This is a genomic window from Chryseobacterium endophyticum, from assembly GCF_056333165.1.
In genome coordinates, this window is record NZ_JBWGXE010000008.1 from 1 (window position 1) to 57,671 (window position 57,671).

Annotated in this window: 53 protein-coding genes, 3 tRNA genes and 1 pseudogene (1 of these 57 running past the window's edge); 28 read left to right on the forward strand and 29 right to left on the reverse strand. The window is 40.8% G+C overall.

Features of this window, described 5'->3' with window-relative positions; all coding sequences use genetic code 11:
• From AC0N32_RS16130 to AC0N32_RS16145, 4 genes are all read left to right on the forward strand, one after another.
• A partial coding sequence (locus tag AC0N32_RS16130; protein ID WP_476394869.1) for a hypothetical protein occupies positions 1 to 203 on the forward strand: 203 nt, incomplete at its 5' end.
• 145 nt (positions 204 to 348) lie between these two features.
• Positions 349 to 639 (forward strand): hypothetical protein, encoded by a 291-nt coding sequence (locus AC0N32_RS16135; protein ID WP_476394870.1) that lies wholly within the window; start codon positions 349 to 351, stop codon positions 637 to 639.
• Positions 640 to 779: 140 nt separating this feature from the next.
• Positions 780 to 1,136, forward strand: coding sequence for a hypothetical protein (locus AC0N32_RS16140; RefSeq protein ID WP_476394871.1), 357 nt, complete (start codon positions 780 to 782; stop codon positions 1,134 to 1,136).
• Between the two features lie 215 nt (positions 1,137 to 1,351).
• On the forward strand, positions 1,352 to 1,783 hold the full coding sequence (locus AC0N32_RS16145; protein WP_476394872.1) for a hypothetical protein: 432 nt from the start codon (positions 1,352 to 1,354) through the stop codon (positions 1,781 to 1,783).
• Positions 1,784 to 1,919: 136 nt separating this feature from the next.
• On the opposite strand, the gene AC0N32_RS16150 is transcribed toward AC0N32_RS16145, so the two are convergent.
• Both AC0N32_RS16150 and AC0N32_RS16155 read right to left on the reverse strand, forming a co-directional pair.
• Positions 1,920 to 2,651 carry a DNA-binding domain-containing protein gene (locus tag AC0N32_RS16150; protein ID WP_476394873.1) on the reverse strand — a complete coding sequence of 244 codons (732 nt, stop codon included), beginning with the start codon at positions 2,649 to 2,651 and terminating at the stop codon, positions 1,920 to 1,922.
• Positions 2,652 to 2,780: 129 nt separating this feature from the next.
• Positions 2,781 to 4,106 (reverse strand): hypothetical protein, encoded by a 1,326-nt coding sequence (locus AC0N32_RS16155; protein WP_476394874.1) that lies wholly within the window; start codon positions 4,104 to 4,106, stop codon positions 2,781 to 2,783.
• Positions 4,107 to 5,258: 1,152 nt separating this feature from the next.
• Here AC0N32_RS16155 and AC0N32_RS16160 point away from each other — a divergent pair.
• The gene (locus AC0N32_RS16160; RefSeq protein ID WP_476394875.1) at positions 5,259 to 6,890 is read left to right on the forward strand and encodes a M1 family metallopeptidase; all 1,632 of its coding nucleotides are present in this window, start codon (positions 5,259 to 5,261) and stop codon (positions 6,888 to 6,890) included.
• Between the two features lie 125 nt (positions 6,891 to 7,015).
• Positions 7,016 to 8,872, forward strand: coding sequence for a M61 family metallopeptidase (locus tag AC0N32_RS16165; protein ID WP_476394876.1), 1,857 nt, complete (start codon positions 7,016 to 7,018; stop codon positions 8,870 to 8,872).
• A gap of 269 nt (positions 8,873 to 9,141) precedes the next feature.
• Here the strand turns inward: AC0N32_RS16165 and AC0N32_RS16170 are convergent, their stop codons facing one another.
• The 3 genes from AC0N32_RS16170 to pepE form a co-directional block, all read right to left on the reverse strand.
• Positions 9,142 to 10,293, reverse strand: a complete 1,152-nt coding sequence (locus tag AC0N32_RS16170; protein WP_476394877.1) for a sensor histidine kinase — start codon at positions 10,291 to 10,293, stop codon at positions 9,142 to 9,144.
• A 7-nt stretch (positions 10,294 to 10,300) separates the two neighbouring features.
• Positions 10,301 to 11,671, reverse strand: a complete 1,371-nt coding sequence (gene dacB, locus AC0N32_RS16175) for a D-alanyl-D-alanine carboxypeptidase/D-alanyl-D-alanine endopeptidase (protein WP_476394878.1) — start codon at positions 11,669 to 11,671, stop codon at positions 10,301 to 10,303.
• Positions 11,672 to 11,767: 96 nt separating this feature from the next.
• Positions 11,768 to 12,460: a dipeptidase PepE gene (gene pepE / locus AC0N32_RS16180; RefSeq protein WP_476394879.1), complete on the reverse strand. Its 693-nt coding sequence runs from the start codon at positions 12,458 to 12,460 to the stop codon at positions 11,768 to 11,770.
• Between the two features lie 184 nt (positions 12,461 to 12,644).
• Here pepE and AC0N32_RS16185 point away from each other — a divergent pair, with 184 nt between their 5' ends.
• From AC0N32_RS16185 to fsa, 3 genes are all read left to right on the forward strand, one after another.
• Positions 12,645 to 13,223 (forward strand): tetratricopeptide repeat protein, encoded by a 579-nt coding sequence (locus AC0N32_RS16185; protein ID WP_476394880.1) that lies wholly within the window; start codon positions 12,645 to 12,647, stop codon positions 13,221 to 13,223.
• Positions 13,224 to 13,560: 337 nt separating this feature from the next.
• The gene (locus tag AC0N32_RS16190) at positions 13,561 to 13,743 is read left to right on the forward strand and encodes a hypothetical protein (RefSeq protein ID WP_476394881.1); all 183 of its coding nucleotides are present in this window, start codon (positions 13,561 to 13,563) and stop codon (positions 13,741 to 13,743) included.
• Between the two features lie 366 nt (positions 13,744 to 14,109).
• Entirely contained in the window at positions 14,110 to 14,763 is a 654-nt protein-coding gene (fsa, locus tag AC0N32_RS16195; RefSeq protein ID WP_476394882.1) for a fructose-6-phosphate aldolase, read from the forward strand.
• 63 nt (positions 14,764 to 14,826) lie between these two features.
• Here the strand turns inward: fsa and AC0N32_RS16200 are convergent, their stop codons facing one another.
• The 5 genes from AC0N32_RS16200 to AC0N32_RS16220 all read right to left on the reverse strand — a co-directional run bounded on the left by AC0N32_RS16200 (position 14,827) and on the right by AC0N32_RS16220 (position 19,984).
• Positions 14,827 to 15,387, reverse strand: coding sequence for a sugar O-acetyltransferase (locus tag AC0N32_RS16200; protein WP_476394883.1), 561 nt, complete (start codon positions 15,385 to 15,387; stop codon positions 14,827 to 14,829).
• A 112-nt stretch (positions 15,388 to 15,499) separates the two neighbouring features.
• On the reverse strand, positions 15,500 to 16,801 hold the full coding sequence (locus tag AC0N32_RS16205) for a hypothetical protein (RefSeq protein WP_476394884.1): 1,302 nt from the start codon (positions 16,799 to 16,801) through the stop codon (positions 15,500 to 15,502).
• Positions 16,802 to 16,829: 28 nt separating this feature from the next.
• Positions 16,830 to 17,732, reverse strand: a complete 903-nt coding sequence (locus tag AC0N32_RS16210; protein WP_476394885.1) for a GLPGLI family protein — start codon at positions 17,730 to 17,732, stop codon at positions 16,830 to 16,832.
• Positions 17,733 to 17,795: 63 nt separating this feature from the next.
• Positions 17,796 to 19,613, reverse strand: coding sequence for a M56 family metallopeptidase (locus AC0N32_RS16215; RefSeq protein ID WP_476394886.1), 1,818 nt, complete (start codon positions 19,611 to 19,613; stop codon positions 17,796 to 17,798).
• 5 nt (positions 19,614 to 19,618) lie between these two features.
• Positions 19,619 to 19,984 (reverse strand): BlaI/MecI/CopY family transcriptional regulator, encoded by a 366-nt coding sequence (locus tag AC0N32_RS16220; protein ID WP_476394887.1) that lies wholly within the window; start codon positions 19,982 to 19,984, stop codon positions 19,619 to 19,621.
• 271 nt (positions 19,985 to 20,255) lie between these two features.
• On the opposite strand from AC0N32_RS16220, the gene rpiA reads away from it, so the two are divergent.
• From rpiA to AC0N32_RS16235, 3 genes are all read left to right on the forward strand, one after another.
• Positions 20,256 to 20,936, forward strand: coding sequence for a ribose-5-phosphate isomerase RpiA (gene rpiA, locus AC0N32_RS16225; RefSeq protein ID WP_476394888.1), 681 nt, complete (start codon positions 20,256 to 20,258; stop codon positions 20,934 to 20,936).
• Positions 20,937 to 21,100: 164 nt separating this feature from the next.
• Positions 21,101 to 21,682, forward strand: a complete 582-nt coding sequence (locus tag AC0N32_RS16230; protein ID WP_476394889.1) for a hypothetical protein — start codon at positions 21,101 to 21,103, stop codon at positions 21,680 to 21,682.
• A 117-nt stretch (positions 21,683 to 21,799) separates the two neighbouring features.
• Positions 21,800 to 22,006 carry a hypervirulence associated TUDOR domain-containing protein gene (locus tag AC0N32_RS16235; protein WP_476394890.1) on the forward strand — a complete coding sequence of 69 codons (207 nt, stop codon included), beginning with the start codon at positions 21,800 to 21,802 and terminating at the stop codon, positions 22,004 to 22,006.
• 26 nt (positions 22,007 to 22,032) lie between these two features.
• Here the strand turns inward: AC0N32_RS16235 and AC0N32_RS16240 are convergent, their stop codons facing one another.
• The 4 genes from AC0N32_RS16240 to AC0N32_RS16255 form a co-directional block, all read right to left on the reverse strand.
• Positions 22,033 to 22,443, reverse strand: coding sequence for a hypothetical protein (locus AC0N32_RS16240; RefSeq protein WP_476394891.1), 411 nt, complete (start codon positions 22,441 to 22,443; stop codon positions 22,033 to 22,035).
• 120 nt (positions 22,444 to 22,563) lie between these two features.
• Positions 22,564 to 22,636 (reverse strand) — tRNA-Met (locus AC0N32_RS16245).
• A gap of 35 nt (positions 22,637 to 22,671) precedes the next feature.
• Positions 22,672 to 22,744, reverse strand: a tRNA-Met gene (locus AC0N32_RS16250).
• Between the two features lie 39 nt (positions 22,745 to 22,783).
• A tRNA-Met gene (locus AC0N32_RS16255) sits at positions 22,784 to 22,856 on the reverse strand.
• Between the two features lie 101 nt (positions 22,857 to 22,957).
• Here AC0N32_RS16255 and AC0N32_RS16260 point away from each other — a divergent pair.
• The 3 genes from AC0N32_RS16260 (at position 22,958) to prmC (ending at position 25,261) form a co-directional block, all read left to right on the forward strand.
• Positions 22,958 to 23,569 (forward strand): L-threonylcarbamoyladenylate synthase, encoded by a 612-nt coding sequence (locus AC0N32_RS16260; RefSeq protein ID WP_476394892.1) that lies wholly within the window; start codon positions 22,958 to 22,960, stop codon positions 23,567 to 23,569.
• Between the two features lie 81 nt (positions 23,570 to 23,650).
• Positions 23,651 to 24,409: a peroxide stress protein YaaA gene (gene yaaA, locus AC0N32_RS16265; RefSeq protein WP_476394893.1), complete on the forward strand. Its 759-nt coding sequence runs from the start codon at positions 23,651 to 23,653 to the stop codon at positions 24,407 to 24,409.
• Positions 24,410 to 25,261 (forward strand): peptide chain release factor N(5)-glutamine methyltransferase, encoded by an 852-nt coding sequence (gene prmC, locus AC0N32_RS16270; RefSeq protein ID WP_476394894.1) that lies wholly within the window; start codon positions 24,410 to 24,412, stop codon positions 25,259 to 25,261.
• A gap of 6 nt (positions 25,262 to 25,267) precedes the next feature.
• On the opposite strand, the gene AC0N32_RS16275 is transcribed toward prmC, so the two are convergent.
• Complete coding sequence (locus AC0N32_RS16275; protein ID WP_476394895.1) at positions 25,268 to 25,642, reverse strand: helix-turn-helix domain-containing protein; 375 nt, start codon at positions 25,640 to 25,642, stop codon at positions 25,268 to 25,270.
• A 229-nt stretch (positions 25,643 to 25,871) separates the two neighbouring features.
• Here AC0N32_RS16275 and AC0N32_RS16280 point away from each other — a divergent pair, with 229 nt between their 5' ends.
• The 4 genes from AC0N32_RS16280 to gwsS all read left to right on the forward strand — a co-directional run bounded on the left by AC0N32_RS16280 (position 25,872) and on the right by gwsS (position 29,201).
• Positions 25,872 to 26,084, forward strand: coding sequence for a hypothetical protein (locus tag AC0N32_RS16280; RefSeq protein WP_476394896.1), 213 nt, complete (start codon positions 25,872 to 25,874; stop codon positions 26,082 to 26,084).
• A gap of 72 nt (positions 26,085 to 26,156) precedes the next feature.
• Positions 26,157 to 27,029, forward strand: coding sequence for a hypothetical protein (locus AC0N32_RS16285; protein ID WP_476394897.1), 873 nt, complete (start codon positions 26,157 to 26,159; stop codon positions 27,027 to 27,029).
• Positions 27,026 to 27,928 (forward strand): grasp-with-spasm system ATP-grasp peptide maturase, encoded by a 903-nt coding sequence (gene gwsG / locus AC0N32_RS16290; protein WP_476394898.1) that lies wholly within the window; start codon positions 27,026 to 27,028, stop codon positions 27,926 to 27,928. Before AC0N32_RS16285 ends, gwsG begins: the two co-directional genes overlap by 4 nt.
• 193 nt (positions 27,929 to 28,121) lie before the next feature.
• Positions 28,122 to 29,201, forward strand: a complete 1,080-nt coding sequence (gene gwsS / locus AC0N32_RS16295; protein WP_476394899.1) for a grasp-with-spasm system SPASM domain peptide maturase — start codon at positions 28,122 to 28,124, stop codon at positions 29,199 to 29,201.
• A 48-nt stretch (positions 29,202 to 29,249) separates the two neighbouring features.
• On the opposite strand, the gene AC0N32_RS16300 is transcribed toward gwsS, so the two are convergent.
• Genes AC0N32_RS16300 through AC0N32_RS16315 form a run of 4 tightly spaced genes read right to left on the reverse strand, consistent with a single transcriptional unit; the run spans position 29,250 to position 34,903 of the window.
• A complete protein-coding gene (locus AC0N32_RS16300; RefSeq protein WP_476394900.1) occupies positions 29,250 to 29,903 on the reverse strand; it encodes a rhomboid family intramembrane serine protease in 654 nt (217 codons plus the stop codon).
• A 15-nt stretch (positions 29,904 to 29,918) separates the two neighbouring features.
• Positions 29,919 to 32,501, reverse strand: coding sequence for a DNA gyrase/topoisomerase IV subunit A (locus AC0N32_RS16305; RefSeq protein ID WP_476394901.1), 2,583 nt, complete (start codon positions 32,499 to 32,501; stop codon positions 29,919 to 29,921).
• A 3-nt stretch (positions 32,502 to 32,504) separates the two neighbouring features.
• Positions 32,505 to 32,984 (reverse strand): hypothetical protein, encoded by a 480-nt coding sequence (locus AC0N32_RS16310; protein ID WP_476394902.1) that lies wholly within the window; start codon positions 32,982 to 32,984, stop codon positions 32,505 to 32,507.
• 41 nt (positions 32,985 to 33,025) lie between these two features.
• Positions 33,026 to 34,903 carry a DNA topoisomerase IV subunit B gene (locus tag AC0N32_RS16315; RefSeq protein ID WP_476394903.1) on the reverse strand — a complete coding sequence of 626 codons (1,878 nt, stop codon included), beginning with the start codon at positions 34,901 to 34,903 and terminating at the stop codon, positions 33,026 to 33,028.
• 732 nt (positions 34,904 to 35,635) lie between these two features.
• On the opposite strand from AC0N32_RS16315, the gene AC0N32_RS16320 reads away from it, so the two are divergent.
• Positions 35,636 to 36,784 carry a methionine aminotransferase gene (locus AC0N32_RS16320; RefSeq protein WP_476394904.1) on the forward strand — a complete coding sequence of 383 codons (1,149 nt, stop codon included), beginning with the start codon at positions 35,636 to 35,638 and terminating at the stop codon, positions 36,782 to 36,784.
• Positions 36,785 to 36,877: 93 nt separating this feature from the next.
• Here AC0N32_RS16320 and AC0N32_RS16325 read toward each other — a convergent pair whose 3' ends face one another.
• A complete protein-coding gene (locus AC0N32_RS16325) occupies positions 36,878 to 37,642 on the reverse strand; it encodes an SDR family NAD(P)-dependent oxidoreductase (RefSeq protein ID WP_476394905.1) in 765 nt (254 codons plus the stop codon).
• An 88-nt stretch (positions 37,643 to 37,730) separates the two neighbouring features.
• Positions 37,731 to 38,678 carry a helix-turn-helix domain-containing protein gene (locus AC0N32_RS16330; RefSeq protein ID WP_476394906.1) on the reverse strand — a complete coding sequence of 316 codons (948 nt, stop codon included), beginning with the start codon at positions 38,676 to 38,678 and terminating at the stop codon, positions 37,731 to 37,733.
• Between the two features lie 150 nt (positions 38,679 to 38,828).
• On the opposite strand from AC0N32_RS16330, the gene AC0N32_RS16335 reads away from it, so the two are divergent.
• Genes AC0N32_RS16335 through AC0N32_RS16345 form a run of 3 tightly spaced genes read left to right on the forward strand, consistent with a single transcriptional unit; the run spans position 38,829 to position 39,461 of the window.
• A complete protein-coding gene (locus AC0N32_RS16335; RefSeq protein ID WP_476394907.1) occupies positions 38,829 to 39,044 on the forward strand; it encodes a bacteriocin in 216 nt (71 codons plus the stop codon).
• Between the two features lie 27 nt (positions 39,045 to 39,071).
• On the forward strand, positions 39,072 to 39,251 hold the full coding sequence (locus AC0N32_RS16340; RefSeq protein WP_476394908.1) for a hypothetical protein: 180 nt from the start codon (positions 39,072 to 39,074) through the stop codon (positions 39,249 to 39,251).
• 48 nt (positions 39,252 to 39,299) lie between these two features.
• On the forward strand, positions 39,300 to 39,461 hold the full coding sequence (locus AC0N32_RS16345; RefSeq protein ID WP_476394909.1) for a hypothetical protein: 162 nt from the start codon (positions 39,300 to 39,302) through the stop codon (positions 39,459 to 39,461).
• Between the two features lie 106 nt (positions 39,462 to 39,567).
• Here the strand turns inward: AC0N32_RS16345 and ychF are convergent, their stop codons facing one another.
• The 4 genes from ychF to typA form a co-directional block, all read right to left on the reverse strand.
• Positions 39,568 to 40,659: a redox-regulated ATPase YchF gene (gene ychF / locus AC0N32_RS16350; protein ID WP_476394910.1), complete on the reverse strand. Its 1,092-nt coding sequence runs from the start codon at positions 40,657 to 40,659 to the stop codon at positions 39,568 to 39,570.
• Positions 40,660 to 40,868: 209 nt separating this feature from the next.
• Positions 40,869 to 41,420: a ferritin gene (locus AC0N32_RS16355; RefSeq protein ID WP_476394911.1), complete on the reverse strand. Its 552-nt coding sequence runs from the start codon at positions 41,418 to 41,420 to the stop codon at positions 40,869 to 40,871.
• 1,164 nt (positions 41,421 to 42,584) lie between these two features.
• A complete protein-coding gene (locus AC0N32_RS16360; protein ID WP_476394912.1) occupies positions 42,585 to 44,132 on the reverse strand; it encodes a glycoside hydrolase family 10-like protein in 1,548 nt (515 codons plus the stop codon).
• Positions 44,133 to 44,727: 595 nt separating this feature from the next.
• Positions 44,728 to 46,536: a translational GTPase TypA gene (gene typA, locus AC0N32_RS16365; protein ID WP_307457983.1), complete on the reverse strand. Its 1,809-nt coding sequence runs from the start codon at positions 46,534 to 46,536 to the stop codon at positions 44,728 to 44,730.
• Positions 46,537 to 46,753: 217 nt separating this feature from the next.
• Here typA and AC0N32_RS16370 point away from each other — a divergent pair, with 217 nt between their 5' ends.
• Positions 46,754 to 48,661, forward strand: a complete 1,908-nt coding sequence (locus AC0N32_RS16370; RefSeq protein ID WP_476394913.1) for a glycosyl hydrolase family 28-related protein — start codon at positions 46,754 to 46,756, stop codon at positions 48,659 to 48,661.
• Positions 48,662 to 48,718: 57 nt separating this feature from the next.
• Here the strand turns inward: AC0N32_RS16370 and AC0N32_RS16375 are convergent.
• Positions 48,719 to 48,990 (reverse strand): annotated as a pseudogene (locus tag AC0N32_RS16375) (DUF1294 domain-containing protein).
• Between the two features lie 35 nt (positions 48,991 to 49,025).
• The gene (locus tag AC0N32_RS16380) at positions 49,026 to 49,232 is read right to left on the reverse strand and encodes a bacteriocin-like protein (RefSeq protein ID WP_476394914.1); all 207 of its coding nucleotides are present in this window, start codon (positions 49,230 to 49,232) and stop codon (positions 49,026 to 49,028) included.
• 247 nt (positions 49,233 to 49,479) lie between these two features.
• Here AC0N32_RS16380 and AC0N32_RS16385 point away from each other — a divergent pair, with 247 nt between their 5' ends.
• The gene (locus AC0N32_RS16385) at positions 49,480 to 49,836 is read left to right on the forward strand and encodes a hypothetical protein (RefSeq protein ID WP_476394915.1); all 357 of its coding nucleotides are present in this window, start codon (positions 49,480 to 49,482) and stop codon (positions 49,834 to 49,836) included.
• A gap of 1,405 nt (positions 49,837 to 51,241) precedes the next feature.
• On the forward strand, positions 51,242 to 52,564 hold the full coding sequence (locus tag AC0N32_RS16390; protein WP_476394916.1) for a lipase family protein: 1,323 nt from the start codon (positions 51,242 to 51,244) through the stop codon (positions 52,562 to 52,564).
• A gap of 987 nt (positions 52,565 to 53,551) precedes the next feature.
• Here AC0N32_RS16390 and AC0N32_RS16395 read toward each other — a convergent pair.
• Together AC0N32_RS16395 and AC0N32_RS16400 are read right to left on the reverse strand one after the other, a co-directional pair.
• Positions 53,552 to 54,193, reverse strand: a complete 642-nt coding sequence (locus tag AC0N32_RS16395; protein WP_476394917.1) for a DUF6266 family protein — start codon at positions 54,191 to 54,193, stop codon at positions 53,552 to 53,554.
• Positions 54,194 to 54,479: 286 nt separating this feature from the next.
• The gene (locus tag AC0N32_RS16400; protein ID WP_476394918.1) at positions 54,480 to 54,755 is read right to left on the reverse strand and encodes a helix-turn-helix domain-containing protein; all 276 of its coding nucleotides are present in this window, start codon (positions 54,753 to 54,755) and stop codon (positions 54,480 to 54,482) included.
• A gap of 591 nt (positions 54,756 to 55,346) precedes the next feature.
• Here AC0N32_RS16400 and AC0N32_RS16405 point away from each other — a divergent pair.
• Together AC0N32_RS16405 and AC0N32_RS16410 are read left to right on the forward strand one after the other, a co-directional pair.
• Positions 55,347 to 57,137 carry a T9SS type A sorting domain-containing protein gene (locus AC0N32_RS16405; protein ID WP_476394919.1) on the forward strand — a complete coding sequence of 597 codons (1,791 nt, stop codon included), beginning with the start codon at positions 55,347 to 55,349 and terminating at the stop codon, positions 57,135 to 57,137.
• A protein-coding gene (locus AC0N32_RS16410; protein WP_476394920.1) for a hypothetical protein crosses the window boundary here: on the forward strand, positions 57,137 to 57,671 show its 5' portion. The gene runs 2,321 nt beyond the window's last position; the window shows 535 of its 2,856 coding nt (coding positions 1-535); it begins with the start codon at positions 57,137 to 57,139; its stop codon lies off the right edge, out of view. The genes AC0N32_RS16405 and AC0N32_RS16410 overlap by 1 nt, the downstream gene beginning before the upstream one ends.

Genomic DNA, 57,671 nt, shown 5'->3' on the forward strand with positions numbered 1-57,671 from the left:
TTCGTCTCCCGGTGGCTTCGACTCCGCTCAGCCACCGGGCACTGGAAGCAGCAATCCCGCAATCTTTCTCAAACCACACCACCAAAAATTCTTTGAATTTTGTCGCCCCTCCATGGGAGGGGAATTTTTACGACGGTCTTCTTACGGTGGACTTTGGGGTTACTGTTACAGGGAAATGGTGGTCTCTGTTGAGTGGTGGCTGAGGTAACTCGAAGCCACCAGTCCTGCCAGTGCACGCGGGCCTTCGAGAGCCTCAGGCCCCGAAAGTCGACCAGTATTGTCATTGTAGGAATCCCGACCTCGCCGATAACATGCGCACGGAAACATTCGTATTGAGATCCTTTCAGGATGACAATTGCAGTGGTAATGCACCCTTTCTCATCTCACAACGACTGCTTCACAATTCCACTCCATTGGAGGGGTGGCGGAAATTCCACAGGAATTTACGACGGGGTGGTTTATGACGCTGCCATACGTGAAGCCACCAGTCCGAAATCTTTAAACCACACCACCAAAAATTCCCTGAATTTTTGTCGCCCCTCCATGGGAGGGGAATTTTTACGACGGTCTTCTTACGGTGGACTTTGGGGTTACTGTTACAGGGAAATGGTGGTCTCTGTTGAGTGGTGGCTGAGGTAACTCGAAGCCACCAGTCCTGCCAGTGCACGCGGGCCTTCGAGAGCCTCAGGCCCCGAAAGTCGACCAGTATTGTCATTGTAGGAATCCCGACCTCGCCGATAACATGCGCACGGAAACATTCGTATTGAGATCCTTTCAGGATGACAATTGCAGTGGTAATGCACCCTTCCTCATCTCACAACGACTGCTTCCAATTCCACTCCATTGGAGGGGTGGCGGAAATTCCACAGGAATTTGCGACGGGGTGGTTTATGACGCTGCCATACGTGAAGCCACCAGTCCTTAAGCTTCGTCTCCCGGTGGCTTCGACTCCGCTCAGCCACCGGGCACTGGAAGCAGCAATCCCGCAATCTTTCTCAAACCACACCACCAAAAATTCTTTGAATTTTGTCGCCCCTTCGGAGGATGGGAATTTTTTCGACGGTCTTCTTACGGTGGACTTTGGGGTTACTTTTACCAGGAAAATGGTGGTCTCTTTTGAATGGTGGCTGAGGTGACTCGAAGCCACCAGTCCTGCCAGTGCACGCGGGCCTTCGAGAGCCTCAGGCCCCGAAAGTCGACCAGTTATTGTCATTCGTAGGAATCCCGACCTCGCCGATAACATGCGCACGGAAACATTCGTATTGAGATCCTTTCAGGATGACAATTGCAGTGGTAATGCACCCTTTCTCATCTCACAACGACTGCTTCACAATTCCACTCCATTGGAGGGGTGGCGGAAATTCCACAGGAATTTGCGACGGGGTGGTTTATGACGCTGCCATACGTGAAGCCACCAGTCCTTACGCTTCGTCTCCCGGTGGCTTCGACTCCGCTCAACCACCGGGCACTGGAAGCAGCAATCCCGCAATCTTTCTCAAACCACACCACCAAAAATTCTTTGAATTTTGTCGCCCCTTCGGAGGATGGGAATTTTTACGACGGTCTTCTTACGGTGGACTTTGGGGTTACTGTTACAGTCAAAGTGGTGGATTTTATTGAGTGGTGGCTAAGGCTCTCGAAGCCACCAGTCCTTACACTCAGCCACCAGCCCACAAAAAACTCCGGCCGGGAAAGTTCCCGGACCGGAGTCAACACAGTTGATGAAAAAACCATCTCCAGGATGGAATATTTTTGTGCTAATCTAAACCTCAATACAGTATAATATAATTTCAGTATTAGGGTAGGTTTGTTAGAACAAGCCGGTTGCATGCTCCCTTGCAAACCTCTTGCAAGCCTCCTTGCAAGATCCTTACACGCCTCCTTGCAAACCTCTTGCATGCACTGATGCAATCCGCTTGTTATTCTACGGCTAATTCTCTGTCAAAGGTTGCGACGCGAGGCTCCTTTAGAATAATACTGCCTGCATATTGCGTTATGATCTCTATTCTATAAGTTCCTGCTGCTAATTCAGGAATCACCACGATAAGCTCCGAAGGATTATTGGTCACGATATCACTGGCTTCTACTTTAGTTGTTTCCTGTGAAGCGGCGTTGACGAAGAATACACCCACCGAAGGGTCTTCGCCTGTTACCTTAATCTTGCTGCCCGCAATTTTCAGGTTTCTGCCCGGGGTAAGCAGGTCGTTCACCGAACCGCTTTTTACATCCGTGACCTGTAAGATCACTGCTGAAGATTCTGCTACTCCTAAGATATTTACCTCGATGTTGGGGATCTCAGCGCGGAGCTTCTCGCCCTGGTTGAACTGGAAGATGATGCTGTGCTTGTCTTTGTTAAACGTCTCCGATGGGCTGTCGAACACCCCGCGGATGGTGGTGATTGCGGTGAAGTACCCGGTGTTTACAGAGAAGCCGTCACAAAGCTGGTACGCCATTTCCTTAAGAAACAGCTCGGTGGCGTGCTCCATAGACGAAGCCGAGATGTCTGCCCCGCCACGGGATACCGCTGCCTGGCAGATCTGCTGGACATTGAGGCTGCGCTCGCTCGTCGTGCGCGCCGTGAAGTCATTGGGATTGTCTTTCGTTAAAACGTTATCGTACAGATACGCTTTGATTTTATGTAATACTGACATTATACTTTTGTTTTAAAATGATTGTTGGTTTTAAAACCTTCAAGGTTTTGGAAACCTGTGAGGTTTATAACATTTATTTATATATAGTTAAGAATAGCAACCCAAGATATTGGTGTCGGGTTAAAATTCTTACGGATGGATATATGTTAGAGTTAGGCTTCCTGAACCACTTACGGTAGTGGCAGGCGAACAGCCATAACAGGCATCAATATAAGAACTATAGGTATTCTGTGTTAAAGGATTTGAACTATTATTGAAATTAGCACTTTGGCCGTTAAGTAAGTGTTGCCCAAAGAAATCTATATAACCATGATTGTATCCCGTTATGGTACACGATGCTGAACCTGTGGTAACGTAATTTCCATTTAGCGGCACCCACACGGATGAAGGAACGGTACTGGCATAATTTAGACTCGGATCATTAGATGAATAACTTTGATAGACATTAAAAGAACCATTGTTTCCACCGTTTGTAGAACTGATCGTAAATGAATAAGAGGCAGTATATCTTACTCCAAATTTAACCGTGCATCCTGCTTGAGTGGTAAAAGACACCATCCCTTTATCGATACCGGTATAAGTTCCCGAAATCGAATAGGTTAAATTCCCTGACGAAGAAATTGGGTTGGTATTAGTAAGCGTAAATGTTAATCCATTAGACGTATAAGATTCTGCGGGAAGATTTCCTGCACCCATCGTATAAGGAATCGAATAAATAGCACTGTACGCTGTTCCGGTACGAAGACCATTTGTTCCTATGGCAGGACTTACACTGCTCCATTGTCCGCTTGCACAGACCACATTAGGAGGGATTGTTACTGTTTTAGCAGTACTTAAACTTAGTTTCGTCCATGTTGCTGATAATGTTCCTGAAGAAGCCGGAGTTCCGGATAAAGTATAAGTTACCGTCACTGTTCCTCCTGCTATCAAAGTACTTGAGGTAGGACTTACCGAAGCTACAGAAAGACCGGTAACGCCTGAAAGCACAAGATCTGACGTACTGAAAGCAATAGTAGCCGTACTAAAGGAATTATTGGTCAGGGTAACCGTAAATGTGTTAGAAGCCGTCATGGTCGTCCCTGCTTTGTAAGTTCCGTTAAGAGCGGAGGATGAAACCACTACCGAAGGAACGGAAGAGTTGGAAAGCTTCTGCCAGACACTTCCGTCAAAATAGTAATATCCTTCCGCGGTAATATTAGCCGTTTTTGTGCTGGGAGAAGCAACCGCTGAAAGAGCGTAAACAATCGCTCCTTTCTGAGCGGTGTCGTAGTTCGCATCTTTCCCTTTGATGTCAATGCCTTCTAATCTTGGGGCAATAAGTCCTTCGGCGGTGCTGGTACCTGTAGATTTGGCGGTAATATCAAGGGTGGCTTTAGGAGAGGTATTATTAATCCCCACCTGAGCGAACAAATTAAGGCTGATAAATAGAACAGCCACTGTAATAATGTTTTTCATTGTTTATGTATTATAAGTTGTTAATGTTTAGATTACTTTATTTATTGAACACAAAGTGCACAAAGGTTTTTTTTAATGCATTTTGCTTTAAGTTTCACAAAGCCGCTTCGCTTATAAGAGCATTTAATTTTATTACTTAGCCTTGCGCCCTATTCTTTTTTGAACACGAAGACCACTAAGATTTCTTTTACATTCATGCTGCTTTAAGGTTCACAAAGCCGCTTCGCTTATAAGAGCTCACGCAGTAAACCATTAAAGATGGACGACCACTCATCGTACCGAACACCGGGCATTCCCATCCTGCGGAGGGGTGGCGAAAATTCAACGAATTTTTGACGGGGTGGTTGTATCGATCATCATTTAATTTTATTACTCAGCCCTTGTGCCCTATTCTTTTTTGAACAAAAAGTACACAAAGGTTTTTTTAATGCATGATGCTTTTAAGTTTCACAAAGCCGTTTCACTTAGAAGAGCTTGCGGAGGCTGGAACACAAAGACCACTAAGATTTCTTTTGATTACATGATGCTTTAAGGTTCACAAAGCCGTTTGACTACGTCGAATCTTCGATTTCACTTAGAAGAGCTCGCAGAGATTGAGTTTCGTTTCCGGATTTGCTATGCTAAAGGTATTCGTGCTATTCGTGCAAGATCATTCGTGCCGTTTGTGTTTAAAACCAGGCGGAGGACGGCTGAAGTGGCTTGCCGTAATCTTTAAACGAAAAGATTTATTACTGAAGATAAAGCGTAACGTTTTTACGCAGAAATGCAGGAATACAGGAAGTCGTGGAAAGCTAATCGTTTGGTTTTTCATCATTTATGAAAAGTAGTCTTAGTTTGACTACATATGTTCTCAAACTCCTAAGAATCAGTAGGGTTTATGGTATCGGGAATTTGGTCAAAATGCGTAAAAATGACCGTTTTTTGACAAGATTTGCCATTTAACATATTAAAAAACAAATGATTATTGTTGGGGTGTAATAATAAAATATTTACATTTGTCAAATAAAAGTAGTCAAACTAAGACTACTTTTTTTGTCCCTTTAATAACTATTCTAAAGTGCCGGAAAATTCGATACAGATCCAGGCAACAAATTCTTTTTTCACCTTTATAATCAATTAATTTTCTATTTTTGAAGGATTAATTTAATTCAGATGAAAAAACTTTCATATACCGTGCTGCTGGTTTCGGGGCTGGCTTTTGGCCAGTTTTTTGAGAAGGGCAAAACCTTTACGAAGCAGGACACTTTAAAAGGCTCCGATACCGCATTCAGAAATTTCTGGGATGTAAAGAAGTACGACCTTTCCGTAGAACCGGATTTTGAGACCAAAAGCATTAAAGGAAGCAATAAAATAAGCTTTGAGATCACAAAGGATGTGAACAACCCTACATTCCAGATCGACCTGCAGCAGCCTATGAAAGCCGATAAAGTGGAAGCCGGCTTTCTTATCGCAGAATATAAGCAGGATGGCGATTTTATCTGGATCAAAACCAACCGGGCGTTTAAAAAAGGTGAAAAATATTCGATTGACGTCACCTATTCCGGAAACCCGACTATTGCAAAAAATGCGCCCTGGGACGGCGGCTGGGTTTTCACCAAAGACGAAAAAGGGAATCCGTGGATGAGTGTTGCCGATGAAGGCATCGGAGCTTCCATCTGGCTTCCCACAAAGGATATCTGGAGCGACGAGCCGGATAACGGCATCATCATGAAAATCATTACCCCAAAAGATCTCGTGGGCGTAGGAAACGGAAGGCTGATCAGCAAAAAAGACGAAGGCAGCAAAACAGCTTACGTCTGGGAAGTGAAAAACCCCATCAATGCCTATTCCATCATTCCAAACATCGGTAAATATGTTAATTTTAAAGATACTTTTAAAGGCGAAAAAGGAAAGCTCGACCTCGACTACTGGGTCATCGATTACAACCTTGACAAAGCCAGGAAACAATTTGAGCAGGTAAAGCCGATGCTTTCTGCATTCGAGTACTGGTTTGGCCCGTATCCTTTCTATGAAGATTCGTATAAGCTTGTAGAATCCCCTTACCTGGGAATGGAGCATCAGAGCAGCGTTGCGTACGGAAACCATTACCAGAACGGTTACCTGGGAAGAGATCTTTCCAACACCGGTGTCGGGCTGAAATGGGACTTTATCATCATCCACGAAAGCGGCCACGAATGGTTTGCCAACAATGTGACGGCAAAAGACCAGGCCGATATGTGGATCCATGAAAGCTTCACCAATTACTCCGAGGTTTTATTTATCGAAAAGTACATGGATAAAAAATCAGCAGACCTCTACGCGCAGGGAATCAGGGGAACGATAGAAAACGACATCCCGATCATCGGGAAATACGGTGTGCGAAATGAAGGAAGCGGCGATATGTATGCGAAAGGAGCCAGCATGCTCCACACGATCCGCCAGGTTATCAATAATGATGATAAATTCAGGCAGATCCTGAGAGGCATCAATAAAGATTTCTATCATCAGACGGTCACTACCCGGCAGATTGAAGATTATATTTCAAAGAAATCGGGCATCGACTTTTCTGGAGTCTTCAATCAGTATTTAAGATCAACGAAAATTCCGACCCTTGAATATTACCAGAAAGGAGAACAGCTCAGGTTCCGCTATACGAATACGGCAAAGAACTTTAAGCTTCCTATACGAATCGATGGCGAACAGACCATAAATCCTACAGAACAGTGGCAGACCGTAAAACTGAACAAAGGAAACCCCGTACAGTTTAACAAGAACTACTATATCAATTTCCAAAAGATACAGTAACCGCAAAAATATACTGAAGACAAATCTCTACCCTAAGGGATTTGTCTTTTTTATGAAAAATTTATTACACTCCTTCGTAACAAAATAAAGTTTTCAACAACTATTTAACTATAATCTTAAACTCAATGAAAAAAATAGCACTTAGCTTAGGCGTTTTAACGGCGTTTCTGGTGAATGCCCAATCGATTAAAACCACCATCGATCTTGTGAATGTAAAAGACGACAAGGTGGCTGTAACGATGGAATTCCCAAAAATGAAATCGGGTGATGTGAAATTCCATTTTCCGAAAACCGTTCCCGGAACCTATTCCGTCGACGATTACGGAAGGTTTGTAGAAGGCATCAAATTCTTAGACAACAAAGGAAAGGAGCTTACATTTACCAAAGTGAATGACAATACCTATGCTCTGAAAAATGCCCAGAACTTATCAAAAGTCACTTACCTTGTCAACGACAGTTTCGATGACGAAATGGACACTTCAAAGCACAAAGCGGTATTCTCGCCTTCCGGAACGGATATTGAAGCCGGAAAGGTTTACCTTATCAATACCCACGGATTTGTAGGCTATATCGACAATATGCAGGATGTTCCTTACCAGCTGGTGATTCAGAAACCTACCGATTTCTACGGAACCACAGCGTTGGTAGACCAGGACAAATCTGAAGCTACCGATACCTTTACCCTCGCTAATTATGCAAAGGTGACCGATTCACCGCTCATGTACACCAAACCGGATTACATCACCTTCAATGCAGGCGGGATGGATCTTGTGCTAGGCGTATATTCCCCGACAGGAAAGTATAAAGCGGCTGATTTTAAAGATAATCTTGAGAAAATGGTCGTGGCCCAGAAGAAATTCCTGGGTGATATGAACACCAATAAAAAATATGCGATCATGCTTTACCTTGCAGGAGGCGACGGACCGCAGATTAAAGGTTTCGGCGCTCTGGAACACCATGAGTCCACGAGTGTCGTATTGCCTGAAATGATGCCGAAAGAAGCGATCGACAAAACGATAACCGACGTTGTTTCCCACGAGTTCTTCCATACGGTAAATCCTTTGAAAACGCATTCTGAAGAAATCCATTATTTCGATTATGCGAATCCTAAAATGTCTCAGCACCTCTGGATGTACGAGGGCGGAACGGAATACTTCGCCAATCTCTTCCAGATCCAGGAAGGGTTGATCACCAAAGAAGAGTTCCTTCAGAGAATGAACGAAAAGATCACCAACTCGAAGAATTACAACGATACCATGCCTTTCACGGTGATGAGTAAAAACGTTCTTCTTGACGAATATAAAGATCAGTACAGAAACGTTTATGAAAAAGGTGCGCTTCTGGCGATGTGCCTGGATATCGAACTCAGAAAGCTTTCCAATGGGGAAATGGGGTACCGCGATATGATCAGGAAACTGTCCCAGCGATTCGGTGAAAACAAGCCTTTCAAGGATGACAAGCTGATCGATGAGCTGGTGACCGTAACGGGTTATCCGCAGGTAAAGGATTTCTACAATAAATATATTGCAGGAAGCCAGCCTACACCCTACGCACAATATCTTAATATGGTAGGGGTAGAAATGAAAACGCAGGAAACGCCGCCAATCTTCTGGTTCATTAAAGACCCGAACCAGACCGGGTATGATGAGAAAACGAATGCCTTTGTATTTGATGAAAGCTCTGCCCTGTCTCCTTTTGCGAAAAGCATAGGGTTTAAGATCACGGATAAGGTTGTTGCTTTGGACGGCAAAACCATCAACATCCAGAATATACAGGACTTTATCAATTATTCCAAAACCATTAAGGATGGACAGAATGTTACGGTAACCGTTCTGAGAGACAACGCTGGAAAGCCTGAAAAAATGGAACTTAAAGGAAAAGCGGTTCTTGATAAAATGACGATAGAGACCCTACAGTTTAAAGCCAACCCGACACCGGAAGAAAAGAAGCTTCAGGATCAGTGGCTCACGGGAAAGAAATAATTTTCAATAAAGAAATCAATATTAAAGCGGGGAATTTTCTCCGCTTTTATTTTTGGATCTTTTCCTGTTTTTCGGATCAGTCTTTTGCTTCTAATAGCTGTCAGGAATGATTTTATCGCAGCCGGTAAAAGAATTCACGGTAGCTTTTGATTATTGATTCGCATAGCAATTCGGCTTTGCAGACCACCCCGTCAAAAATTTCTTTGAAATTTTCGCCACCCCTCCAGAGGAGTGGAATTATAAATCAGTTATAGCAGTCGAGCTACCTATCATTTCCTGATGGTAATTCTGAATGTCGTGCCCTTCCCTACTTCGGTCTGTGCGATTTTAATATCGCCGTTATGATACTCCTGCACTACCCTTTTTGCGAGTGACAGGCCTAATCCCCAGCCGCGTTTCTTGGTAGAATATCCCGGTTTGAATGCATTTGCAGCCTGCTGTTTGGTCATCCCGCTGCCGTTATCCTGTACTTCAATCACGATGTTCTTCTGGCGTTCGGTAACAGACATCGAGATAGAACCTTCGCCTTTCATGGCATCTACTGCATTTTTTACCAGATTCTCGATCACCCAGCTCATCAGAATTTTGTTGTGGGGAACTTTAATGGTGTAACCGGGAAGATGTAATCCGAAATTAATCTTTTTCGAAATACGTGTTTTCAAATAATCATAATTATCGCTGATCGTCTTATTGAGATCCATATCATTCAGCTCCGGAACCGAGCCTATTTTTGAGAACCTTTCAGAGATGGTTTTCAATCTTTCGATATCTTTCTCGATTTCACTGATGCCTTCGGAATCGGGATCGTCAAGTTTCATAATTTCCATCCATCCGATCATGGAGGATAAAGGCGTTCCGATCTGGTGTGCGGTTTCCTTCGCCAGCCCGGCCCAGAGGTAGCCTTCGTCGGTCTTTTTAATGGTCCGGAAGAACCAGAATGAAAAGAGGAAATAACACAAAATAAAAAAGCCCAGGATGTAGGGAGAATATCTCAGATTATTCAGCAACGGAGAATTGTCATAAAAAACGATCTGCTTATCTCCTTTGGTAATTTCGATCTCGATGGGAGGATAGCTCTTTGCCATCTTCTTTGCCATAGCGACAATTTCACCGGAATCATTTTCTACATCTTTCGGCAGGTTCTTATGCTCGATCACATTGTCCTTTTCATCCAGGATGATTACCGGAATCGTGGTATTGGAACTGTAGATCTGTAACAGCAATGCCTGGATTTCCAGGTTGGGATTATCTACTTCCTGCTGAAACTTGAGGGCACTCACGAGAATATCCACCCTTTTGATCTCTTCCTTTCTCAGGAAATTAATCAGGATGGTGGAAGCAATCACAATCGTAAGGACAACGATCGTCATCAGTACAAATATGATCCAGTTATTCAGCCTTGCAAATATTGATTTTCTCAAAGTACATTTATTTTAAAACCGTCAGGATCTTCTGTAATTCAGCGCTCCCACTTCCCTGGTAATTGTTGATAATGATCGAAAACACATACTTCTTTCCGTCTTTGGAAGTATGGAAACCTGCGAAAGATTTAGTATCTCTCATCGTTCCGCTTTTCATTTTCATGCCGTTGTCCTGGGTAGGAAAACCATCATAATAAGATTCGAACCACGGCTGCTTTTTCGCATACAGCAATGCCTGAACTTCCGCTTTTGCCGCGACATAATTCTGTGGGGAAAGACCGCTTCCGTCGGCGAAATTGATCATATAAGGATTGATGCCCTTTGACTTCCAGAATTCCTTTAAGAAAGCCACGCCGGTTTTAAAGGACGGATTTCCTTTCTTTTCTTTTGCCAAGGTTTTGATTAAATTTTCACCGTAGAGATTGATGCTTTTCCTTAAAAACCAGTACACGATCTTATCCAGCGTTGGAGATTCATAGGTGAAGATCACCTTATTTTCAGCAAGCTGCTGTGGCTTTTTACCTTCGATTTCAAGCTGCGAATTGGTGACCACTTTTCCTGAAATATCGATGCCCGAATCCTTTAACCATTGCTTAACCTCAACACCTAATTGCAAGGGCGGGTTTGGGGTAGCTCCGGAAACGGTCACTGTTTTTGCAGGCAACGTCCCATTGATCAAAGCAACATCGGAATGGGGTGCTGTGAAAATAAGACTCTGGTCTGAATTCCCTCCTACTTTTACATCATTGAGCCAGTTTACCCCTTCCAGAGGATAAGAAAAACTTTTAAATTCATTTCCGTTGATGTTGATATCAAATTGGTTTTCGCGCCAGTTGACTCCCCAGACGCCGGCTCCGTAATAATTGCCGAGATCGTCCCACGGCCATCCCCCCGGAATAGTCTGGTGATCGAAGTAAGAATCATCGATAATGAGGTCGCCCGAGATTTTATGGATTCCTGCTTTTTTTACCGCTTCCATTAATTTCTGTTTAAAGTTTTCCGGCTTGTACCCGTCATACCTCCAGCTTCCTAAGGTAGGATCTCCGGTAGAGCTGATGATGAGGTTCCCGTTCAGAGTACCGGAAGAAACCGTTCCCGAAAAACCGGAAGTCGTTTTATAAGTATAGTTTTTACCTAAAACTTCCAAAGCGGCCGCTGCGGTAAATATCTTCTGTGTCGAAGCGGTGGAAAGCCCTTTATTTCCCTGGTATTCGTATACCAGGTTCCCGCTTTCATCCGAAACATAGAATGACAGATTAGACGAAACAGCTGCGGAAGAGTTCATCAGGTTTTTGGTTGCTTCATCCAGTTTTTGGGATATATTCTGTGCAAAAACCAGTTGTGTTGACAGGGTAAGAACGGCGAGTGTTTTTCTCATTTCATTTAGTTTTTCTCATACGGTGGCCATTGTGAAAACAACGAATCTGATTTCTGTCCTAATGACCCATTCTTTATTTCAAATATAACCAAAAAATTACAGTTCGCTGCCCGGTTTGATCTCGTAGGGCTCCTTATTTTTTTCAAAAATCCTGGTCAGCTCAGTGCCTTCTACAGAGATGTGGTCACCTTTTCTTCTGATCCAGTTTCCTTCCCGAAGGCCTACGACTTTGAGGTCATTTTGGGTTAAGAATTCTTTAATTCTGGTTTCGCGGGTCTCTCCGTTATGTTTTAAATCCGGATTCGGATCTAAATAATGTGGGTTGATGTTGAACGGGACAAGCCCCATGCATTCAAAGCTCGGCGGATAGACGATCGGCATATCGTTCGTGGTTTTCATATTCTGTCCTCCGATATTACTTCCGGCACTGCATCCCAGGTACGGCTTTCCTGCTTCAACATTGCTTTTCACAACAGACATCAGATTTTCTTCGTGAAGGGTTTTCACCAGCAAAAAAGTATTTCCTCCGCCTGTAAAATATCCCTTTGCTTTGTTTAAGGCTTCTGTTTTATCGTCAAATTCGTGGAGACCTTTTACTTTTATGTTGATGGTTTCAAAGAAAGAACGTGCTTTTGCCGTATAATCGTCATAAGAAATCCCTCCCGGCCTTGCAAAAGGAATAAATATGATTTCGTCAACACCTTTATATAATGTAATCAGTTCTTCCTTCAAATAATCAAGGTATTCTCCACCGAAAAGCGTGGATGTAGAGGCTAATATAATATTCATCGGTATAATTGTCATTAAAATTATTGCTGACAAATATAAGTCATATGCCGTTTAATCTAAAAATAATATAAAACACTGCAAAAACCCGTTAATTTTTTCAAAAAAAGCTTAATGAATCTAAAATATTAATCTTTCTGGAATTATTATTGAATTTTATTCTACACAATTGAAAAATATTAGAATTATGAAAATGACTAAAATGAATATCAGAAACCTGTTTTTAGGTCTAATGTTAGCAGGAGGAGCCACTTTTGTGAGTGCACAAAATACCAAAACCGACACTGTAGCAGCGAATGCAACAACGGCTACGACAGCTACAGCCGCCACTACCACCCAATCGTCAAATCCTGCGGTTGATGCTTTAAAGAAACAAGTAGAAGCTAATCCGAAAGATACGGAAGCACTGGCAAAACTAGCGGGCGCTTACCAGGAAGCTTCAGACTGGACCAACGCCGTTGAAACCTGGAAAAAGGTATCGGTACTGGTTCCTGACTGGGCACCGTCCTATTACAGCCAGGCTTATGCGTACCAGAACGCTAAAGACGATGCTAATGCCAAAATGGCATACGAGAAATACATTGCTACTGTAAAACCTGAAGAGGTAGAACAGAACAAGAAAAACCTGGCATATGCGTATTTTTATATCGCTTTCTCAGAACAGCAGTCTAACCCTGATAAAGCCAAGGAACACATTGCAAAATCTTTGCAGTACGACCCGAGCAATCAGGATGCTATAAAACTTAGCCAGGCGTTGAATTCATAAATCGTGAATTTATACTGAAAAGAGGCTGTCCTAAAGTTTTAGGACAGCCTCTTTTTGCTACCGGAAATGGACCAAGTCTGTTTATGATGCATAAGAGCAATATCTTTGTAGCAGAAAAACAATAGAATATTGCAAGCATGTCTTAGGTGTGCTATAACAAGATAGAACTCCGACGGAGTTCTGGTACAAGATGGTGATATTGATCTACACAGATATTGTTCCGATGGAGCAAATTAGAATGATGCCGAGCTATAAAATGATTATTTAAAAATACTAACTGTGAGATAAAGCAGTGGCTATTACAAAAAAAGACTAACTTTTAAAACAATCTCTTTTTTTGTTCCATAACGACCCGAAAGTTCCGTGCAGGCTGCAGGAAGTTTTCGGGGGTATCCGAAAGTCTGCTGCATGGTGCAGGAGGTTTTCGGAGGTTCCCGAAAGTTTGTCGCAAGGGTGTAATGACTTTTCGGAGGTTCCCGAAAACCTGTTGCACGGGTGCGACGGACTTTCGGATTATTGATTAGGATTGAATAAATACTGATCATCAATAATATTGGACGGTTTTCCTTATGCTCCCGCTGATTTTGCTGATTTAGCAGATTATTCTTTAGATTAAATCAATAAAGCTTGCAATATTAATGAGAAATAATACTTCAATATGATTTTTTGGCTAAAGCCATTTGGATTACATTTGGTTGTGGAAGGCGGACTAAAGTCCGCCTCTATTGATCAAATGATTCCCAGATTTAACAAATATATCTTCGCTAACTCAACCCTACTCTTATCCTTAACTTTAAACCTTTAACCTCCCTCCGTAATCTTCCCCATTTAAATTTCTCTTACCAAAAAGGAATGATTATCTTTGTAGTACATAAATCTGTAAAACATGAAATTTTTTATTGACACTGCTAATTTAGAGCAAATTAAAGAAGCTAAAGATCTTGGAATTCTTGATGGGGTTACCACGAATCCGTCATTGATGGCTAAAGAAGGAATTCAGGGTGCTGAGGCGATCAAAAACCACTATAAAGCTATTTGTGAGATCGTAGACGGAGATATTTCTGCCGAGGTGCTTTCTACCACGTATGAAGAGATGATTAAAGAAGGAGATGAATTGGCAGCCATCCACCCGAACATCGTGGTGAAGATCCCAATGATCAAAGACGGAATCAAAGCGTTAAAATATTTTTCAGATAAAGGAATAAGAACCAACTGTACATTGATCTTCTCTCCGGGGCAGGCTCTTTTGGCAGCGAAGGCCGGAGCAACGTATGTTTCTCCTTTCCTTGGAAGACTTGATGATATTTCAACGGACGGACTGAACCTAATCCAGGAGATCAGACTGATTTTTGACAACTATATGTATGAAACTGAGATTTTAGCGGCTTCTATCCGTCACGCTATGCACATCATCGACTGTGCGAAGATTGGTGCCGACGTGATTACGTCACCGCTTCCTCCGATCTTGAGCCTTCTTAAGCATCCATTGACAGATAACGGACTGGCTCAGTTTATCGCAGATTCACAGAAACTGGCTTAAGCATAAGCTTTCGTTTTCAATATAAAACCATGGCTCGGAAACTTTGTTTCCGAGCCATGGTTTTTATCCCCCGATATTTTTTACAACCTTGCAGGGATTTCCTACTGCTACTACGTTGTCGGGAATATCCTTCGTCACGATGCTTCCTGCCCCGATCACAGCATTGCTGCCTATCGAAACGCCGGGAAGGACGACAACATTTCCGCCGAACCATACATTGTCACCGACCGTTATGGGATGGGCAGTTTCCAGTCCTTCATTTCTCTGTTTTGCGTCGATGGGGTGATTTGCCGTGTAAAACCCACAATTGGGACCGATAAAAACGTTGCTTCCGAAGGTCACTTTTGCACAGTCTAAAACCACGAGATGATGATTGGAATAAAAGTTTTCGCCCACTTCAATATTGTAGCCGTAGTCGCACCAGAAGCTCGGTTCTATACAGATATTCTTTCCTGTTTTTCCCAATATTTTTTTTAAGAGTGCTTCACGCCCTTCGGAGTCTGAGTTCTTAAGCTGGTTGTATTCGTGGCAGAGGTCTTTGGCAGCTATTCTTTCATTGATAAGTTCCTGATCATAATTGGCATTGTATAAAAGCCCTTTTTCGCATTTCTCCTTTTCTGTCATATTCTTATTTTGATTGGTTGATTTAATTTTAAAGATAATAAAAAGAAACAGGATGAAAGATCACTTCACCCTGCTTTTATTGTAAAATATGTCATTGCAACTTCTCAGAAGATCATTGCTTAACAAGAATATAATTGCCGTTTTTTTCGTCTTTTTCTATCCTATAATTACTGTTGAGCTTTAGGATCCATCCATCACCTTCAATGGTTGTGGCATTTATCTTTTCAGGGATACTGACTGATATCCTATTCCAATCTGAAGAAACCAGTGCGGCATTCTTTACTTCGAGAATCCCCCAATTATCTGTAACTCTTATATTGGGATAGACGGTTCCCTGATTTCCAAGAGAAAATATATTTCTTGGATCAAATGACATGTTCATCTTTTCAAAGACGATTTCGAAATGAGGCTTTTCAATAAATTTAGTTTTATAATCTGCTATTTTTTCCTGTATTTTTTCGTCTCGTAATGTTTCCTGAGCCATAATGGAAGCTCCATTGTATTCTTCAATGATCTTTTCCGGAATAGATTCCACATGAGCGGGCATTTTTATCTTTAATTTTTCGATAAAGAAATCCGTTAAATTTGTTTTGGCTGATATCTGCCGGTTCCAGGTTTTATTTTTCAGGCTTAAAAGATATCCGTATATCGGCGTGGTCACATAAGCAAATGATCGTACATAGGTAGGATTTATCATAAAATTGTCCAGATCATTGATAAAATGTTTCTTTATCTGTTTTTTATTTCTGCCGCTCATGGCAAAACCGGTATATTCCGCGATGCCTTCATTAAGTTCAAGCTGATTTTCAGTATCACCTGATCCCGGAAAAAGTGCGTTTCTATGTTTCCTGAATATTAAAGCTTGCCTCAGATGGCCGTTCTGCTCCTTTGATGTAGCGGAAAGAACTGCTTTTCTGAGCGCTTCCAGTTCCAGCCGAAGGTATATTCTGCCCTCTTTATTCTCAAGATGATTGCTTTCCTTGTTGTTTTGGGAAAAACCCAGTGATGACTGAACCGTATGGAATAGCTCGTGAACCGAGAGATTAACCCTTTCATATTTGTCGTCAGGAAGAGGAAGCATAATCATTGCCCAGACTTTGCCTCCCCACTGAACCGAAGTATTGGCAATATTAATGGTGTCAGGAAGCACGCCCTGATAAATATTCTCATCAGGTTCCAGAACATGGTTCAGATCGGGATTATTGCTGTATAATTGACGCGTCACAGGGTCAACGAGGAGAATGTTCCCGTACAAATCCCTGTTCCAGATTCCAAATCCATGCTCAGTTGCTTTTTTAATTTCCTTAAAATAGCCGGAAATATACACAGGATCAAGAGGCTGCTTTGCCTGTCCCCAAACTGTTATACTGTACATGTAGCAGAGAAACAGAGAAATGGATTTTTTAAGCATCATTTAATTTGTATTTAAATTCCAGGAACCTCTATTTTACTAAATCCGGCTCGATGGGATTGTTATTTTTGGCTAAAGATTCCTTGGCTCTTTTTTCCATTTCCCTGAACACCTGATTAGGGTCTGACATTTCTTTGCCGTCCGCCGTTTTTACTTTAAAAGTGACCTTTGACGTATCGGTATTCCCCATCATCATTTCCCGCATATTTTTGGTAGGATCGTTGACGTACGCCTTCCATGCTTTCCTGAACTGGTCTTTGGTGACTTCCAGTTCTTTGCCTCCCATCCCGAAAACGCGCATATTTTTTGGCAGCTCGAGTTCTTTCTCTTCACCGGTGGATGCCGGTAACGTCTTGTTTCCGACCAGGGTCATGATGTGCGAGCCTGTGGTGTCTTCAATCTTTACGATCAATCCCGGCAAGCCATAGAATTTATACGGACCGTCCTGAAACGGAATATCGGTGGAAAACCAGGCTACCCAGTCTCTTCCTCCAAAACTCGTGGTTGCTTTTTGGGCATTGTATTCGCCGATCTTCTGTTTGTCGGCCAGTATTTTCCATTCCGGCTTTTGATCTTCTTTGATTTTATATCTGTCGGAAGAGATATTTCTGAAAAGATAAGTCGTAAAATCCGGGTATGTTTTGGTGACTTTAAATGAAACGATTCCCTGTTTTTCGTTCCTGTTGATATTGATATTTCCGGAAGATGACCGGATCTGCTTTTCCATCTCTGCCTGGTTGGTGGAATCTGAAACGTATTTATCGCGGCTGTAATAGCGGGATCCCTTCTGATCGATGTCGAGATACATCATTTCATTTTTCACATCGCTTTTATTATTGGAATCCGGTATAAATTTATATTCGTAGAAAAAACGGTTGATCTGTGCATGCGCAGCAACTGTAAAGCATAAAAAAAGAAGTACGATATTTTTCATTGGTAATAGGTTTTAAAAAAAAGCTCTGTCAATTCAATGGTATTAACAGAGCTGATGGAACTTTTATCTTCTTGTTTCGATTCTGATTTCTCCTGAAGTATTTTCTCCGGTTAATCTTTTTTTACTGATATTCATACTCTTGATCTTTGCCGGATCGAGAGCCTGCATATCTTTTTTTGTGGAAAGCTTTCCGTCGATATAGACCGTCATATCTTCTTCACCACTGGCATTTTTGATTCCTGATGCGATGATTGATTTCCCGTTGCTCCGGATTTTCACACCATCCGTTCTAAGCGTGAGGCCATTGATCTCTGGGGAATTATTAAAGGTACTGCTGTATATGAATGCTCTTCGGTTACCGTCAAGCGCTCTTCTTTCTGCTTCCAGTTTTGCTCTTTCGCCTTCAAGCTTGGCCCTTTTCGCTTCAAGACGTGCTCTTTCTTTTTCAAGTTTTGCTCTTTTCTTAGCGGTTGCCACCGACTCTTTGGTGTTTGGTCCATACATTTTCAGAGATTTCTCCATTTCCGGGGACCAGTTTATATCACCGGTTCCCTTAAAAGTATAGAGCTTTACATTGGGCGCATTCGGCGGGGTTGGCGGCGTATCGGGGAAATCGAATTTAAAATCTGACATTTCACGGATCGTGGGCTCACCTTCGGTAACAATTTCCCAGTCGACATTCGTTTTTACCTTATTGTTGATTTTAAAATCGCTCCCTAATTTCTGCATCATTTCCGCATCACTGATCTTTACGGCCTCTGAAGCCAATGCCGCTATTTCTTTAACCTTCACCTGAAACTCTTCACTTTCAGGCTTCAGCTTTTCCAGACCTTTACTCTTTTCGGCAATATCTTTATTTAATGCTGAAATTCTTTTTTGATTTTCCTTCAGATCTTTTGGCGATAAGACTTCATTCTCCTTTGGTGATTTTGGTGTAATCGTATCTTTTTTTAAGATGGGTTTATCTTCTTTTTTAATTTGAGAAACGGCTTTCTCAATCTCCATATTGGTTGCTTTGATTTCCTGATTTTTGGCGTTCACCAGGTAAGCGAAAGCTACTGAAAATACCACCGGTAATGCAAAAATTCTGCGCGCATACCCGAATTTGGTTTTAGGTTTTTGTAACATTTTTAATCGTTTTTTTAGATTTGAACTAAGAAACGGACTGGTGGCAGGCAACGGGTTTCCGGAAAAGTGGCTTGCTAAAAGCATCTGCGCAAATGCTTGGGTGTCCGATTTTTTTACGGCCTTTTTATCGGCCAGGTATTCGTGAATTAAACTAATTTCCTTTTTAATGATATGAAAAAAAGGATTGAACCAGAAAACAGAGGTAATGATCTCGATAAAGATTTTATCGAATGAATGTTTCTGCTCAATATGTACCATTTCATGCTTTAAAATCTGCTTTCCGATATCCGAATTGAGGGTAATGGAATTCTTCCAGAAAAGATTTTTGAAGTACGAAAACGGGGCTTCGGTAAGGTTGGTACGGTAAAAATTGATACCGTCAAAGCTTTCTCGCTGAAACTGTTTTTTTAGCTGCTGGATTTTGATAATTCCATAGATGAATCTTCCTAAAAAATAGCAAGAAACCAGTCCCAAAGCTGAAAAAATAATTCTAAAATAAGGGTAATCATGGGTTGGGTTTTTATGGTTAAAATTCTGTACCGTATCTATTAACTTATAGATATCATTGCTTACCTCAATGGTAAAATCCTCGATCTTTATCAAAGGAAGCAGCAACGATATCAGCATCGCAAACAAAAGATAAAATCTGTTGTAATGATGGAATGTCTTGTCTTTTAAAGACAACTTATAATACAAAAACATTACACCTGAACACAAAATAACTTTTCCGAAGTATAAAAGTACAGTTTCCATAGGGGTTAGTTTTTCTTTTTAAGTTCGTTCAAAAGCATTTCAAGGTCTTCCACGGTCATTTCATTTTTTTCCACAAGAAATGAAACTGCACTCTTGTAAGAACCTTTGAAATAATTTTTTACCAGGCTTTTCATGGTTTTCCCGGAATACTGTTCCTTCGATACCAATGGAAAATATTCATGCTGTCTTCCATATACATTGTAATCGACAAAGTCTTTTTCCTTCAATACCTTTAAAATAGTGGAGACGGTATTGGTATGAGGTTTCGGTTCGGGAAATAAGTCGAGGACATCTTTCAGAAATCCTTTTTCCAGTTTCCACAAATATTGCATTACCTGCTCCTCCGCTTTTGTTAATGTCTGAATCTTCATACTTTTTATTTATCATTATAGCGATCATCATTCACGATCTGATATCACTAAGAAATTAGTTATACAAATGTAGAAATAAAATCGAATCAAACAACTATTTTTTTAGTGATAAGAATTTGGTTCATATAATTAGCTGAAAATGAGTGTAATAAATTTTATTAAAATTTTGTTAATTTTTAAGTATAAATTTATTCCCTGTTTTAATTCGTGAAAGAGTGTGCTATTTATTCTAAATTCTTAAATTGAAGAAAAAATCGTTATCATCATCATAATGAGAAAAGATTTAGAAAAGGAAAAACAGCTTGCAGCAAAAGAAGCCGTTAAATATTTAAGTGACCATACCGTTATAGGTCTCGGAACCGGTTCAACCATCTATTATGCCATCAAAGAAATTGCAGAGTTTGTTAAAAACGGGCTTCGGATCAGGGCTGTTCCAACATCTGATAAAACACAGGAATTAGCGGTTTCCCTGGGAATTCCCATTATTGATATTAACACGATCGATACAATTGACATAACGATTGATGGCGCAGATGAATTTACTAAAGACTTAACATTAATCAAAGGTGGTGGAGGTGCCTTGCTTCGGGAAAAAATTGTTGCATCGATGACAAAGGAAGAAATAATTATTGCCGATTCGTCTAAACACGTGGAAAAGCTTGGTAAATTCAAGCTGCCGATTGAAGTAATTCCTTTTGCATCAAAATATGTAGAATCCAAAATTCGCGACTTACAGGGAGAAGGAAATATTCGGTTTGTTCAAAATCGTCCGTTTTTAACAGATGAAGGCAATTATATCATGGATGTAGATTTTGGTTTCATTACCGATCCTTCAGAACTGTCACGTACCATGAATGAAATTGAAGGTATTGTAGGGCATGGCTTATTTATCAATCTTGCCCAAAAAGTGATTATGGGAAATGATGATGATATCATTGTATTTGAAAAATAATTTTAATTCGCCTGCCATATAGCTTGAAAAAAAAGTATCAGACCATCATTTTTGCAACGATGAACAATTAATATTAAAGATTTGTTAAAATTTATTAAATAAAATTAAAATGAATTTGTCTTAACTCAGAAAATATATTTATTTTAGTGCTTTAAAAATTTCTCATGAAAAGATATAATTTGTTAATTGTACTATTACTACTGATTTTTAATGTAACGACCGCTCAGAAAAAAGGTTCTCCGGCAGCGGATTTCAGTGCAATAGGTGAAGCTAAGACCAAGATTGAAAATACCGTTCCCCTTGTTATTAAAAACTTAAAAGAGATCAGTGAAAAAGAAAGTGATCCTAATATTCTTTCCAACGGAACAGCAGCCCTGGCAAAGGAATACGGAAAAGTAGAACTTGAATGGCGTCTTTACCGAGGAAATATGAACAACTGTATCCTCAACAACTCTTCCAAGAAAGCAAAAAAGTGCATGGAATATCACAACTCAATGTTCAGAGGGACACTGATCAATTACAACAATTATATCACCAACCTTACCCGTAAGAACGGATATCTTGGCGTAGAGGGCGATACTAAATTTGATTTTAATCCTTCTGAAATCACCACAAAACTAAGCGAGTCTTACTTTAACGGAAATGATGCGGCAGGCAGAATGAAAGGAATGCAGAAAAAAGAATTTATAGGCCAGACCATGGCTGATGATAATGCGTTAAAGCCTTTCAACCAGCTGGTACCATAAATCACCGATTTAATTTAATATATATCATCCCGCTTTTTCAGGCGGGATTTTTTTTTGGACCGCCTCACTTCAGTATGGCACAATAATTATTGTTATCATCATAACCAAATCAGAAAAATGAGCACATTAAAAAAAGGAGACATGGTAAAATGGAGATTCAGCAACGGAGAAACCCACGGAATCATTACCAAAGTACACAAAAAAGATTTTGTATTTATGAGCAGGCAGCGCAGAGCTTCAGAAGAAAACCCTCAATATGAGGTAATGAGCGAGAAAACCGGAAAATCTGCCGTACATAAGGCTTCAGCCCTGAAGAAAATGTAATTGCCACAGCTTGCTGTGGCAATTTTTCATTTGATCTTATCGTAAATAAATTTCGTGATCACCGCCCCGAAGAGATAATAGGCAACCGTCATAACTTTCTTCTGATTGTTTTCCGCAACCGGGGCATCATCAAGTCCGAGTTTCTCAGGAAGAAAGATTGTCCCCAATCCCATGGCAACTCCTGATGCCAGATTAAAGCCGGCTGTTGCAGTCGCCGCGTAATACATTCCGTTTCCGATCACATCACCGGCGAGTGTCGCGGCATATAGCTGATCGTGGCTGGTAACTTTAGCATCTACCTTATCCAGCGCTTTGTTTAAAGCTTCTTCTCCCACTTTATTAATCTCGGGAACATTATCGAAATTCTTTCTGATCACTTCATGCAGAAGGCTCAGCGCAACAGCACCGCCCAAACCTGCCAGGATTTTTTTGTACATAATATTGTTATTTATGGTGTATACTATTATTCTGCATAAATTGAGCCATTAAAATAACAACAGATACCACTTGTAGTATAAAAAAAAGAGTATTGCCTGTTGACAATACTCTCTCTGTAGTAGCGGGAACCGGACTCGAACCGATGACCTTCGGGTTATGAGCCCGACGAGCTACCTACTGCTCCATCCCGCGGTGTATTTTTAAAACGCCACCGTTAGCGTTCTTAGTAGCGGGGACACGACTCGAACGTGCGACCTTCGGGTTATGAGCCCGACGAGCTACCTACTGCTCCACCCCGCGGTGTATCTTTTGTAACGTCACCGACAACGTTAATCTTAGTAGCGGGAACCGGACTCGAACCGATGACCTTCGGGTTATGAGCCCGACGAGCTACCTACTGCTCCATCCCGCGATATTGGATTGCAAATATACGACTTATTTTTTAAAATCCTAATTTTTCTTTTAAATAAAGGGATTTTACCAAAACTATCTTAATATTCGTATCTTTGGGCTATGGCAAAAATATTGAGAATATACCCCGATAATCCTCAGGAAAATCTTATGAATGAGGTTATTAAAACATTAAATAATGGTGGACTGATCATTTACCCTTCTGATACGGTGTACGCTTTAGGTTGCAATATTTTTGATATAAAAGCAATGGAAAAGCTGGCACAGATCAAAAAAATGAAACTGGAGAAAGCCCAATTCTCCATTATCTGTAATGACCTTAGCCATCTGTCGGATTTTACGCGGCCTATCGACACTTCGGTTTTCAGGTTCCTGAAAAGCCACCTTCCTGGCCCGTTTACCTTCATCCTGGATGCTAATAAAAGCTTACCGCTGGCGTACAAGGGACATAAGACCATCGGTATCCGTGTGCCGGATCACCCGATCCCGCAGCTGATCGTTGAGAAGCTTGGCCATCCGATCGCCTCGACTTCCATTAAAGACGACGACGAGATTATTGAATATTCTACCGATCCTGAGCTCATCGCTGAAAAATATGATCACCTGGTAGACATTGTGATCGATTCAGGATATGGGGATAATGTCGCTTCCACGATTGTCGATCTTACTTCAGGAGAGCCGGAACTCATCCGTCAGGGAAAAGGAATCATTTAAAGACATTTTACCATTTAGACAAGTTTTATTAACATCTGATAAACGATTTTACGGATATTTATTGATCTGTATTTTAAAAGTATGAAAATAATTACCTCTCCTGCCAAGTTAATGAATACAGAAAACTCTACCGACCTGCTGAAAACGACAGTTCCGAAATTCATTGACGATGCAGCTTTTATACACTCCTATTTAAAGGAAAAATCTCCGAAATATCTTTCTGAACTGATGGAAATTTCTCCAAAACTAGCCGACGAAAACTGGGAGAGAAACCAGAAATGGAAAGCAAAGCCTGGCGCAAAAGAATCTGCTCCCGCTCTGTTTGCTTTTACCGGTGAAGTCTACAGAGGTCTTGATGCTAAAACTCTGGATAAATCTGCTGTTGATTACCTGCAGAAAAATCATCGCATCCTTTCCGGATTATACGGATTGTTAAAGCCGTCTGATAAAGTCATGCTCTATCGCCTGGAAATGGGAAGACCGTTTGAGTTTGAAAGCTATAAAAATCTATATGAATTCTGGAAAGAGAAGATCACAGATCAGCTGAATACTGAAATGAAAAAGAATGAAATCCTCCTTAACCTCGCCAGCAACGAATATTTTAAAGCCGTTGACCGGAAAAGGCTTAACCATACCGTCATCGATTTTGATTTTTATGAATTAAAAGACGGTAAACCCAAAACCATCGTGGTGTATACCAAACACGCCAGAGGCCTCGTCGCAAGATTCTGCGCTGAAACCAATGCCCAGACACTGAATGATGTTAAAGCTTTCAATTACGAGGGCTACAGGGTCGATGAAGACAAATCAACGGATACCAAACTGGTTTTTACAAGATAAATGACGATTTCCGAATACAAAAAACATTTCAAAACCGAACTTTCCGGTCTGTATACCGATTCGGAAAGTGCTTTTTTAGCCTCTGTTTTCATTGAAAAAATCGTAGGATTCAATTCGTTTTACCAACGCAGGTTTTTAGACCAGGCATTACTGTTGGATGATGAAAAAAGGCTTCTTATAATGATAGAAGAACTGAAAAAGAACAGACCGTATCAGCATATTCTCGGAGAAACCGAATTCTACGGAATGAGCTTTTTTGTAAATGAAGATGTTCTTATTCCGCGTCCGGAAACAGAAGAACTTCTCGAATTTGCGTTAAAAAAAATCAACACTTCGCACCAGCGTGCCGAAAATCTGAAAATCCTTGATATCGGAACGGGCAGCGGAGTGATACCCCTTGTTTTAAAAAAACATCTTCCCAATGCAGAAATTCATTCCATCGATTATTCTGAGAAAGCCCTTGAAACCGCAAGAAAGAATGCCGATTTCCATCAGCTGAAGGTCAATTTTATTCATACCGACTACCTTAATTTTGAATTGAAAGAGCAAGTCGATATCATCATTTCAAATCCGCCGTACATCGGGATAGATGAACAGGAGGAAATTGAAGATTCGGTAAAGGGTTTTGAGCCGATGATGGCACTGTTCTCACCCACTTCAGATGCCTTGATTTTCTACCGCAAAATTGCTGAAGATGCTGAAAAACATTTATCAGACAACGGATTATTGTTTTTGGAAATCAATCAGAAGCTGGGACCAGAGACGCTGGAGTTGTATACCAATGCTTTTAGTGAAGTCCATTTAATAAAAGATTTATCCGGAAACGACCGGTTTATTTTTGGGATAAAATAAGAATACTTATCTATTTACCTGCGATTTTAAAAATTTATTTTCTTCTTTTAGAAACTGAATTTCCTTTTCAAGTTTTTCGATGTATTTTTTATTAGTATGTATGAAGAAATCAGGGATATTGTAATAATTAACATTGCCACCAGTTGGATCATGTTGTGCAGATTTATTCTTTTGAAAATCAGATTTTACTTCTTTATTTTTAATATCCTCTAAAGCTACCTCAAGAGTTTTTGCTATTTTTTCCCATTCATCATCAAAAATTTTAACTTCACCTCGCTCTTTGCGTGAATAATTGGATGTATCGATACCAATTATTTTTGCCATCGTCTCCTGAGATATATTTTTTTGTTTTCTTAAATTCCTTAGTTTTTCGTGAATCATGGTACTGCATTGTTTTTACAAATATGCAAAATGTGTACAAGTTCCACAATAAAATTGCAAAAAAATTGCAAAATTTAATTCCCTTATTGTTGAATTTTATTTCTAGTTTTGAGTTATCAACGTTGATAAATAAGTTAATGTTTGTATGTGCACAATTCAAATATTAACTTAAAACACCCAGCCAGGACTAATCTGGTAAAAAAAAATTTTAATCTCAAAAATTAGCAACATGAAAAAGTTAATCGGTATGAAGAAGAATTTTTCTTCTTTGGAAAACAAAAAATTAAATGACTTGAAAACTGTTAAAGGAGGTTTACTTGCAGGTGGAAGTTCAAGAAAAGCTCCTTCAAATGCAGGTGGAAACTATGATCAGGATTACTATACTGATGACACAGCAGGTGAATGGACATGGGTAGGAAGACATACTCTGACATTTGATTAAACATAGTAAATAAAAAGGCTGCATTAAAAAAGCAGCCTTTGCTATCTACTTTTTATGAACATATTAACAGCTATGATTTATAAAAAAACAAAACTGATAAATATCTTGTCAATAAGTGCTTTCTTTATCATCGGTTGTAAAAAGAAAGACGACAACTATATAACCTATTACAATAAAATTAATGAAATTGACAGTATCTACAGAATAGCCGGAAAACCCGAATTAGCTATTAAAAAATATGATATATTATTTAAAGATTATTCTCCAAAAAATCAGGAATATATAGAGGAGTATGAAACTTACATAAAATTATCTGAAAATCATCACTTGGATTTTGGAGGAAAAAAAAGTCTGTACAGACTTATCAGTCTAATTACGCCGTCCGGCGATAAATATAAAAAGTATTTATCACTTTTTCAGAAGTACGGAATTGACGAAAAAGAAGTTCGGCAGGAAGTTTCCCGATATAAAAACAATTTAAATCATAAATTGATAGATTCTCTTACAATAGCCTGCCAGAGAGATAAAGAAACAAATCGTCGAGACCTAATTATTATGCAGAAGAATGATAATAAAAATCTAAATCTTTTTTTGCAAATCTTTGACCGATATGGTTATCCTTCCGAAAAAAAAGTAGGAACAGCCGGAAATGATGGCGAACCACTGATAACAGCTACTATTCTTTCTCACTTAATATGCCTCGATTATAACAAAATTTACCCTAGATTACATGAATACCTGAAAACAGGAGAAATTCCTCCCCGCATGTTTGCTCTTATCGTTGATAAATATTATTTGTGCACAGAGAACAAACATTATTACAATATTTCCGGAACATCTTCACATGAAGATTCCTTGATGATCAATCGCAGGCGTAAAACTATTGGCCTTCCAAGCCTTATTCACTATTCTAAAATACGAAAAGATTATTTTGACAGCAAATGATACTTATAATATCCAAACAAAAAGATCAAACAACAGTTGAAGTTTTAAAATGGCTTCTATTGATGGATAAGAAATTTAGTCTGGTATATGAAGATGAAATTTTTGAAATTAAAACCGAAAGTAAAAGAATTTTTATAGAAAGTCATAAAAATCTCTTCTTTTTAGATGAAATCACTAGTGTCTGGTATAGAAGAGGCGGTATCAGATTCAAGCGATATCAGTATGAAAGCATATCTGTTAATATCCACATGAATGAAACACAGCACTGGCTGGAGGACTATGTACTTAAAATATTAGAATCAAAAAAACATATTAATAAGCAGAGTAATAGTCATGTTAACAAATTAATTGTATTAGATAAAGCAAAAAAAATAGGTTTAGATATTCCCGACTATTATCTGGCAGAAAATACGAATGAGGTAATAATAGACCAAACTATTGTAAAGCCGATTGCCGGAAACCCCATTTTAGAATCTATAGAAAAAAACTGTGATGGTATAATGTATACAACGGTTATAGAAAAGAAGGAAGAAAAAAACTTTTTTATTACTTTCTTTCAGGAAAAAATTGAAAAAGACTTTGAGATCAGAAGCTTTTATCTAAACGAAAAAATCTGGTCAATGGCCATTTTTTCCCAAAACGATGAACAGACAAAAACAGATTTCAGAAAATATAATATTGACAAGCCCAACAGAAATGTACGATACACTCTTCCAAAAGAAATAGAGCAGAAAATCATTAAATTAATGCAGAATTTAGATCTCAATTGCGGGTCACTGGATTTTATGAAAAGCGGCAATACCTATTATTTTCTAGAAGTTAATCCGGTAGGTCAATTTGGAAACATTTCTGCAGATTGTAATTATTTATTAGAAAAAGAAATAGCACAATACTTATAATTATACTTATACAGATGGAGAACTTATTTAAAGAAACACATAATCTACCGTTAACATTCAGATACATCGAGTTGGTAACAAAAAAAAATTTAAAGGAAGAAAATAAGAATACCATATATTACATTTCCTGTAAAAAATATCAGACGAAATTTTACGTTAGACAAAATCCCTGTAAATCTTTAGTCAGAATGCTATGAATTACTTTAATCTATTCAGTAATATTATAATTACAAAAGGTGTGACAAGAATTCTGGTTTCGGACCTTCAGAGAAATACTTCAGAACTTTATCCTATTGAATTATATGATCTTGTAGAAGAATTAAAGAAAGTATCTATAGAAGAGGCTCTTAATCATTATGATCAGGAATCCCAAAAAATTGTCCAAGAATATCTTGATTTTTTGCTGGAACAGGAATTAGGCTTTATTACAGAAAATGATTGGGATAATAACTTTCCATCGCTTTCCCTTGATTATCAGGAGAGTCATAGTATATATGATATTTTTGTGGAGCTTGATAATATTGACGTTCTTCACACCGTAAAAGATTCTGTAGAAAATCTTGAAATAAAACACCTGAGCATCTACTGTCCCAGACCTCTTTTACTGAGCGAGCTTGTAGAAATTGACAATATATTCATCGATTCCCCGCTGGAAAGCATTGAAATTATTTCGCAATTTCATGATCGTGTGAATGAGGATTTCATTCAGTTTCTTGATGAAAATACATCCAGAATCTATAGTATGATTTTTTATAGTTGTAAAAAAACGCCACAAAAAGTGACGGACGTATCCAGATTTACTGTTAATTTCACGGATCAGGCTTTGAAAATTTCCTCTTGCGGTAAAATAAGTTTGGATTATTTCAACACCAATCTCCCCAAAGTTTTGGAATCCATCAACCACAATTCATGTCTGCACAAAAAAATGAGTATTGATATCGACGGAAATATTAAAAACTGTCCGGCCCTGTCACAATGTTTTGGAAATATAAAAAACACAACTTTAGAAGAGGCAATATATCATAAAGACTTTAAAAAATACTGGAATCTTACAAAAGACGATATTGAAGTGTGCAAAGATTGCGAATTTCGATACGTTTGTACAGATTGCAGAGCTTATACAGAGCGATCAAACTTCGATAGAAATCAACGAGACATTTCTAAACCGCTGAAATGCGGATACAATCCTTATACCACAGAATGGGAAGAATGGAGTACGAATCCTCTGAAACAAAAAGCTATTCAGTTCTATGGAATGTATGATAAACAATAAAAAGTCTGCAATAGATTGCAGACTTTTATAGTTCGTCACATATTTTTATTATCCTATTCTCTTCCGTACAAATATTTCATAAGCCAGGTAAATCAACGGCAGCGCCATAATTCCCAGATATACAGAATTGGCAATTGCTGCCTGTGGCTGGGTAGCCACCGCGTATACCAATCCGAAGAAAGCACCGCCTAAATGTGCCGCGTGCCCGATATTGTCGTGCTGATTGGGGTTTAGCATCATATAAACGGAATAACTAAAATAAATTAATCCGAATATAAATCCAGGAATACCTATAGGAATAAAGAACATATAGATTTCAAGATGGGGAATCATTGCAATAGAAGCAAATAAAATCCCTGAAACCCCGCCACTGGCGCCAATCGCCGAATACCACGGCTGTCTCTGGTATACAAAAAAAGAAAATATATTTCCCAACAGAATCGATCCGAAATAAATCAGGACAAATCCGAAATTGCCAAAGCCCTGGATTACGACCGGCCCGAAAAAATAAAGGGTCAGCATATTAAACACCAGATGGAAAATATCGGCATGAAGAAACCCAGCAGAAAGCAGACGAATATACTCTTTCCTGTTCCTGATAGCTCCTACATTAAATTTATATTTCTCAAAATTGCTACTGCCATTTGGGGCTACAAAGCTTATAATAGCGGTAATGGCTATAATCAGTATTAAAATATTCATAATTTTTAATCAACGTTAATGGTCGGAATCGTTTTCACTCTGAAACAGATCACCAATCATGCCATCTTCATCCATACCGGCTGCCGGCTCCGGATCTTCGTATACTTCCGGCTCTTCCTCTTCCGGTTCAGGAATGGTGACATTAATGGTTTTTACTTTAAATTTCGTAAACTGGTTTCCGATCGCTTTAATCCCTTTCACCGCGATAAATTCATCGATATTGACCGTTTCCGGGTCTCTTTCCTTTCCTTTATCTTTGGCAAAAATAATCTCAGCCGTAGCGCCGTTGGAAACAATGACATTTTCAATGAATGACTTCGGATGTTCAGACGGCATAAAAGTCTGTATGTTCGGTGTATTTTCAAATAAAAACCGTTTAATGAAATAAATGTCTTTCTCGCCGTCGAAATAAATACAGGTCACCGGCTGATTAGGACGCCATTTTTGCAGCACCAGATATTCATCATCAAAACGGTTTCCGAGATCGAATGAAACCAGCTTGGCTTCACCGTTCGTATTGATTGTTAATATTTTATCATCACCTTTAAAGCTTCCAAGCAAAGTTCCTCTTCCGTCTGCATTGAGTCTTCGCACCGTATCGTCAAACCAGATCTTTCTCGGAGCAAGGGTAGAAACACCTTCCTCTTTAAGATCCACCTTTTTCACGGAATATTTAGTAACCAGATTTCCTTTGGAGTCCCGGCCTTTGATGGCGAGTTCAGAGAAATCAACATCCATTTTATTCTTTCGGATCCTCGGATTCGGTTTTAAAAGTACGCTTACCGTTTCCGCTTCGCCATTGGGATTTGCCGAGAAATAAAGGACCTCAGAACCTTTTTTATCTGATGCCAGAGGATAGTCGGTATTTCTCGTCACCCCGGTCACAGAAAATCTTTTCATATAGTAAGGCCCTTCCCTGCCTTCGCGGTAGATCATGTTGTAGACAGTTCTCTTATCGTTTTTCTTCCAGATGGCCACATGCAGGATGTCTTTTCCGATAAATGTTTTGGCTTCCACTTTTACCACCTTCATGCTTCCGTCTTTCCGGAAGGTAATGATGTCGTCGATATCCGAACAGTCGAACAGGTACTGGTCTTTTCTCAGGGACGTTCCGATGAAGCCTTCCTCGAAGTTGGCATAGAATTTCTCATTGGCCACTGCTACTTTTGTAGCGTCGATGGTATCAAAAATGCGGAGTTCCGTTTTTCTCTGGCGGTCTTTTCCATATTTCTTCTGGATGTTGAGGTAATAATCGATGGCATACTGTACAAGATGAGCCAGGTGATGTTTTACCTGTTCTATTTTACCTTCAAGAGCTGCAATGTTTTCTTTAAATTTATCAAGATCGAACCTTGAGATTCTTTTAATTCTGATTTCCGTTAATTTCAAAATATCCTCTTCCGTTACGGCTCTCAAAAGGTGTCCGGTATGAGGTTTCAAGCCTTTATCAATAGTTTTCAGAACATCTTCCCAGGTCTTCACCTCCTCAATATCATGGTAAATCCTGTTTTCTATAAAAATCCTTTCGAGGGAGGCAAAATGCCAGCTTTCCTGTAATTCATGAAGTTCTATTTCAAGCTCTTTTTTAAGTAAGGATACGGTGTGATCCGTATTCATTCTCAGAATTTCCGAAACATTCATGAACATCGGCTTGTCTCCGACGATCACGCACGCATTCGGCGAAATGGTCACCTGACAGTCCGTAAACGCATACAAAGCATCAATGGTTTTGTCGGGAGAAACATCGTTGTGAAGGTGAATTAAGATCTCTACCTTATCCGACGTATTGTCTTCAATTTTTTTAATCTTGATTTTCCCCTTTTCATTGGCTTTCAATACGGAATCGATCAGATCACTCGTCGTTTTTGAATATGGCAGCTCTGTAATGATCAGCGTATGTTTGTCCAGCGGTGAAATTTTTGCCCGCGCTCTCACTTTTCCGCCCCGGTGCCCGTCATTGTATTCGGAAACATCAAGGTACCCTGCGGTGAGAAAATCGGGGAAGAGCTCAAACTTTTTCCCTTTCAGATAGGCTACGGAAGCATTGATCAGCTCATTGAAATTATGAGGAAGAATTTTTGTGGATAGTCCGACACCGATTCCTTCCACACCCTGGGCGAGAAGCAAGGGAAATTTAACAGGAAGATCGATCGGCTCATTGTTTCTGCCATCGTATGACTTTGCCCATTCTGTTGTTTTCGGGTTAAAAACAACTTCCAAGGCAAAGGGAGTCAGGCGAGCTTCGATATACCGGGCTGCTGCAGCAGAGTCTCCGGTGTAGATATTCCCCCAGTTTCCCTGGGTATCGATCAGCAGTTCCTTCTGGCCTATTCCCACCATGGCATCGGTAATGGAGGCATCCCCGTGCGGGTGATACTTCATCGTATTACCGACAATATTGGCTACTTTATTGTAACGTCCGTCTTCCAGCTCGCGCATGGAATGCATGATTCTTCGCTGAACAGGTTTGAAACCGTCATACACCGAAGGAATGGCCCGGTCTAAAATTACATAAGAAGCATAATCCAGAAACCAGTCTTTATACAGTCCGGAAACTTTTTTTAAGCTTTCACCTTCATGCGGATGTTCTTCTGTCATTATTTATTGGCTCTTTTTCTCGTTATTGATTTTAATTACTTTATTCAGGGAACATCTTAAGTCAGCTATTTCTTTTCTTCTCAGGTATGAAACTTCATATTTCAGCAGTGTTGTCCCGTTATTTTTGCTGGAGATCGTCACATAAAGCCTTTTCACAAAGAACATATTAATGATATCAAACTTCAGCAGCTTATACTTTGGGAATTCATCATTCAGAGATTTCTGTAAAAAAGGAAAAATATTTCTGTTTTTAAAATGTAAAGCCTCTCCTTCACTGTCATATTCAAAAATTTGTCTTCCATTAAGATAATACAGAATAGCAGTACAAAAAGGAATGGCTACCAGCAGCAGGCTTTCCTTTCCCAGGACATTGAATCTGTATTTCTCTAAAATATAAGCTCCGATACCGGCTGCCAGAAACATCAGCAGCAAAATATTTACAAAGTTATATACCGAAGATCTTTTACGGTTGCTTAGTTTCATCTTTTGTATTTGTGTTTATACTCATTGTCTTCAGCCTGCGATCAGGCTTCTGATAAAATTTCTTTTTTGTCGATATCAGGATCTTCCACCACCAGGTTTTCGAGGATAAAAACCTGTCGGTCGGGTGTATTTTTACCCATATAAAACTCAAGAAGCTGATCGATGGTCTGATCTTTTCCTACCACCACCGGTTCCAGACGGATATCTTTGCCGATGAAATGTTTGAATTCGTCGGGCGATATTTCTCCTAATCCTTTAAATCGGGTGATCTCGGGATTTTTTCCCAGCTCATTCAGGGCTTTCACCCTTTCCGCTTCGGAGTAGCAATATCGGGTTTCTTTTTTATTTCTTACCCTGAACAATGGTGTCTGAAGAATATACAGGTGCCCGTTCTTAATGAGATCAGGGAAAAACTGCAGAAAGAACGTAATCATCAGCAGGCGGATGTGCATCCCGTCGACGTCGGCATCGGTCGCGATAATCACCTGGTTGTAGCGTAGGTCTTCAAGGCTTTCTTCAATATTGAGGGCCGCCTGAAGAAGATTGAATTCTTCATTTTCGTACACCACCTTCTTGGTCAGTCCGTAGCAGTTGAGCGGCTTTCCTTTCAGGGAAAATACGGCCTGTGTCTCTACATCCCTGGATTTCGTGATCGATCCGGACGCGGAATCTCCTTCGGTAATGAAGATCTGGGTCTCTCCCTTTCTTTCATTTTTCTGGTCGTTGTAGTGCTGCCTGCAGTCGCGAAGTTTTTTATTGTGAAGGGAAACTTTTTTCGCTCTTTCCCTGGCCAGTTTCTGGATCCCCGACAGCTCCTTTCTCTCCCGTTCGGAAATCAGGATCTTTCTTTGAATCGCTTCAGCGACTTCAGGATTTTTATGCAGGAAGTTATCCAGTTTACTTTTGAGGAAATCGATAACAAATGTTCTTACGGTCGGACCATTCGGACCTATATCATTGGATCCCAGTTTTGTCTTGGTCTGGGATTCAAAGACAGGTTCTTCCACATTGATGGAGATTGCGGCCACAATAGACTTTCTCACATCGGAAGCGTCAAAATTTTTATTAAAGAACTCCCGGATCGTTTTGACGTAGGCTTCCCGGAAGGCATTCAGGTGCGTTCCCCCTTGTGTTGTATTCTGTCCGTTCACGAAAGAAAAATACGTTTCGGTCTGGGATTTATCGGTGTGGGTGATCGCGACTTCGATGTCGTTATCTTTCAGGTGAACAATCGGATACAGCGTTTCATTTTCCAATTCTTCATCAAGCAAATCTTTAAGCCCGTTTTCGGAATAGAAAGTTTCGCCGTTGAAAAAGATCTTAAGTCCCGGATTCAGATAGGCATAATTCCTGAGCATTCTTTCGATATACTCTTTACGGAATTTGAAATTCAGGAAAATATCGCCATCGGGAATAAATGAGATCTCTGTTCCGTTTCGATCGGACGTATCTTTTTCTTCATGATTTTCCTGGATCATCCCGCGGGAAAACTCAGCCATTTTCAGTCTTCCGTCCCGGAACGAGCGTACCCTGAAATATTCGGAAAGAGCGTTTACGGCTTTTGTTCCGACCCCGTTCAGACCTACGGATTTTTTAAATGCTTTGCTGTCGTATTTTCCTCCCGTATTCATTTTTGAAACGGCATCCACGACTTTTCCGAGCGGTATACCCCGGCCGAAATCGCGGATTGTGACCTTACCGTCGTCCAGTTTGATCTCGATTCTTTTACCTGATTTCATCCTGAATTCATCAATGGAATTATCAAGGATTTCTTTAAGTAAAATATAAATACCGTCATCGGCAGAAGATCCGTCTCCCAGCTTCCCGATATACATTCCGGGGCGCAAGCGGATGTGTTCCTGCCAATCAAGCGTTCTGATGTTATCTTCGGAATAGATTGGATTTATTTCTTGTGACATATCTTATTTCAGCAAACATACAAAAGTACGAATTTGCCCAAAGATATCCGAATTTTTAAAGCTTTTTTCGCAAAGATCTGAAGTAAATTTTACAGATTTTTTCCAAGAAATATTTCATACCGCTATTCACTTTTTATTGAATAATGACAACGCTTGAAATATTTTACGTCAAGATATAACAGCAGGTCATCAACCATCATTTAAAACAAAAAATTCCTTCAAATTTTAAATCACATGTCCAAACTGAAAAAGACTGAAAAATGAATCAAGTCGACGAATTATCTTAAGCTAATAGTGAATGGTCAATGGTGAATAGTGAATGGTGATTGGTGAATGGTGAATGGTCAATCGTCAATAGTCAATTTACTCTGTTGAATTATGAAAGATATAGTTTTGGTTCTAATTTTAAGTAGTTCTAATTTCACCAGATAAATCAATATCAGTGTTTTTTTGGTATAAGTTGTTGATTTTAAGCAATATATAACTCCACTCCGTCGGAGGGGTGGATTAATTTTCACGGAAAATTAAGACGGGGTGGTTTTTGAGGAGTGAGCTTTACTACGCAAGTGATTAGTCAATGATCAATAGTAAATTTTGAATTTGTCAAGGGAAAATTTATTCAAATCAAAAAGCAGAGCACCGATTCGCCGTCGCGCGCTCCCAAACCCAAACAACCCTCCCATTTCTCCGTTCAAAAAAATTAAGTTAAATTCGATATTTAAAACAAATCCAATGATACAACTTCCTTTATCGAAGCTTTCCAACGTGGGGACTACCATTTTCAGCCAGATGACGCAGCTTGCCCATGAGAATGAAGCCATCAATCTTTCGCAGGGATTTCCGGATTTCATGCCGGATGCAGCACTTCTGGATCACGTAGATAATTTCATTAAAAAAGGGTTTAACCAATACGCACCCATGGGTGGAATGATGCCTCTTAAGGAACAGATCGCCATAAAAATTGAAAACTCACACCAGGCCGTTTATCATCCCGATTCTGAAATCACGGTCACAGCAGGAGGTACACAGGCTATTTTTACAGCCATTGCGGCTTTTGTAAAGAAGGATGATGAAGTGATCATTTTTGAACCCGCTTACGACTGTTACGAGCCGACCGTAGAACTTTTTGGCGGCGTAGTAAAGCGCTTTGAAATGCAAGCTCCCAATTATGAGATCGACTGGAATATCGTGAAAAACCTGGTAACGGACAAAACCAAAATGATCATCATCAACAATCCGAATAACCCTGCAGGAAAGGTTTTAAAGGAAAATGACATCCGGGAACTCATTAAAATCGTTAAAGGAACTTCCATCCTGATTTTGAGTGACGAAGTGTATGAAAATATCATTTTTGATGGCAGACCGCATCTGAGCATCTGCAAATATCCTGAACTAAAAGAGAGAAGTTTACTGGTGGCTTCCTTCGGCAAACTTTTTCACGTTACCGGCTGGAAAACAGGTTATTGTGCCGCTCCGGAAAATCTGATGAATGAATTCAGAAAAGTGCACCAGTTCAATGTTTTCTCCGTGAATACACCCATGCAGCTTGCTTTAGCGGAATACATGAAAAATCCGGAGCATTATCTTTACCTTAATCAATTTTTCCAGGAAAAAAGGGACTTTTTGCGGCAGGGCCTTGCCCATACTTCCTTTGAGCTGCTGGATTGTGAAGGCACCTACTTCCAGGCTTTAAAATATGACAAGATTTCTGAGAAAACAGATCTTGATTTTGCCCGTGAACTCACGGTTTCCCATAAAGTGGCGAGTGTTCCGTTTTCTCCGTTTTATAAAAACAAACGAAATGAGTTTGTCATCCGTCTTTGTTTCGCGAAAAAACAGGAAACCCTCGAAAAGGCAATTGAAAATTTATCGAAGCTATAAAATAAATCCCGGTGGCTTCAACTCCGCTCAGCCACCGGGATTTCTATTGCTACAATTCTGTAGATATCAGTTTGCAATAGTCTTTCTCAACGATTATAAAAACATTCCGCCGGAGGCTTCGATTCTCTGCCCGTTGATCCAGCCCGCATCTTCGGTACACAGGAAGGCGACTACCCCACCGATATCATCCGGAAGCCCCGCTCTTCCCAATGCCGTATTGCCCGCTACCATAGCATTGATGTGCTCATCATCGCGGGTTCTGCCGCCGCCGAAATCCGTTTCAATAGCTCCCGGAGCCACAACATTAGCTTTGATTTTTCTTGGGCCCAATTCTTTGGCCATATATTTCGTCAGCATTTCCACACCGGCTTTTATGGCTCCGTAGACTGAAGATCCAGGCAATGCAAACCTGGCCAGCCCGGAAGAGATATTGATAATTCCTCCGTTATCATTGATGTACGGTAAAAACTTCTGGGTCAGGAAGAATACGCCTTTAAAATGAATATCCACCACATCGTCCAGCTGGTCTTCTGTCACATCAGGAATAGGTGCATACAAAGCTGTGCCTGCATTATTGACCAGATAATCGATATTCCTGCTTCCTGTATTTTCTTCAAGATGATCGCCTACCGTTTTTACAAAAGCATCAAAGCTAGAAAGATCTTTGGTATTGAGCTGATAGGCGATCGCTTTTCTTCCCAATGCTTGGATTTCACTCACCACTTTGTCTGCTTCTTCTTTATTGCTGTTGTAAGTAATGATCACATCAAGACCTTTCTGCGCAATCTTTATCGCTGAATTTTTTCCTAAACCACGGCTTCCACCGGTAATCACTGCAATTTTTGTTCTTGCTTCCATTATTTTAATATTTTTTGATGGTACAAAGTTCACGGTTTTGAGGATTCCTGTGTTTGCTATAATCAAACTGAAATTTGCAAAATTCAAATCAGGACCGGAATTCCAAGGGTGCGAGGGAGGTTTTCTTTTTAAAAAAATTAGAGAAGTGGGCAATCTCTTCAAAGCCTAGGGCATAGGATATTTCTGAAACATTCCATTGGGTTTGCTTGAGCAGGATCTTCGCTTCCTGGATAAGCCTTTCGGCAATGATTTCGGTGGTGGTTTTTCCTGTGCTTTCTTTAATTTTTTTATTTAAATAATTCACATGCACCGCCAGCCGGTCGGCATAGTCTTTTGCGGTCTTCAGCTGCAGCCTCTGGTCGGAAGATTCTATCGGGAACTGCCGCTCCAGAAGCTCGATGAACAAAGTTACCACCCGCAGCGAAGCATCATTGGAAGTAGAGAGTTTCGAGGCCGGCTGCAGTTTCTGACCGTAATGGATGAGTTCCAAAACATAGTTTCGGATCAGGTCATATTTAAAAATATAATCGGAGTTGATCTCCTTTTTTATTTTGGTATAAAGCTGCTCTATTTCATTGGCGAGATCGTCATCAATTTCAAACAGGGGAATATTTCCCGGTTGGAAGATCGGCAGGTGTTCGAGAGTACTGTACGATTTATCTTTAATGAGAAAATCTTCGGTAAAGACACAGAAACTTCCCGACTGATGCGGATCTTCGGGAATCCAGTGATACGGGACTTTGGGTGTCGCAAACAACAGGGCATTGTTTTTTATCTGAATGATCTTATCGGCATATTCAGCCCTGTTTCTTCCTCTGATAAGGCTTATCTTGTAATATTTCCTCCGGTTGTAGGGCATTTCGGAGGTCTGCTTTACACGCTCAATGGTTTGTGCAATATCAAAGACATTAAAATGGCCGATCTCTTTATGCAGGCCTTTGGGGAATATGCTTTCAAGGTCAGTTCCGAGCTTTGAGGTCATTTCACGGTAAAAATCATCCAGGGATGAGTAGGAAGTATGTGCTGTTTTTTCCATACTTAACGTTTGTATAATTCAAATGTACGAAATAAAATTTTTCATAATAAACAATCCGAAACAAAATATTTTTATTTTTTTCAAACAAAAGTGACATAATATGTAATTATTTCATAAATTAGTGACAATCAAATTAAAACATATTTCAATATGAAAAACCTTAACCTTATTCACGGAAAAAAGCTGAATAAAAAAGAGCTGCGCACCATTTCCGGAGGTGCCTTCAACGATTGCTACGGAGAAGGCTGCTTGGATGAACTATGCCCTCCTCCAGCCAATAATTATGGATGCATGATTGTGTCCATTTACTGCGCACAAAAGGAATGCAGGCCCGATGACTGCAAAACATGCTATCCGATCAACTAAACTAATTATAATCTAAATCCATTTATTATGAAAAATCAACATTTAATCAACGGAAAAAAATTAAGCAAAAAACAATTACGGGTTATTGCAGGGGGAATGCTTGACTGCATGCAGCCTGTCATCTGCACCGACCCTCCATGTGAGCCATCAGGTTCGATGTGTACGACGATTTCACCGGCTTGCGCACAAAAGCAATGCAGGCCTTAAAATCAAATTGAGTTATTTTAATTTACACCACAACCAAAATCGATCATTATGAAAAATCAAAATCTATCAAAAGGAAACAGGCTGGGCAAAAAGCAGCTAAGATCCATTACAGGAGGACTTCAACAATGTATTGATCCTTTCACAGGACAATGCAAAGCGTACGGCAGACAATGTGCCGAGTTCGAATGCCGGTATGTCATAGAACCTTAAAACCAGTATTCCACAAATTCAAGTAGTAAATATTATATAGTAATCCAAAAAGCGCTCCCAAAATAATCGGGAGCGCTTTTCTATAATAACTAACTTTAATATTTTTTTATACGTTGAATCTGAAGTGCATGATATCACCGTCTTTTACGATATATTCTTTACCTTCTACCGAAAGCTTACCGGCTTCTTTTACTTTAGCCTCTGAACCGTAGTTCATATAGTCTTCGTATTTGATGACTTCCGCACGGATGAAACCTTTTTCAAAGTCGGTGTGGATCACCCCTGCAGCCTGGGGAGCAGTCCAGCCCTGTCCGATAGTCCAGGCTCTTACTTCTTTCACCCCGGCGGTAAAATAAGTCTGAAGCTTCAACAGGTCATACGCTTTTCTTATGAGACGGTTGACTCCCGGCTCTGTAAGTCCCAATTCTTCAAGGAAAATTTCCCTTTCTTCGTAAGTCTCCAGTTCATTGATATCTGCTTCGATCTGAGCGGCTAATACAACCACTTCCGCTCCCTCATTCTTAGCCATTTCTTCGATCTTTCCGATCCAGTCATTTCCGTTTTTAATGGAATTTTCATCCACATTACAAACGTAAAGCACCGGTTTGTTAGTCAGCAACTGAACGTCACCAATAATAGATTTGGCAAAGTCATCCGTTGCAAATTCTCTGGCGTTTTTACCGTCTTCCAGGAACTTCTGAAGGTTCTGTAAAGTTTCGTAGGTCAGGATATCTTCTTTCTTTCCGGATTTGATAAACTTTTTAGCTTTTTCTACGGCCTTTCCTACGGTCTCAAGATCTTTCAGCTGAAGTTCGATATCGATAATTTCCTTATCTCTCATCGGGTCAACGAAACCTTCAACGTGGATGATATTCCCGTTATCAAAACATCTGAGTACGTGGATGATCGCTTCACACTCACGGATGTTGGCCAGGAATTGGTTTCCCAGACCTTCCCCTTTGCTTGCGCCTTTTACCAGACCGGCAATATCAACGATCTCTACCACGGCCGGCAATACTCTTTCCGGTTTTACTATTTTTTCAAGCTCAAACAGTCTCTGGTCGGGTACGGAAACCGTTCCGAGGTTAGGTTCGATGGTACAGAAAGGATAGTTGGCCGACTGTGCTTTGGCGTTGCTCAGGCAGTTAAACAGGGTTGATTTACCTACATTCGGTAAGCCTACGATTCCACATTTCATAACGTTAGATTCAAAGTTTAAGATTTAAAATTCAAGGTTTAAGGTTTAGCGTTTAAGGTTTATGTTATTCTGAACAATAAATTTAAACCCGAACCACAATACCTGAATTATGAGTGTGCAAAGATAGTGATTTTAGACAGAGTTTCATAATAAAAAAATCTGCCAGGAGTCTGACAGATTTTTCATAATTTCAGTTCGCCATAAGGTTTTTATGGGTTATCTCCTGTGGCCTCCTGGGCCAGAGGTACATCGTTTGGTGCTTTTTCCAATGTTTTATCCAGAGTAAATAAAGACTCGTCGGTTGCCCGGTCGCCTCCTGCAATTTTCAGTTTATCTATCAGGTTCATCGCCAGAGTTTCTTCTTCGATCTGCTCCTGAACGAACCACTGCATAAAGTTCCAGGTCGCCCAGTCTTTTTCCTGCAGTGCGAGATCTACGAGGTTATAGATCGCTGTGGTGTTATCAACTTCATGTTTGAAAACCCCTTCGAAACATGCCGTCAGCGATTCCGGGTCCGCGGGTGGTGCCTGGATGGCTTCCACTTTCGGTTTTCCGCCTCTGTTGAGCACGTATTCCATAAATTTGATCGAGTGGTTTCTCTCTTCCTGAGCGTGTCTGTACAGGAAGTTGGCAATTCCCTGATACCCTTTATCATCAGCCCAGATTCCGTACGATAAAAAAACATGTGCCGCATGGATCTCTTTGTTCATCTGGTCACTGAGTGCTTTTTCCATCGCTTCGGAAAGTCTTTTGGTATTCATAATTTATATTTTTTAGTGATTATGATGGTACAGGATGCAAAAATGATTCCGAGACGATTTCTCAACGGACGATCACAATAATCACATTCATAACACATTGAAAAACTTTACTTTATGGATATAATTTATAGTTATTCTAAACTTCCCTTCTCATTCAGCGGCAGTGTATACCGGAAATGTTTTATTTAAGGAGCTATTTCCCGCTTTCCGTTGCAATCTTTTTTTGCAAAAAAGGATTTCCACTGCAATCGGGGCTAGGTTTGCAGTCTTTTGTTTAGAGGTAAGACCTGCTTATCGCTATTGACTATTGACCCATTCACCATTGACCATTCACCATTGACCATTGACCATTGACTTGCGCAGCAAAGGTACTTTTAAACCACCCCGTCTTAATTTTCCTTGAAAATTAATCCACCCCTCCGGCGGAGGGGAATTAAAAACCACTTAAAATCAACAACTTACACTAGACAAAACACTGATATTGATTTATTTGGTGAAATTATGACTGCTTAAAATTAGAACCAAAATTAGGTCTTTCATAATTTGACAGTAATAAATTCACCATTCACCATTGACCATTGACTAATCAATTGCGCAGTAAAGCTCACTCCTCAAACCACCCCGTCTTAATTTTCCTTGAAAATTAATCCACCCCTCCGGTGGAGGGGAATTAAAAACCGCTTAAAATCAATAACTTACACTAAAAAAAACACTGATATTGATTTATTTGGTGAAATTATGACTGCTTAAAATTAGAACCAAAATTAGATCTTTCATAATTTGACAGTAGTAAATTCACCATTGACCATTCACCATTGACCATTGACTAATCAATTGCGCAGTAAAGCTCACTCCTCAAACCACCCCGTCTTAATTTTCCTTGAAAATTAATCCACCCCTCCGGCGGAGGGGAATTAAAAACCGCTTAAAATCAATAACTTACACTAAAAAAAACACTGATATTGATTTATTCTGTTAAATTATGACTACTTAAAATTAGAATCAAAACTCGGTCTTTCATAATTTGAAAGTAGTAAATTCACTATTCACTATTCACTATTCACCATTCACCATTCACCATTCACCATTGACCATACGCCCGGCATATATTCAAAAAAAATCCTGCAGGTCATTGCAGGAATATAGTCATTCGTTAAAATCGGTTTATTGCAGCTTTTTGGCCATGTAATCGCTTTCATTTCCCAGGCGGTCGATCGCTTTGATGGCTACGGCGTTCAGTGATTTTCCGTCTCTGGACTTTGGAATTTCCCTGGAGAGCTGATCAAGGGTAAGGATCTCGGTTTCCCAAACCCCGTTATATTGAGTAAACAGCACCCACTGGAAGACCTCTTTGATATTTTTTGTGCTCCAGCTCACCTGCGCTGAACTTCCATTATCTTTAATGAACAAAGTCGGCATCTGCAAAGGAACAGATTTCAGCCAGCCTGTTTTCGGAACCAGGGCTTTTTCTTTGTAAGGTCCGTTTTTAAGCATCGGCAGCATTCCGGCATTTTTGGTCAGACCCGCAATGCTCCAGTGTACCTCTCCGGCATCGTTACCCAGAACCTGCCTTGAAATTTCGATCTGATCCCTGATTTCGGCAGGTCGGTCAGCAGCACGGATCTCCACGGTATTAAGTCCCGGCCAAAGGTGGCGGTTTAAGGTATTCTCTGATTTCCACCATCTCAACAGGGCCTCGAAGGGTTGCCCTTTAGAGTGTACCGGCCAGTACAGCTGGGGTGAAAAATAATCTACCCAGCCGTTATTTAACCATAATTTGGCATCGGCGTACAACTCATCATACTGGGAAGAGCCTACAATTCCTTCCGGATAACCCGGTTTCCAGATTCCGAACGGACTGATCCCGAAACGTACATAATTCTTCTCAGCATGGATTTCTTTATAGATCCTTTCCACGAATTTATTGACATTGTCCCTTCTCCAGTCGGCTCTGGATAATGTTCCGCCGTTTCTTACATATTCATTCCAAGTGGCATTATCCGGGAAATCGGCTCCTCTGTTGTAAGTGGCATAGGGATAAAAATAGTCATCGAAATGAACGGCATCAATATCGTATCTCTTGACAATATCTTTGACCACATTGGAGACATGGCCCTGGGTCTTGGGATTTGCCGGATCAAACCAGTACATCCCGTTCTTTAACCTGATCACAATATCCGACAGCTTATTCACCATCGACAGACTGTTCGGAGATCCGCCGTTGGAATGGTGCGCCCGGTACGGGTTCAGCCATACGTGAAGCTCCAGGCCTCTTTTATGGGCTTCTTCGATCCAGAACTGCAGCGGGTCATAATTAGGGTACGGCGCAGCACCGGTCTGGCCGGTTAAAAAATAAGACCAGGGTTCTATATTGCTTGTGTACAGGGCATCGGCAGAAGGCCTTACCTGGAAAATCACCGCATTGAAATTATTATCTTTCAGCATATCCAGCATGCTGATGGCTTCCGCTTTCTGCTGGTCGACGGACAGGTTGTTTCTGGAAGGCCAGTTGATATTGGCTACACTGGCAATCCATGCTCCGCGGAACTCCCTTTTGATCTCGGGAAGATCCGTTCTGAAAGTTTCTTCAGGCGGAATCATAGCAACAGGTTTTGGACCTGGCGGCGGCGTTGTATTATTGTTGGTCTTTGCTGTGTTTTTTTTGGGGGTGGAAGCTTTTACTGCGTTATTCTGGGTTGAACAGGACACCATTGATGTAAAAAACCCTGATAATATAATTAGTTTTAAGTAATTTATTCTCATATCTGCAAAACTACATTAATTTATTTTGTTGATTTAAATTACAATAATAAAATGAAAAATTATTGTTTTTAACGCTAAGGTCGCTAAGTTTTTTTTTACTACTAGCTCTTTTTAAGTTCGCTAAGGCATTCTACTTAGAAAAGAGCGCGAAGAATCTGATTTTCTTTTTAATCGCAAAGGCAGACGAAGGCTTTTTTGACTACCAATTGCTTTTAAGATAAAGGAAGCCGCTTCGCTTAGCATTGTAAGACAAGGAAGTAATAAAACTTGTATTACTTCAATAAATGAAATGCCATTGTTTACCTTGAAATAGGTAGCATCCTATACAAAAAACTTTGTATTGCTTTGCGATTGAATAAAAAAGTTCCGGAAATTCAGTGTTTGGTGCATAATGAAAGTGAAAATCCTTCGGGAAGAAGTTTAGAATTTAGCTTCCGCTGATTTTGCAGATGGCGCGGATCTTTTTAATTCAGAGGTACTTCTCTGTATAATTTAAATAAAAAAAGCTCCGACAAATCGGAGCTTTGTATGTATAATGGGTTGATTACGCTTTTGCAGATCTTTCCACTCTTTTTCTTTCTTCTTCGGAAAGGATTTTCTTTCTCATTCTGATGAAGTTCGGGGTTACTTCGATGGCTTCATCACCCTGGATGTATTCCATACATTCTTCAAGGGAGAATAAGATTTTTGGGGCAACTCCTGTATCTTTATCTTTACCGGAAGCTCTCATGTTGTTCAACTGTTTTGCTTCTACGATATTTACAACCAAATCTCCAGGCTTGTTTTGTTCCCCAATGATCATCCCTGCATAGATTTCCTCACCCGGATCAACGAAGAATTTACCTCTATCCTGTAATTTAGCGATAGAATATTCAGTGGCAGGCCCTTGGGTTTTGCTGATCAGTACACCGTTGTTCCTTCCAGGAATCGCTCCTTTGAAAGGCTTGTATTCCGTGAAACGGTGTGCCATGATGGCTTCACCAGCGGTAGCAGTAAGCATCTGAGAACGCAATCCGATCAAACCTCTTGAAGGAATTTCGAACTCCATGTGCTGCATTTCCCCTTTGGTTTCCATGATGTGAAGATCCCCTTTTCTTTGGGTGGCCAGGTCGATTACTCTTGAAGCATATTCTTCAGGAACATCTACTACTAAAGATTCATAAGGCTCTAATTTTTGTCCGTTTTCATCTTCTCTGAGGATTACCTGTGGCTGACCGATCGTCATTTCATATCCTTCTCTTCTCATCGTTTCGATAAGAACGGATAAGTGAAGAATACCTCTACCAAATACAAGGAACGTATTGGCATCGTCCGTCTGCTGAACTCTTAGGGCTAAGTTTTTCTCCAATTCTTTGGTCAACCTTTCTTTCAGGTGGTTAGAGGTAACATATTTACCGTCTTTCCCGAAGAACGGAGAGTTGTTGATGGAGAACGTCATGTTCAGCGTAGGCTCGTCGATGGCCGTTCTTTCCAATGGTTCAGGGTTTTCAAGGTCTACGAAAGAGTCCCCGATCTGGAAAGCGTCGAAACCTACGACAGCACAGATATCCCCTGCCTGAACTTCAGTTACTTTCTTCTTTCCTAATCCTTCAAAAACGTATAATTCCTTTACTTTTCCTTTTACGATTTTACCGTCTGCCTGGGCAAGACCAATCCACTGGGATTCTTTAAGCTCACCTCTGGTCACTTTACCGATAGCGATTCTTCCTAAGAAAGAAGAGAAATCCAGGGAAGTAATCTGCATCTGAAGGTTCCCTTCAGTCACTTTCGGAGCCGGAACGTACTGTAGGATCCCGTCCAATAGCGGTAAGATATCTTCAGTCTGCTCCAAAGATGTGTTGAACCACCCTTGTTTTGAAGATCCGTAGAAGGTAGGGAAATCCAATTGCTCTTCAGTAGCTTCAAGGTTGAAGAACAAATCAAATACCTGGTCATGAACTTCATCCGGACGGCAGTTTGGCTTATCTACTTTGTTGATAACCACCAATGGTCTTAATCCTAGTTCCAACGCTTTCTGAAGTACGAAACGGGTCTGCGGCATCGGCCCTTCGAAGGCATCCACCAACAGGATTACCCCGTCTGCCATTTTCAATACTCTTTCTACCTCTCCTCCGAAGTCGGCGTGACCCGGTGTATCGATTACGTTAATTTTCGTGTCTTTATAAGTAACAGAAATATTCTTGGATAAGATGGTGATCCCTCTTTCTCTCTCGAGATCGTTGTTATCCATAATTAACTCCCCACTCTCCTGATTTTCCCTGAAAATATTGGTAGCGTGGATGATCTTGTCAACCAGGGTGGTCTTACCGTGGTCAACGTGTGCGATGATCGCAATATTTCTAATGTTTTGCATAAAAGATTTTTACGGGTGCAAAAGTAGTGATTTTTAATGAAATACTTGCTAATTAGTTTTGACAATTAACAAATTCATAATGAGAAAATTAAATTATAAGAAAGTTTAAATATAAAATTTCATACGTCAAGTTCTGACGTTGCCAGCCTTTACTTTTGCGGTATAGATTTCTTGCAAGGAATATTTCATTCATTATTAACTATTTAAAAATTAAAAAATGTCAACAATCGAATTAAATGATCCGTTCACAGGAGAATGGACGGTATTTTTAGAAACAAATGAAACTTACAATGGAAAAATTATTGCTGATGCAATATGTGATGGTATAATTTACAAAAAAATCGATCAAAAATATTACAGAAGAGTTCTTGAAAACAATGAAGTAAACGTTAGCTGGTTCGGTGCAAAAGGAGATGAAGTAAATGATGACACAGAAGCTGTTCAACTTGCTGTTGATTTTTTAAAAAGTATCGAGGGCGGAACGTTGTTTTTCCCGAAAGGAAAATATTTAATCACAAATGTCGATTTCATTGGCAAAGAATATTCAAACATTTCTATTATTGGAAATCAAACAATTATTAAGCAAAAAATAGGTATAAAAAGACTAATTAATGACTGTCCAACTCCTTCTGGTAATAACGAGTGTATTTGGAAAGGATATAAGGTTTCAACTTCTTCTCGTCATGCCGGCATGGACGGTATTTTTGTGTTCGATTCACAAGCTTATAAAAAATATGATGATACCGATGCTATTAAAAATATTAGAATTAAAGGCATCCGATTTGAGAGTAACAATAATGCTCCAGATGATTTTGATGAATTAATGTCGCAGGTTGTATTTTGTGGTGTTTCAAACGTAATAGTTGAAGACTGCCAGTTTGTAAGTTTTCTATCTGACGGAATCACCATTTTAGGCAGTATTAACGAAACACCAGAAACAAAAAGATGTTACAATGGTTATGTAGAAATCAGAAATTGTCTTTTTGACGGCGTCAACCAAAACAACAGACAGGGTGTATCGGTATATTATTGTGATCAATCACTCATTGAGAATTGTATTTTTAAAAATATCACCAGAACAGATATGATTGGAGCTATTGATTATGAAGCAGACTCCCCATACATCTACCAAAGATCAGCAATCGTAAGGAACTGTCATTTTGAAAATATCGGAGGAAATAATGGTGCCATAGCCGTCATGTTATATAATGTAGACGATATATACCCAGACCCAATGGCCTTGGCAAATTACACACCGGAAGTCTCTGCTTCTGCCAATCCGATATTGGATGAAGTAAAAAAATCAAATTCTTTTAAAGGATTTGTTTTTGAAAACAACACCTTCGAAAAAGTATATTCGCCATTATTTGTTATCGGAATTGATTCAAATTATCTCGACTACAAAGGAAATTACATCATAAAGTTTACAGACTCATCCGTAAATCATGCACAAGTACTTTTCAATTTACAGAAGGCGTATGGCGTTTTAGTGGAAAATAACAGTTTTACCAATATTAAAGAAGGGGCTTTGGTAAGATCGGGAGCATGTAAAGTTCTTCTTAAAAACAATAATATCTCGAATGTGGGAGAAGAGTATTGCTTACATATCTCCGGACTTTCTTCAAATATCGACATTATTGGAAATACATTTAAGCATGTAAAAACAATAGCCATCAACTTTCAGTATAAGGAATCGGTCTCTAAAATCATTAACAATGACTTTGGAACACCCATAACGATCAATAGTCCATTGTTTATTTTAGGTTCTGGGAACGCTTCGCCACTTGATTTTAAGAATCTTGAAATAAGAGACAACAAGTTTTCGGGATATACAGATTGGGGCGTCTATTATTTTATGAATGCAGCTGCCGGGCCTAATCCTAATTATTCCCAGATTCCACCCTCAAAAATTTTATATGGGAAATCTGAATTTGAAAGCATGAATGTTTTTCCGGATCCTTCCTATACTGGTAATTATATTGGATTGGTTAAGAATGAAAGGTTGAAAGACTACAACAATATACCGGTTATTGTACAAACTTTTATTCCTTATGATCCGGTCAATAAAATATACAGGCGGGTCGCTTCCAGCTCAACAGCTTTCAGCAACTGGAAAGAAATTTAAAAGCAATGGCCGGAAGATGATCTTCCGGCCATTCTGCAATATTAAATTCGTGATACATTATTTGTCGAAGTTAAAATAAAGAACAACCGTTATCTCAATAGAAAATATGATGACAATTTTGGAAATGAACGATCTTTTTGAAATCTTATGCCTGAACATCAGCATTCCCAGCAATGTTCCGATCGTTCCTCCAAAAAGGCCGCGGATAATAAGGTGAATTCGGAAACCCTGCGCCGGTGCCTGACCGCCTGGCGTTTATCAATCCCGAAGAGGACGAAACTGATGGTATTGATGAGCAGCAGGATATAAAACATGCTGCAAATTAACATAAAAAAAGAGAGCTTTTACACTCTCTTCCTAAATTTCACACACACGCATTGTATAGACAAGGATCTTCAACAGGTGGTTCGCCACAGATAAAATCGAACTGGCCGCAGTTGCTCGACGAGCCTGTAGCCCAACCCCACTGCACCACACACGTTTCAGGATTTTTGCATCTTACCATTCCTCTTGCGATCCCGCCCTGAATGTTTTTCATCTGACCTCTTGTCACTTTTTTCAAATTTTTCATGATTAATTTTTTATTGTTTGAGAGATAAATGTATAAAAAAAATCAATACAAAAAACAGTCTATTGAAAAATAATTCATTTTTTATTGAATTAATTACTTTTATGAACCTCTATATTTCAACACCTTATCTTTGCACCTCAATAAACAATGTAAAAAATAATGTACAGTTTCCTGTGCTTGCTCCGATAGTTAACCGTTTTACCGGCCCGTCAATAATTTTTATCTTTACCCTTCAAAAAATATAAACATGACCGTACAAGATCTCGCCGGAACCTATACCGTACAGGGCAGCAACCAGGAAGCGACCGACACCGTTTCCTATCACGGCTTCCTCACCCTTTCCCTTGACGAAAACCAACGTATCATTGCCGAATGGCAGATCGGCGACCACGAACAGTACGGTACTGGATTCTACAAAGACGGCATCCTCGTCATCAACTTCCGGTATGAAGGCGGCGATCAGGAAATCTATAAAGGCGTTGCCGTCTACCGCTGGATCAGTCCGGATGTGCTGGATGGCTTTTGGTCTGAAAAGCACGGCGATCCGAGGTTCCTGGGGAGTGAGTACTGTGTAAGGATAAAGAATTCCGGACTTTTACATTAAATATCTTTCATAACTACGCTTCGTCGATCAGTCTCTAATTTTTTCCTTGAAATATGCAGGTTTACAATAAAACCTTTGCGTTGAAAAATCTCTCGCTGATTGTGCGGATTTTGCAGATTTTTTGTACGCAGTTTTTTAACGCAAAGATGATTTTTATAACGCTGATTTTAGATGGCTAAGGCAAATAAATTTGCTCCGCGAAGCTTATACGTACACTTCATTAATCAGCCTGCTGATTCTTTCTTTGCTCACTTGAAATATGCAGGTTTAAACAAAACCTTTGCGTTGAAAAATCTCTCGCTGATTGTACTGATTGTGCTGATTTTTTTGTACGCAGTTTTTAACGCAAAGTTAATTGTTTATAACGCTGATTTTTAGATGGCAAAGGCAAATAAATTTGCTCCGCGAAGCTTACACGTACGCTTCATCAATCAGCCTGCTGATTAATCCTTTGCTCACTTGAAATATGCACATTTAGAATAAAACCTTTGCGTTGAAAAATCTCTCGCTGATTGTGCTGATTTATCTGTATGCAGTTTTTAACGCAAAGATGATTTTTTACAATGCCAATTTTTTACAGGAAAAGGCAAATAAATTTGCTCCGCGAAGCTCATACGTACGCTTCATCAATCAGCTTGCTGATTCCTTCTTTGCTCACTTGAAATATGCACATTTAGAATAAAACCTTTGCGTTGAAAAATCTCTCGCTGATTGTGCGGATTGTGCTGATTTTTTTGTACGCAGTTTTTAACGCAAAGTTAATTGTTTATAACGCTGATTTTTAGATAGCAAAGGCAAATAAATTTGCTCCGCGAAGCTTACACGCGCTCTTCATCAATCAGCTTGCTGATTCCTTCTTTGCTCACTTGAAATATGCACATTTAGAATAAAACCTTTGCGTTGAAAAATCTCTCGCTGATTGTGAAGATGTGTTTTTATGCAGTTTTTAACGCAAAGTTAATTTTGTATAACACTGATTTTTAGATAGCAAAGGCAAATAAATTTGCTCCGCGAAGCTTATACGTATGCTTCATCAATCAGCTTGCTGATTCCTTCTTTGCTCACTTGAAATATGCAGTGCTAAGTGCCTTATGTGGTTCGAGTTGTTTTGTTTTCAATGGAATTATAGTCTTAATTATGGGTTTGATTTATAAAATAACAATGTATTATGCGAGTTATATAAAAAAAGCAATTCATACGATAAGGAAAACCGTAATTCTATATACGGTGACTGAACATTGCCCCATCCGTATAAACACCTAAACCCCATTTTAGTCATTTCCACGGATTTCCCCATCACCATTAATCCCGAACTTTACTTTGTTTTTGAGGGGATAAGCAATCAGGCATTTTCCGGCAAAACACCCCAACAACCAACAACCAACGACTAAAAACCAAACACACCATGAACAGTCCAAGTTTAGACGCTTACCAGCAGGTATTCGGGATGGCCTGCCTCGTCGGCCGTGCCGGCGGGTACAAAGGGACCGCCAGTGAATTGCAGGAACAGCTGCAGTATGACCTTTCTTTCTATCTGAATAACGTTCCGCCCGTAACGGTACTGGGGCAGACGCAACCTTCCACTGCGGATGCGTCCGTGACCCCTGTATTGGGCAGCTGGGACCTGGTTTGGGGACCGGCATTAGTGGAAATGAACCAGGATGGCGTTGCCGACAACGCCGTATTCGTTGCGAAATGTGAAGCCGTGGCATTCCCGGGAGGACCAGTGATGCCAGCGTATGTGGTCGCGATTGCCGCCACCAACCCGGACTCGCTGTACGACTGGGAATCGGAAGACTTTGCCGTTTCCGAAGTGGTGAACTGGACGACTTATAATCCGTCGGATTTTAAAACGGAGCCTTATCAAAACAACGTACCGTTTATTTCCAAAGGAACAGCCACCGGGATCGGCAACCTGATGGGACTTATCACCCCGGCAACAGCCGCCGCACCGGGCACGTCCCTCGAAAGCTTCCTGGGCAGTCTGAAACCTGATCCGGATACCGCCATCATTTTCTGCGGCCACAGTCTTGCCGGAGCCTTATCTCCTACCCTTGCACTGTATCTCAAAGAACAGAAGACCCTGGATGCTTTCGGGCTTACTCTTGTCTATCCTACCGCCGGGCCAACACCGGGAGAAGTGAATTTTGCCCAACTTTTCGACCAGACCTTTCCGGCCCTGCCTTCGGGATGGCAGCCTCAATCCCTTCCCTACCAAAGCTGGAACACGATGCACTGGAACGACCTCGACGTGGTTCCGCACGCCTGGCAGAAACAGGACCTCCAGATGGTCGCCAATCTCTACGGCCATTCCCCGGACCGCTGGACGGCATTTGCGCTAAGTGCCCTTCAGGCGTTTGCGGTCTATGATGCGTCAAAATCAAAAGCGCCGTACACCATAATTCAGAATGCTTCGTTACCGGGGACCCTTCAGCATACCAACGGGACTTCGGCCATCAGCGTCCCGCCACAGTCGATGCAGGATTATGTAGAACAGCTGTTTATCCAGCATGTAGAAATCTACTCCGGGATTCCGGCCAGTGGTCCGAACCCTGCCGTCACCGGACTGATCCTTCCCCAACCCCTCCCGAAAACCACCCTGGACGGACTGGTACCGGGCGTATCCAAAATCACCAAAGACCAAATGATCGCCAGAATCATTGCCCAGATCATCAGCTGGATTTCCTCCCGTGCCCTGACGGCGATAAAACCGATTGAGGAAGTATAAACGAGAGCTCTATTTGATTTCATAAAAACCACCTGTCGCAGGATGTCTGTGGCGGGTGGTTTTGGCTCTGCTCAGCCATCGGTTGGGAATTTCAGCCATAGGTTGTAAAGTAGGCTTTCATCATCTAAAACGACCGCTTCTTAATTCCCATCCTTCGGAGGGGTGGCGGAAATTCCTTTGGAATTTTCGACGGGGTGGTCTTCCCTATCTTATTACAATTCAGACTTTAACAAATATTTCCTTTGGATCTATTGGTTTTTTAAGGCACTGAAAAATAAAAACATCCATTCAATGGTGGCTAACCGGAGCCGATGCCGACAGACCGGAATCTTGCTAAACCACCCCACCAAAAATTCTTTGAATTTTTGGCACCCCTCCAAGGGAGTGGAATTTTTTACTGTGCCTGGTATTGCTGGCAGTCAGCCTTTACAATGGTTGACTTTTTGTTTTAAGCTATAATAACGACCTACTTTGTCATCCGTAAAAATCCCAACCTCAGTGGTAATATAGGTATGACCTCGGTTTCCTTTGAATCTATCGGTTTTTATGACCGTGAAAATAAAGGTCTTCATTCATTGGTGGCTAACCGGAGCCGATGCCGACAGACCGGAATCTTGTAAACCACCCCACCAAAAATTATCTGAATTTTTGGCACCCCTCCAGGGGTGTGGAATTTTTTTACTGTACCTGTTATTGCTGGTAGTCAGCATTTGGAATGGTTGACTTTTTTTCCCAAGCCATAACAATCACCCATTGTTTCATTGATTCTGTCGAAATAACATTTATCAAATAAAAGAAGATAATCTTCGATTTGAGGCAGGAATTCCAACCGCGCCGGTAACATGCGCATGGAAAGATTCGTGTCTGGATCTCTATGGGATGACCATCAGGTTGGTAACACTGTCCTTTGACAGCCACCACACCCTTAAACAGCTGAAACAACCCTAAAAAAAATCTCCACCCGTAAAGAGTGGAGATGGATGGTGATCAGATCATGGTGAGGGCGCCGAGGTGGAGGCTGTTGGAGGCGGATGTGCCTTTTTCATTGTGGAGGTAGCTCCAGACCTGGACTTCTTTTCCGGTGTATGCGGCGGGAAGGGTGACATCCGCGGTCAGGGCATTGCGTGCGGCGGCAGATTCGAAAGTCTCAAAGCGGTCGAGCTCTTCGCAGTAGCAGACCAGGTTCACCTGGTCGGTTTCCGAGGCGTTTCCCTGGGTGGCGTTGTTTTCCCAGCTGAGCCTGATGACATGGCCGGTCTGCGGAAGGGCGGTGATGTTCTGGAAGCCGGTAAGGTCTCCTTTGGTGATCAGCACTTTGTTGTACACCAGTTCGGCCGTATCGCCGTTCATCTGTACCGCTTCGCTGATGGTGTATGACACCGCCATGTTCACGCGGGATTTTGAACCGCTTGCCGAGCCGAAATATTTGTTCTGAATGCTTTTGAGCGGCTGCAGAAAGGCGATGACCATTTTAAATTTCGACTGCTGCATCTGCTGCTTCTCGCTGGGCGGCCTGGTGCTGACTTTGGGCGTACTCCTGATGATGTCCTGTCCGCGCCATCTGGCGCCTACGATCGTTCCTACTTTTCCTGAAAATCCTCCGAGGATTCCTTTTGTTATTCTTGCCATCTTTTTTGCATTTTTAAGATTTGTGAGACGAAGATAGAATGAAATTTTCCAATTTCAGGCACCGGTGAAAGCTATGACAGGATCTGACCGTTATTGACCGGTTTTGACCGGTTTCGGAGGTACTTTCTTCGGGTGTTCTTCGGGTCACCTTCGGGAAGGCTTCGGAAAAACGGTACTTTTTCCGAAGCGCTTCCGAAGAACTCCCGAAGGATTACGGGAAAAACCGGACGGGTTTTGACGGAAATCCGGGGTGACCTTCGTTAAGATGCGGACAAAAAAAATGCTTTCATTTTCTGAAAGCATTTTTGAAATCATCGTTGAAGACCGATTTGGGATAGAATATTTTCCGCCCGATCCTGAAATACGGAATTTTCTCCGATTTGCGGATCCGGTGTAAGGTGCTGTCGCTGATGTTCAGCATCCGTTTGATATCCGCACTGTCATAGTACGGCGATTCCTGTTGTTTTGATTTTTTAACCTGGGCCAGGATTTCGGAAAAAACCCTGAGAAGCTCTTTCAGATACTCATCGGCTTCTTCTGAGGCGTAATTTTTTTTTCTCATGTTATGTGTATTTAGGTATCATTTGCTATTAATCAGTTCAAATATAAGGGAATTAAAATGACTGGAAAAGGGGTTTGTTTTATTATTTTTTTCCTGAAAAAAAATTGCATTTTTTAACTTTTTGCCTTTTTTCATTATGATAGACTGCAATTCGCTCATCAGTAAAAATCAGTAAAAAAAATTCAGGATTTGGGCTTCATCGACTAATATTATTCACTGCATTTTTTTTTGAATATTTTTTTACTGTATTAATTTTCAACAATGTAACATTGTTTTTATGATTTTTTTTATAATTTCGCGTCGAATTTAAAAGATTGACATCCAACCTTAAAATTAAAAACGGCATCTTCCATTATAACACGACACCTTTTGTCGTCTTTGAGGATTAGTTTTGCCATAAAGGTAACGATTGAATTCAGGATCAAAAAAAATTAATAAAAAACAAAACCATGATAACAACCATTTCCATTCAGGCCATTTCCTGTCATTGCCCCACTTTTTTAAGAATGAGGTTTCCCTTATTTTCTTGAGAAAAAACCTTTCTCATTTCGCCTAAACGAAAAATAATAATTTAATCATTCAACACTACGTATGAAAAGACTCTACTGCGGTGCATTATTCTTAGGCACCATCCTGGCGGTTTCCGCCCAGGAAGTCATCTGGCAGAAAGACCTCAAATCCTCCACACAGGATTTTCTTTCCCAGATCACCACCACCATTGATCAGCAGTATCTGATAACCGGAAGCAGCATCCCTTCGAGAGCCTCAGGGAACACTCCTTCGAGAGCCTCAGGGAACACACCTTCCCTTCGAGAACCTCAGGGACCAGGCCAGGACCAGGGAAAGCAGAATACCGGCTACGATTTCCATCTGGTAAAACTCAACCAACAGGGCGAAGAGGTCTGGGAAAAGTATTTCTCGGGCCAAAACCATGATTTTCTCTCTGCAACCGTGAATACCCAAGAAGGTGGTTTCATCCTGGCTGGAACTTCTTTTTCCGGGAAAGGCCTGGACAAGAAAGACGATTCCAAAGGAGGTTCTGATATCTGGCTGATCAGGATCAATGAATTCGGGGATGAGTTGTGGCAGAAAACCGTTGGTAGTGCTTCAGATGAAGAAGCCCGGGCAGTAATCCAGACCACGGATATGGGATTTTTTGTGGCGGGAAATGTTGCCTTCGGCTCCGCTCAGGCAACGGGACAAGGTTCCCTTCGAGAGCCTCAGGGAACGGCGGGTATTCAGGGAACGGCGGGAACGAGAGGTTACGGATCGAAAGATGTTCTGGTCGTACGATTGGATAAGAACGGAAAGGAATTGTCTCAATTGGTTTTGGGCGGAAAAGGATTGGATGAGGTAGAGAAAATGATTCCTACGAAAGATGGCGGAGCGTTATTGGGCGTGTATTCGAGAAGTGCATCCTCCCCCAGCCCCTCCAAAGGAGGGGAGCAAGACCGTTCAATCCAAAATTCAAAATCACTTTCCGGTTATGCAAAGTCTACTGAAAACTTCGGAGAGGGCGATTACTGGATCATCAAGCTTTCCAAAGACGGCAAAGTGGAATGGGAAAAGAACTTCGGGGGAACCGGAGACGACCATTTGAGAACCCTGGCCTTGACTTCCACAGGCTATTTAATCGGCGGAGAATCAAGATCGGAACGATCAGGTAATAAAACCGTCGGTATTGAAGAAGGAACAGATTTATGGCTGATCTCCCTGGATGAAAGAGGGGAAGAAATCTGGCAGAAATCCTACAACTTCAAAAACCGGGATATTTTGATGGGAATGAGTGTAATGACAAAGAGCCAAGGAGCAAGGGAAAAGAACCAAGGGGTAACATCCGGGATTTTGCTGGGAGGCTATACTCAAGCAGAAGGAAGAATTGAAAGTGATGATGAGACCTTCTGGATGCTGTACCTGGACCAGAATGGCAATGAGCAGTGGAGAAAACACGTTAAGGGTGAATCGAGAAAAAGAGAAGAAAGGCTTTCGGATATCAAGCTCAATAGGGACGGTTCGATTGTACTGGCCGGAACGAGTGCCGAAGAGTTGGGAAAAGAGAACTGGAAAATCGTGAAGCTGGGTGACCAACAGATCGATCAGCTGATCGAGAAGCAGGATATTAAGATTTATCCGAACCCGGTGAGTGAGTATGCGTATGTGGAGATAGGGTTTATATCCTCCCCCAGACCCTCCAAAGGAGGGGAGCCTCCGTTTGAAGCGGAGATTACGGTGTATGATATGGGCGGAAGGCAGGTCCAAAGCATAAAAACCAAAAATAAAGTGACCAAGATCAATACGCAGGCGCTGGTTCAGGGAGCGTATCTGGTGAGCGTGAAAACCAATGATAATAAAACAGCAAGTGCTAAACTGATTAAGAAATAATGAAAAGAATTACATTTACAAAACTGATACTGCTTCTTTTTCTGGTATTCATTGCAGAAAAAGACTATGCACAAATAGGGCCCGGTGATGTGGTCAACACTCCCGTAGCCTCCCCTTCCATGGCAGCGATGTCAACCTATACCGATGTCCCGATGTCCTTATCTACAGGATCTCCCCAAATCGGCATTCCCCTGCTCAGTGCACCTGTCTCCGGGGGGATCAGCTGGCCAATGAATCTTGGGTATAATGTAAGAAACTATGGGGACACGGAAACGGCTAGTGACGTCGGAAGCGGATGGTCGTTCTTCGGAGGAGGCGTGATTTACAAAAAAGTGCTCGATTACCTGGATGAATGCTATGACAATCCTTCTTTAGCGGCTTATAAGAAAAATGAATTTGACGACCTGTATTATTATAATCTTCCCGGCCTGTCAGGAAAGTTCAGGATGAAAAGGGATACGATCAACAATACTTTTCAACTGATCAACCTTACCCCGAACCATGCCAGAATAGAGTATGTAAGAAACAGCAATA

Coding starts and splice junctions, on each gene's coding strand:
- AC0N32_RS16325 (WP_476394905.1), bottom strand. CDS start 37,642: ATGGAAGCAAGAACAAAAATTGCAGTGATTACCGGTGGAAGCCGTGGT.
- prmC (WP_476394894.1), top strand. CDS start 24,410: ATGACGATTTCCGAATACAAAAAACATTTCAAAACCGAACTTTCCGGT.
- AC0N32_RS16380 (WP_476394914.1), bottom strand. CDS start 49,232: ATGAAAAATTTGAAAAAAGTGACAAGAGGTCAGATGAAAAACATTCAG.
- ychF (WP_476394910.1), bottom strand. CDS start 40,659: ATGAAATGTGGAATCGTAGGCTTACCGAATGTAGGTAAATCAACCCTG.
- AC0N32_RS16235 (WP_476394890.1), top strand. CDS start 21,800: ATGAGCACATTAAAAAAAGGAGACATGGTAAAATGGAGATTCAGCAAC.
- AC0N32_RS16260 (WP_476394892.1), top strand. CDS start 22,958: ATGGCAAAAATATTGAGAATATACCCCGATAATCCTCAGGAAAATCTT.
- AC0N32_RS16330 (WP_476394906.1), bottom strand. CDS start 38,678: ATGGAAAAAACAGCACATACTTCCTACTCATCCCTGGATGATTTTTAC.
- AC0N32_RS16335 (WP_476394907.1), top strand. CDS start 38,829: ATGAAAAACCTTAACCTTATTCACGGAAAAAAGCTGAATAAAAAAGAG.
- AC0N32_RS16210 (WP_476394885.1), bottom strand. CDS start 17,732: ATGAAAAATATCGTACTTCTTTTTTTATGCTTTACAGTTGCTGCGCAT.
- AC0N32_RS16155 (WP_476394874.1), bottom strand. CDS start 4,106: ATGAAAAACATTATTACAGTGGCTGTTCTATTTATCAGCCTTAATTTG.
- AC0N32_RS16310 (WP_476394902.1), bottom strand. CDS start 32,984: ATGAAACTAAGCAACCGTAAAAGATCTTCGGTATATAACTTTGTAAAT.
- AC0N32_RS16370 (WP_476394913.1), top strand. CDS start 46,754: ATGTCAACAATCGAATTAAATGATCCGTTCACAGGAGAATGGACGGTA.
- rpiA (WP_476394888.1), top strand. CDS start 20,256: ATGAGAAAAGATTTAGAAAAGGAAAAACAGCTTGCAGCAAAAGAAGCC.
- AC0N32_RS16205 (WP_476394884.1), bottom strand. CDS start 16,801: ATGATGCTTAAAAAATCCATTTCTCTGTTTCTCTGCTACATGTACAGT.
- AC0N32_RS16400 (WP_476394918.1), bottom strand. CDS start 54,755: ATGAGAAAAAAAAATTACGCCTCAGAAGAAGCCGATGAGTATCTGAAA.
- AC0N32_RS16390 (WP_476394916.1), top strand. CDS start 51,242: ATGAACAGTCCAAGTTTAGACGCTTACCAGCAGGTATTCGGGATGGCC.
- typA (WP_307457983.1), bottom strand. CDS start 46,536: ATGCAAAACATTAGAAATATTGCGATCATCGCACACGTTGACCACGGT.
- AC0N32_RS16300 (WP_476394900.1), bottom strand. CDS start 29,903: ATGAATATTTTAATACTGATTATAGCCATTACCGCTATTATAAGCTTT.
- AC0N32_RS16320 (WP_476394904.1), top strand. CDS start 35,636: ATGATACAACTTCCTTTATCGAAGCTTTCCAACGTGGGGACTACCATT.
- AC0N32_RS16140 (WP_476394871.1), top strand. CDS start 780: ATGACAATTGCAGTGGTAATGCACCCTTCCTCATCTCACAACGACTGC.
- AC0N32_RS16220 (WP_476394887.1), bottom strand. CDS start 19,984: ATGAAGATTCAGACATTAACAAAAGCGGAGGAGCAGGTAATGCAATAT.
- AC0N32_RS16275 (WP_476394895.1), bottom strand. CDS start 25,642: ATGATTCACGAAAAACTAAGGAATTTAAGAAAACAAAAAAATATATCT.
- AC0N32_RS16280 (WP_476394896.1), top strand. CDS start 25,872: ATGAAAAAGTTAATCGGTATGAAGAAGAATTTTTCTTCTTTGGAAAAC.
- AC0N32_RS16340 (WP_476394908.1), top strand. CDS start 39,072: ATGAAAAATCAACATTTAATCAACGGAAAAAAATTAAGCAAAAAACAA.
- AC0N32_RS16185 (WP_476394880.1), top strand. CDS start 12,645: ATGAAAATGACTAAAATGAATATCAGAAACCTGTTTTTAGGTCTAATG.
- AC0N32_RS16395 (WP_476394917.1), bottom strand. CDS start 54,193: ATGGCAAGAATAACAAAAGGAATCCTCGGAGGATTTTCAGGAAAAGTA.
- gwsS (WP_476394899.1), top strand. CDS start 28,122: ATGAATTACTTTAATCTATTCAGTAATATTATAATTACAAAAGGTGTG.
- AC0N32_RS16160 (WP_476394875.1), top strand. CDS start 5,259: ATGAAAAAACTTTCATATACCGTGCTGCTGGTTTCGGGGCTGGCTTTT.
- AC0N32_RS16240 (WP_476394891.1), bottom strand. CDS start 22,443: ATGTACAAAAAAATCCTGGCAGGTTTGGGCGGTGCTGTTGCGCTGAGC.
- AC0N32_RS16385 (WP_476394915.1), top strand. CDS start 49,480: ATGACCGTACAAGATCTCGCCGGAACCTATACCGTACAGGGCAGCAAC.
- dacB (WP_476394878.1), bottom strand. CDS start 11,671: ATGAGAAAAACACTCGCCGTTCTTACCCTGTCAACACAACTGGTTTTT.
- pepE (WP_476394879.1), bottom strand. CDS start 12,460: ATGAATATTATATTAGCCTCTACATCCACGCTTTTCGGTGGAGAATAC.
- AC0N32_RS16215 (WP_476394886.1), bottom strand. CDS start 19,613: ATGGAAACTGTACTTTTATACTTCGGAAAAGTTATTTTGTGTTCAGGT.
- AC0N32_RS16305 (WP_476394901.1), bottom strand. CDS start 32,501: ATGACAGAAGAACATCCGCATGAAGGTGAAAGCTTAAAAAAAGTTTCC.
- AC0N32_RS16230 (WP_476394889.1), top strand. CDS start 21,101: ATGAAAAGATATAATTTGTTAATTGTACTATTACTACTGATTTTTAAT.
- AC0N32_RS16360 (WP_476394912.1), bottom strand. CDS start 44,132: ATGGTGTCCTGTTCAACCCAGAATAACGCAGTAAAAGCTTCCACCCCC.
- AC0N32_RS16285 (WP_476394897.1), top strand. CDS start 26,157: ATGATTTATAAAAAAACAAAACTGATAAATATCTTGTCAATAAGTGCT.
- gwsG (WP_476394898.1), top strand. CDS start 27,026: ATGATACTTATAATATCCAAACAAAAAGATCAAACAACAGTTGAAGTT.
- AC0N32_RS16345 (WP_476394909.1), top strand. CDS start 39,300: ATGAAAAATCAAAATCTATCAAAAGGAAACAGGCTGGGCAAAAAGCAG.
- AC0N32_RS16200 (WP_476394883.1), bottom strand. CDS start 15,387: ATGACAGAAAAGGAGAAATGCGAAAAAGGGCTTTTATACAATGCCAAT.
- AC0N32_RS16315 (WP_476394903.1), bottom strand. CDS start 34,903: ATGTCACAAGAAATAAATCCAATCTATTCCGAAGATAACATCAGAACG.
- fsa (WP_476394882.1), top strand. CDS start 14,110: ATGAAATTTTTTATTGACACTGCTAATTTAGAGCAAATTAAAGAAGCT.
- AC0N32_RS16165 (WP_476394876.1), top strand. CDS start 7,016: ATGAAAAAAATAGCACTTAGCTTAGGCGTTTTAACGGCGTTTCTGGTG.
- yaaA (WP_476394893.1), top strand. CDS start 23,651: ATGAAAATAATTACCTCTCCTGCCAAGTTAATGAATACAGAAAACTCT.
- AC0N32_RS16135 (WP_476394870.1), top strand. CDS start 349: ATGACAATTGCAGTGGTAATGCACCCTTTCTCATCTCACAACGACTGC.
- AC0N32_RS16150 (WP_476394873.1), bottom strand. CDS start 2,651: ATGTCAGTATTACATAAAATCAAAGCGTATCTGTACGATAACGTTTTA.
- AC0N32_RS16355 (WP_476394911.1), bottom strand. CDS start 41,420: ATGAATACCAAAAGACTTTCCGAAGCGATGGAAAAAGCACTCAGTGAC.
- AC0N32_RS16405 (WP_476394919.1), top strand. CDS start 55,347: ATGAAAAGACTCTACTGCGGTGCATTATTCTTAGGCACCATCCTGGCG.